56 protein-coding genes and 1 riboswitch (1 of these 57 cut by a window edge) are annotated in these 57,261 nt (G+C 32.5%); of the genes, 19 read left to right on the top strand and 37 right to left on the bottom strand.

Going from position 1 to position 57,261, the window contains the following annotated elements:
- A protein-coding gene (locus IKZ35_00665; GenBank protein MBR4892477.1) for an aminotransferase class V-fold PLP-dependent enzyme crosses the window boundary here: on the top strand, window positions 1-246 show its 3' portion. Its footprint begins 882 nt before the window's first position; 246 of the gene's 1,128 nt are visible here — the last part of the coding sequence; the start codon falls outside the window, past its left edge; its stop codon occupies window positions 244-246.
- Between the two features lie 25 nt (window positions 247-271).
- On the opposite strand, the gene IKZ35_00670 is transcribed toward IKZ35_00665, so the two are convergent.
- The gene (locus tag IKZ35_00670; protein ID MBR4892478.1) at window positions 272-787 is read right to left on the bottom strand and encodes a hypothetical protein; all 516 of its coding nucleotides are present in this window, start codon (window positions 785-787) and stop codon (window positions 272-274) included.
- Between the two features lie 13 nt (window positions 788-800).
- Window positions 801-1,745 (bottom strand): ROK family protein, encoded by a 945-nt coding sequence (locus IKZ35_00675; GenBank protein ID MBR4892479.1) that lies wholly within the window; start codon window positions 1,743-1,745, stop codon window positions 801-803.
- Between the two features lie 163 nt (window positions 1,746-1,908).
- On the opposite strand from IKZ35_00675, the gene IKZ35_00680 reads away from it, so the two are divergent.
- The 4 genes from IKZ35_00680 to IKZ35_00695 all read left to right on the top strand — a co-directional run bounded on the left by IKZ35_00680 (window position 1,909) and on the right by IKZ35_00695 (window position 4,873).
- Window positions 1,909-2,634 (top strand): hypothetical protein, encoded by a 726-nt coding sequence (locus tag IKZ35_00680; GenBank protein ID MBR4892480.1) that lies wholly within the window; start codon window positions 1,909-1,911, stop codon window positions 2,632-2,634.
- A 64-nt stretch (window positions 2,635-2,698) separates the two neighbouring features.
- Window positions 2,699-3,613: a TIGR01212 family radical SAM protein gene (locus tag IKZ35_00685; protein ID MBR4892481.1), complete on the top strand. Its 915-nt coding sequence runs from the start codon at window positions 2,699-2,701 to the stop codon at window positions 3,611-3,613.
- Window positions 3,614-3,664: 51 nt separating this feature from the next.
- Window positions 3,665-4,081 (top strand): TIGR04086 family membrane protein, encoded by a 417-nt coding sequence (locus tag IKZ35_00690; protein MBR4892482.1) that lies wholly within the window; start codon window positions 3,665-3,667, stop codon window positions 4,079-4,081.
- Between the two features lie 105 nt (window positions 4,082-4,186).
- Window positions 4,187-4,873: a phosphoribosylaminoimidazolesuccinocarboxamide synthase gene (locus tag IKZ35_00695; GenBank protein ID MBR4892483.1), complete on the top strand. Its 687-nt coding sequence runs from the start codon at window positions 4,187-4,189 to the stop codon at window positions 4,871-4,873.
- Between the two features lie 62 nt (window positions 4,874-4,935).
- Here the strand turns inward: IKZ35_00695 and IKZ35_00700 are convergent, their stop codons facing one another.
- The 3 genes from IKZ35_00700 to IKZ35_00710 all read right to left on the bottom strand — a co-directional run bounded on the left by IKZ35_00700 (window position 4,936) and on the right by IKZ35_00710 (window position 8,484).
- The gene (locus IKZ35_00700) at window positions 4,936-7,047 is read right to left on the bottom strand and encodes a polyribonucleotide nucleotidyltransferase (GenBank protein ID MBR4892484.1); all 2,112 of its coding nucleotides are present in this window, start codon (window positions 7,045-7,047) and stop codon (window positions 4,936-4,938) included.
- A 209-nt stretch (window positions 7,048-7,256) separates the two neighbouring features.
- The gene (gene rpsO, locus IKZ35_00705; protein ID MBR4892485.1) at window positions 7,257-7,520 is read right to left on the bottom strand and encodes a 30S ribosomal protein S15; all 264 of its coding nucleotides are present in this window, start codon (window positions 7,518-7,520) and stop codon (window positions 7,257-7,259) included.
- A 130-nt stretch (window positions 7,521-7,650) separates the two neighbouring features.
- Window positions 7,651-8,484 carry a pyridoxamine kinase gene (locus tag IKZ35_00710; protein ID MBR4892486.1) on the bottom strand — a complete coding sequence of 278 codons (834 nt, stop codon included), beginning with the start codon at window positions 8,482-8,484 and terminating at the stop codon, window positions 7,651-7,653.
- 88 nt (window positions 8,485-8,572) lie between these two features.
- On the opposite strand from IKZ35_00710, the gene cls reads away from it, so the two are divergent.
- The gene (gene cls / locus IKZ35_00715; GenBank protein MBR4892487.1) at window positions 8,573-9,979 is read left to right on the top strand and encodes a cardiolipin synthase; all 1,407 of its coding nucleotides are present in this window, start codon (window positions 8,573-8,575) and stop codon (window positions 9,977-9,979) included.
- Between the two features lie 215 nt (window positions 9,980-10,194).
- On the opposite strand, the gene IKZ35_00720 is transcribed toward cls, so the two are convergent.
- The 20 genes from IKZ35_00720 to IKZ35_00815 all read right to left on the bottom strand — a co-directional run bounded on the left by IKZ35_00720 (window position 10,195) and on the right by IKZ35_00815 (window position 30,194).
- Complete coding sequence (locus IKZ35_00720) at window positions 10,195-12,624, bottom strand: hypothetical protein (protein ID MBR4892488.1); 2,430 nt, start codon at window positions 12,622-12,624, stop codon at window positions 10,195-10,197.
- An 89-nt stretch (window positions 12,625-12,713) separates the two neighbouring features.
- On the bottom strand, window positions 12,714-13,391 hold the full coding sequence (locus IKZ35_00725) for a methyltransferase (protein MBR4892489.1): 678 nt from the start codon (window positions 13,389-13,391) through the stop codon (window positions 12,714-12,716).
- 82 nt (window positions 13,392-13,473) lie between these two features.
- Window positions 13,474-13,644: a 4Fe-4S binding protein gene (locus tag IKZ35_00730; GenBank protein MBR4892490.1), complete on the bottom strand. Its 171-nt coding sequence runs from the start codon at window positions 13,642-13,644 to the stop codon at window positions 13,474-13,476.
- A 71-nt stretch (window positions 13,645-13,715) separates the two neighbouring features.
- Window positions 13,716-14,576 carry a stage 0 sporulation family protein gene (locus IKZ35_00735; protein MBR4892491.1) on the bottom strand — a complete coding sequence of 287 codons (861 nt, stop codon included), beginning with the start codon at window positions 14,574-14,576 and terminating at the stop codon, window positions 13,716-13,718.
- The gene (locus tag IKZ35_00740) at window positions 14,569-15,576 is read right to left on the bottom strand and encodes a hypothetical protein (GenBank protein MBR4892492.1); all 1,008 of its coding nucleotides are present in this window, start codon (window positions 15,574-15,576) and stop codon (window positions 14,569-14,571) included. Before IKZ35_00740 ends, IKZ35_00735 begins: the two co-directional genes overlap by 8 nt.
- Complete coding sequence (locus IKZ35_00745) at window positions 15,573-16,853, bottom strand: aminotransferase class I/II-fold pyridoxal phosphate-dependent enzyme (protein ID MBR4892493.1); 1,281 nt, start codon at window positions 16,851-16,853, stop codon at window positions 15,573-15,575. Before IKZ35_00745 ends, IKZ35_00740 begins: the two co-directional genes overlap by 4 nt.
- 109 nt (window positions 16,854-16,962) lie before the next feature.
- Entirely contained in the window at window positions 16,963-17,682 is a 720-nt protein-coding gene (locus IKZ35_00750) for a glutamine amidotransferase (GenBank protein MBR4892494.1), read from the bottom strand.
- A complete protein-coding gene (locus IKZ35_00755; GenBank protein ID MBR4892495.1) occupies window positions 17,675-19,015 on the bottom strand; it encodes a DUF1727 domain-containing protein in 1,341 nt (446 codons plus the stop codon). The genes IKZ35_00750 and IKZ35_00755 overlap by 8 nt, the downstream gene beginning before the upstream one ends.
- 3 nt (window positions 19,016-19,018) lie before the next feature.
- A complete protein-coding gene (locus tag IKZ35_00760; protein MBR4892496.1) occupies window positions 19,019-20,008 on the bottom strand; it encodes an NAD(P)H-dependent glycerol-3-phosphate dehydrogenase in 990 nt (329 codons plus the stop codon).
- 325 nt (window positions 20,009-20,333) lie between these two features.
- Complete coding sequence (gene plsY, locus IKZ35_00765; GenBank protein ID MBR4892497.1) at window positions 20,334-20,948, bottom strand: glycerol-3-phosphate 1-O-acyltransferase PlsY; 615 nt, start codon at window positions 20,946-20,948, stop codon at window positions 20,334-20,336.
- An 18-nt stretch (window positions 20,949-20,966) separates the two neighbouring features.
- A complete protein-coding gene (gene der, locus IKZ35_00770) occupies window positions 20,967-22,301 on the bottom strand; it encodes a ribosome biogenesis GTPase Der (GenBank protein MBR4892498.1) in 1,335 nt (444 codons plus the stop codon).
- 229 nt (window positions 22,302-22,530) lie between these two features.
- Window positions 22,531-23,826 (bottom strand): DUF512 domain-containing protein, encoded by a 1,296-nt coding sequence (locus tag IKZ35_00775; GenBank protein MBR4892499.1) that lies wholly within the window; start codon window positions 23,824-23,826, stop codon window positions 22,531-22,533.
- 150 nt (window positions 23,827-23,976) lie between these two features.
- Window positions 23,977-24,159 (bottom strand): 50S ribosomal protein L32, encoded by a 183-nt coding sequence (gene rpmF / locus IKZ35_00780; protein ID MBR4892500.1) that lies wholly within the window; start codon window positions 24,157-24,159, stop codon window positions 23,977-23,979.
- 23 nt (window positions 24,160-24,182) lie between these two features.
- Window positions 24,183-24,641 carry a DUF177 domain-containing protein gene (locus IKZ35_00785; GenBank protein MBR4892501.1) on the bottom strand — a complete coding sequence of 153 codons (459 nt, stop codon included), beginning with the start codon at window positions 24,639-24,641 and terminating at the stop codon, window positions 24,183-24,185.
- Between the two features lie 79 nt (window positions 24,642-24,720).
- Complete coding sequence (locus IKZ35_00790) at window positions 24,721-25,917, bottom strand: acetate kinase (GenBank protein ID MBR4892502.1); 1,197 nt, start codon at window positions 25,915-25,917, stop codon at window positions 24,721-24,723.
- Between the two features lie 14 nt (window positions 25,918-25,931).
- Window positions 25,932-26,930: a phosphate acetyltransferase gene (pta, locus tag IKZ35_00795; protein MBR4892503.1), complete on the bottom strand. Its 999-nt coding sequence runs from the start codon at window positions 26,928-26,930 to the stop codon at window positions 25,932-25,934.
- Window positions 26,931-27,014: 84 nt separating this feature from the next.
- Window positions 27,015-28,157 (bottom strand): nucleotidyltransferase, encoded by a 1,143-nt coding sequence (locus IKZ35_00800; protein MBR4892504.1) that lies wholly within the window; start codon window positions 28,155-28,157, stop codon window positions 27,015-27,017.
- An 11-nt stretch (window positions 28,158-28,168) separates the two neighbouring features.
- On the bottom strand, window positions 28,169-29,239 hold the full coding sequence (locus IKZ35_00805; protein MBR4892505.1) for a Gfo/Idh/MocA family oxidoreductase: 1,071 nt from the start codon (window positions 29,237-29,239) through the stop codon (window positions 28,169-28,171).
- Window positions 29,240-29,646: 407 nt separating this feature from the next.
- Entirely contained in the window at window positions 29,647-29,919 is a 273-nt protein-coding gene (locus IKZ35_00810; GenBank protein ID MBR4892506.1) for a type II toxin-antitoxin system YafQ family toxin, read from the bottom strand.
- Window positions 29,919-30,194, bottom strand: coding sequence for a type II toxin-antitoxin system RelB/DinJ family antitoxin (locus tag IKZ35_00815; protein MBR4892507.1), 276 nt, complete (start codon window positions 30,192-30,194; stop codon window positions 29,919-29,921). The genes IKZ35_00810 and IKZ35_00815 overlap by 1 nt, the downstream gene beginning before the upstream one ends.
- 612 nt (window positions 30,195-30,806) lie before the next feature.
- On the opposite strand from IKZ35_00815, the gene gltX reads away from it, so the two are divergent.
- From gltX to IKZ35_00830, 3 genes are all read left to right on the top strand, one after another.
- Window positions 30,807-32,456 (top strand): glutamate--tRNA ligase, encoded by a 1,650-nt coding sequence (gene gltX / locus IKZ35_00820; GenBank protein MBR4892508.1) that lies wholly within the window; start codon window positions 30,807-30,809, stop codon window positions 32,454-32,456.
- Window positions 32,457-34,112, top strand: a complete 1,656-nt coding sequence (locus tag IKZ35_00825) for a glutamine--tRNA ligase/YqeY domain fusion protein (GenBank protein ID MBR4892509.1) — start codon at window positions 32,457-32,459, stop codon at window positions 34,110-34,112.
- A 70-nt stretch (window positions 34,113-34,182) separates the two neighbouring features.
- Entirely contained in the window at window positions 34,183-35,034 is an 852-nt protein-coding gene (locus IKZ35_00830; GenBank protein ID MBR4892510.1) for an SDR family oxidoreductase, read from the top strand.
- A 59-nt stretch (window positions 35,035-35,093) separates the two neighbouring features.
- Here IKZ35_00830 and IKZ35_00835 read toward each other — a convergent pair whose 3' ends face one another.
- The 8 genes from IKZ35_00835 to IKZ35_00870 form a co-directional block, all read right to left on the bottom strand.
- Window positions 35,094-36,428, bottom strand: a complete 1,335-nt coding sequence (locus IKZ35_00835; GenBank protein ID MBR4892511.1) for an AAA family ATPase — start codon at window positions 36,426-36,428, stop codon at window positions 35,094-35,096.
- 10 nt (window positions 36,429-36,438) lie between these two features.
- Window positions 36,439-37,551 (bottom strand): chorismate mutase, encoded by a 1,113-nt coding sequence (locus tag IKZ35_00840; GenBank protein MBR4892512.1) that lies wholly within the window; start codon window positions 37,549-37,551, stop codon window positions 36,439-36,441.
- 8 nt (window positions 37,552-37,559) lie between these two features.
- Window positions 37,560-38,621, bottom strand: coding sequence for a chorismate synthase (gene aroC / locus IKZ35_00845; protein MBR4892513.1), 1,062 nt, complete (start codon window positions 38,619-38,621; stop codon window positions 37,560-37,562).
- Window positions 38,614-39,879, bottom strand: a complete 1,266-nt coding sequence (gene aroA / locus IKZ35_00850; GenBank protein ID MBR4892514.1) for a 3-phosphoshikimate 1-carboxyvinyltransferase — start codon at window positions 39,877-39,879, stop codon at window positions 38,614-38,616. Before aroA ends, aroC begins: the two co-directional genes overlap by 8 nt.
- Window positions 39,866-40,900, bottom strand: coding sequence for a 3-dehydroquinate synthase (aroB, locus tag IKZ35_00855; protein ID MBR4892515.1), 1,035 nt, complete (start codon window positions 40,898-40,900; stop codon window positions 39,866-39,868). Before aroB ends, aroA begins: the two co-directional genes overlap by 14 nt.
- Window positions 40,881-41,723, bottom strand: coding sequence for a prephenate dehydrogenase (locus IKZ35_00860; GenBank protein ID MBR4892516.1), 843 nt, complete (start codon window positions 41,721-41,723; stop codon window positions 40,881-40,883). The genes aroB and IKZ35_00860 overlap by 20 nt, the downstream gene beginning before the upstream one ends.
- Window positions 41,720-42,739, bottom strand: coding sequence for a 3-deoxy-7-phosphoheptulonate synthase (aroF, locus tag IKZ35_00865; GenBank protein MBR4892517.1), 1,020 nt, complete (start codon window positions 42,737-42,739; stop codon window positions 41,720-41,722). The genes IKZ35_00860 and aroF overlap by 4 nt, the downstream gene beginning before the upstream one ends.
- A 288-nt stretch (window positions 42,740-43,027) precedes the next feature.
- Entirely contained in the window at window positions 43,028-43,573 is a 546-nt protein-coding gene (locus tag IKZ35_00870) for an ECF transporter S component (protein ID MBR4892518.1), read from the bottom strand.
- 56 nt (window positions 43,574-43,629) lie between these two features.
- A riboswitch (FMN riboswitch) is annotated at window positions 43,630-43,748 on the bottom strand.
- Between the two features lie 91 nt (window positions 43,749-43,839).
- Here IKZ35_00870 and sigK point away from each other — a divergent pair.
- Together sigK and IKZ35_00880 are read left to right on the top strand one after the other, a co-directional pair.
- Window positions 43,840-44,523, top strand: a complete 684-nt coding sequence (gene sigK / locus IKZ35_00875) for an RNA polymerase sporulation sigma factor SigK (protein ID MBR4892519.1) — start codon at window positions 43,840-43,842, stop codon at window positions 44,521-44,523.
- 30 nt (window positions 44,524-44,553) lie between these two features.
- On the top strand, window positions 44,554-45,288 hold the full coding sequence (locus IKZ35_00880; GenBank protein MBR4892520.1) for a GNAT family N-acetyltransferase: 735 nt from the start codon (window positions 44,554-44,556) through the stop codon (window positions 45,286-45,288).
- Window positions 45,289-45,319: 31 nt separating this feature from the next.
- Here IKZ35_00880 and IKZ35_00885 read toward each other — a convergent pair whose 3' ends face one another.
- From IKZ35_00885 to IKZ35_00900, 4 genes are all read right to left on the bottom strand, one after another.
- Window positions 45,320-45,856 (bottom strand): hypothetical protein, encoded by a 537-nt coding sequence (locus IKZ35_00885; GenBank protein ID MBR4892521.1) that lies wholly within the window; start codon window positions 45,854-45,856, stop codon window positions 45,320-45,322.
- Entirely contained in the window at window positions 45,856-46,632 is a 777-nt protein-coding gene (locus IKZ35_00890; protein MBR4892522.1) for an ECF transporter S component, read from the bottom strand. Before IKZ35_00890 ends, IKZ35_00885 begins: the two co-directional genes overlap by 1 nt.
- A gap of 202 nt (window positions 46,633-46,834) precedes the next feature.
- A complete protein-coding gene (locus IKZ35_00895; protein MBR4892523.1) occupies window positions 46,835-48,460 on the bottom strand; it encodes a DEAD/DEAH box helicase in 1,626 nt (541 codons plus the stop codon).
- An 8-nt stretch (window positions 48,461-48,468) separates the two neighbouring features.
- A complete protein-coding gene (locus IKZ35_00900; GenBank protein ID MBR4892524.1) occupies window positions 48,469-48,762 on the bottom strand; it encodes a YhbY family RNA-binding protein in 294 nt (97 codons plus the stop codon).
- Window positions 48,763-48,888: 126 nt separating this feature from the next.
- On the opposite strand from IKZ35_00900, the gene IKZ35_00905 reads away from it, so the two are divergent.
- From IKZ35_00905 to IKZ35_00940, 8 genes are all read left to right on the top strand, one after another.
- On the top strand, window positions 48,889-50,166 hold the full coding sequence (locus IKZ35_00905) for a peptidoglycan-binding protein (GenBank protein ID MBR4892525.1): 1,278 nt from the start codon (window positions 48,889-48,891) through the stop codon (window positions 50,164-50,166).
- A 347-nt stretch (window positions 50,167-50,513) separates the two neighbouring features.
- Entirely contained in the window at window positions 50,514-51,599 is a 1,086-nt protein-coding gene (locus IKZ35_00910) for a helix-turn-helix domain-containing protein (protein ID MBR4892526.1), read from the top strand.
- Between the two features lie 17 nt (window positions 51,600-51,616).
- On the top strand, window positions 51,617-52,321 hold the full coding sequence (ftsE, locus tag IKZ35_00915; protein MBR4892527.1) for a cell division ATP-binding protein FtsE: 705 nt from the start codon (window positions 51,617-51,619) through the stop codon (window positions 52,319-52,321).
- On the top strand, window positions 52,302-53,186 hold the full coding sequence (locus tag IKZ35_00920; GenBank protein MBR4892528.1) for an ABC transporter permease: 885 nt from the start codon (window positions 52,302-52,304) through the stop codon (window positions 53,184-53,186). The genes ftsE and IKZ35_00920 overlap by 20 nt, the downstream gene beginning before the upstream one ends.
- A gap of 12 nt (window positions 53,187-53,198) precedes the next feature.
- On the top strand, window positions 53,199-54,347 hold the full coding sequence (locus IKZ35_00925; GenBank protein MBR4892529.1) for a peptidoglycan DD-metalloendopeptidase family protein: 1,149 nt from the start codon (window positions 53,199-53,201) through the stop codon (window positions 54,345-54,347).
- A gap of 10 nt (window positions 54,348-54,357) precedes the next feature.
- The gene (locus IKZ35_00930; GenBank protein MBR4892530.1) at window positions 54,358-55,611 is read left to right on the top strand and encodes a S41 family peptidase; all 1,254 of its coding nucleotides are present in this window, start codon (window positions 54,358-54,360) and stop codon (window positions 55,609-55,611) included.
- 30 nt (window positions 55,612-55,641) lie between these two features.
- Entirely contained in the window at window positions 55,642-56,493 is an 852-nt protein-coding gene (locus IKZ35_00935) for a 4-(cytidine 5'-diphospho)-2-C-methyl-D-erythritol kinase (protein ID MBR4892531.1), read from the top strand.
- 58 nt (window positions 56,494-56,551) lie between these two features.
- A complete protein-coding gene (locus IKZ35_00940; GenBank protein MBR4892532.1) occupies window positions 56,552-57,091 on the top strand; it encodes a stage II sporulation protein R in 540 nt (179 codons plus the stop codon).
- Window positions 57,092-57,261: the final 170 nt, after the last annotated feature.

Genomic DNA, 57,261 nt, shown 5'->3' on the forward strand with positions numbered 1-57,261 from the left:
ATAAATAAAATCAATAATACTATATGTTTTAATATAAATGGTAAAGACAGTTCAACGGTGGCTGAAATTTTAAACAGTAAATTTAACATTGCAACACGCCCTGGATTTCACTGTGCTTATCCTGCTCATGAAACACTGGGCACTAAAAATCAGGGCTCTGTCAGGGTAAGTGTTTCCTATTTTAATACTATATCTGAAATAAACTACTTTGTAGACTCTATATATAAAATAAGAACCTCTGTGTAATTTCTTACCCAGGGGTTCTTTAATTTTAATTTTTTATTTCTTTAATATATGTTTGTCCCTTATATTTAAATGTTACTTTTAAAGGTTTTAGGTCTAAGTTAACATCGCATACAAAAGTAACTTCTTCTGTTTGGCCTGTTTTTATATTGACATTTTCGTCTCCAGTTTTAGTTTTATAATATTCTCCAAAATATGTTTTATTATCATCACAAAGAATTTCAATCTCTACCGAATGGTCTATATCAATATCATATTCTTCATTATTTTTTACTAAGTAGTTTAATACAAAATATTTACCGTCATTATTATTAAGTTTTATTTTGGTATCCCCACCGTCAAACTCAATATTTTTCATTTCCTTTATTTCGTTAAAAGTTATTTGCGCATTACCTAAACTAAAATTATCGGGAAATTCATTAGTTACTGTTTCCACTTTGTTTTCATTAGGCTCAAGGTTATTTTTCGTAACTTCATTTTTATCGCCACAGCCTGAAATAAAAATCACGCCAAGGCATAATATTAAAACTAATATTTTTTTCATATTTATCTCCCCTTTAATTCATTGCAAGAAATGCTGCACCAATAATTCCTGCATCATTATATAATTTAGCAATTTCTATTTTGGTCTTTTCTACATAATTATTATATTTGCAAAAATAAACAATTTCTTTTAAAGGCTTTAGAAGATAATCTCCCTCTTTGGATATTCCTCCGCCTATAACAATTTTTTGAGGCTGTAATACATTTATAATAGATGTAACACCGCATCCTATATATCCTATATATTTATCCACTACTTCCTGTGCAGCCTTGTCCCCTTTTTTCGCACAGTCAAATGATGTTCTTCCGCTTACTTTAAAGTTATTATCCTTAACCCATTTATGCATTAAAGAATCAGGGTTTTTATCCATAGCCTCTTTTGTAAAGCGTATAAGCGCACTTACAGATGCATACTGCTCCCAGCAACCTGAACATCCGCAAGTACAAGGTGCACCGTCAACTTCAATTTTCATATGCCCGAGTTCTGCTCCTGCTCCGTTAAAGCCACTGTAAATCTTGGAGTTTATTATTATACCTCCTCCGACGCCTGTCCCCAATGTTACGAAAACAAAACTGTCGCACCCTTCACCATATAAAATATACTCGCCTAATGCTGCTGCGTTGGCATCGTTTCCTATACTTACCTTTTTGTTAAGTTTTTTTCCTAACATTTCTGATATAGGCACATTGGTCATCCCTATATTGCTTAAATGCTTTATTATCCCCTCTTTATTATCAACTATCCCAGGGCATCCCACTCCCACACCGTATATATCATCCATACTAAGAGATGCTTCTTTTACGATTTTTTGTGATAGTGTTGCCATATCATCAATTATCTTTGATGGCTCTCTTTCTTTCAAAGTAGGAGTTGACCCTTTATTTATAATGTTGCCCTTTTCATCTACTATTCCTGCGGCAATATTTGTTCCCCCAAAATCTATTCCTAAGTAATACATAAATGCCTCCATTAGTTAAAAATATCTATATAGTTATTATATATATTTTTTTAAATAAAATCAATTAAATATTTAAACTTTTAAATTAGCGAAAAAAAATATTGCAAAGGATAAGAAAAAATGATAAAATAATAACATATAAATTTAAAAGGATGGTACATATATGAACGAATTTAACGGTATCGAAACAAACGAAGTTTTACAGCAACCAAACGAAAATAGTCTAAAGGCTAAAAAGAGTTTTTTTAATTTCTCTTTATCTAAACTTTTTGTTATTTTATTAGGCTTTACAGCAGCACTTTGTACTTTATATTTTTCTATTGACACTATTTATAAACCTCTTATAGAAAACATAAAGTTATTTACCGAGCAGCAACAGGCAGGTGCCGAAATTTCAGCTCTTAGCATGATTCCTATATACATATATCTTGCTATTGTTTCACTTTTTATAATCTGCCCTGTAATAGCAAGTCTTCTTCCTAAAAAGTTTAAAAATATGGCAATAATTCTTATGATGGTTCCTTTTTCTTGGAAAATTCTTGAATTTTTACCTTCACTTGTTGATATTATTTTATACAGCATTGAATACAAAGAAGAATACAGTCAACTTATTGCAATGGATGAATTTAAAACTCAGTTAAGAGATTTATACTTAATGTTAGTTGCAACTTTATCTGTACTTGCGGCTTCTATTATAATCGCTCTAAGAGGTAAAGAAAAGAAAGTAAAAAATACACCTGAAATTTCAGATGAAAACGATGTTGTATTCTACGAAATTTCTGATGAAACTAAAGAAGTTGTTACAGAAGATAACGAAGAAGAAGTTACAGAAGAAGCTACAGAAGATAACGAAGAAGTTATCGACGAATCAGACGAAGAAAATCTTTAATATATAAAAAGGCGATGTGAAGATTACATCGCCTTTTTAAAGTCAGTATTTTAAGGTTAATTTTATGTATTATAAATATTCAGAGTATCTTAAAGAAAAATACAAAGAAAAAGTATATAAACTTCCTGTTAATCTTCCCCTTACCTGCCCTAACAGAGACGGTACAAAGGGGTTTGGCGGGTGCATTTTCTGCTCCGAAATAGGTGCAGGGTTTGAAACTAAAAAAGCAAGTGTGCCTATAAAGACACAACTTAAAGAGAATATGGCATATATCGGGAAAAAATACAATGCAAAAAAGTTTATTGCTTATTTTCAAAATTTTTCAAACACTTATCTTCCGCCTGATGAGTTTTATAGAAACTTAAAAGAGGCATCCCAGTTTGAAAACATTGTAGAAATTGCAGTTTCTACCCGTCCTGACTGTATTACAAAGGCTCATCTTGAGAGTGCAAAAAAGATAAAGGACGAATACGGTGTTGAAATAATGTTTGAAATGGGGCTTCAGACTGCAAATGACAATTCTCTTAAAATTCTTAACCGTGGGCATACAGTATATGATTTTGAAAATTCGGCAGGTCTTATTCATGAATATGGCTTTTTAGTTGGTGCGCATGTAATTTTAGGGTTATTTACCGATACGATAGAAGACGTTAAAAACACTGCCCTGTTTTTAAATAAATGTAAAGTAGACAATATAAAATGCCATTCTTTATACATACTTAAAAACACACGACTTTTTGGAATGTATGAAAAAGGCGAAATAAAACTTAAAACCAAAGAGGAATTTATAGATGAAGTGTTTGTTTTTCTTGCTTACCTAAACCCTCAATGTGCTGTTCAAAGGTTACTTGGAAGAGCGCCAAAGGAAGACACTGTTTTTGAAAACTGGGGGCATAGTTGGAGAAAGATACATAACGAAATTGAAGAAAGAATGAGAAAGACAAACTTTTGTCAAGGTCAAAGTTTAAAATTAAAATAATCATAAAGGCAACTTTTTTTAAATATATTTATACCGAAAGGAGTTTTTTCCATGAATATTATTGATTTAAGAAGGTCAGTTATAAGTGCTTTGGTAGGCATTATATTAACCGTAATTTTATTTTTACTTTTTACTTTACTTACTGCTATGTCTGTAATTCCTGACGGAGCGATAAAAACAATTTCTATAATCATTACTGTTTTTTCTGCTTTTGCATCAGGCTTTTTAACATCTAAAAATGTATATGAATACGGTCTTTTAAACGGACTTGCTACCGGTCTTATATATTTTCTTATGCTTTTTGTTTTAAGCATTATAGTTACTCTTAGTTTCTCTTTTACATCTTCTTTATTCATCCGTTTTCTGCTTATTATAATTGCATCAGGCTTTGGCGGAATTTTAGGAATAAATGTAAGAGCAAACAGACAAAGACAAAGACGAAGAAGAAGTGCATACAGAAGAGTATAAAATATTTAATTTTTTTTAAAAAAGTATATGCAAATTAAAAAAAGTGTGATAAAATAATTTTTGTTATTTAAGATAATTTTATTTTTTATAGAAGGAGCGCTACTTATGAAAAAGATTTACACAGGTAAAACAAAAGATGTTTACAGTTTAGATAACGGAAACGTTATGTTAAAATTCAAAGACGACTGTACAGGCAAAGACGGAGTTTTTGACCCAGGTGAAAACTCAGTTGGTCTTACAATAGACGGTATCGGTAAAGCTAATCTTGAAACATCTATTCACTATTTTGAACTTCTTAAAGAAGCAGGTATAAAAACTCACTATGTTGGTGCAAATATAGAAGATGCTACAATGGAAGTTCTTCCTGCTACTGTTTTCGGACACGGTTTGGAAGTTATCTGCAGATTGGTTGCAACAGGAAGTTTTATAAGAAGATACGGTGAATACATTGAAGACGGAACAGTTTTAGACGGCGGATATGTTGAATGTACATTTAAAAATGACGAAAAAGGCGACCCGTTAGTTACAAAAGAAGGTCTTGTTGCTCTTAAGGTTATGAGTGATGAAATGTTTGAAAGCATGAAAGAACAGACTTTAAAAATCACAAAAATTGTTGCTGACGATTTAAAAACTATCGGTCTTGACCTTTGGGATATTAAATTTGAATTTGGCTTTAATAAAGATGAAGTTATCTTAATTGATGAAATTGCTTCAGGTAATATGAGAGTTTATAAAGACGGTAAAATCGTTGACCCTGTTGAACTTACAAAACTTATATTAAACAGAAACTAATAATTAAATAACTAAAAAAAATAAATGGTTGTACAATTTACAACCATTTATTTTTTATATAATTATTCGCTGACTGTTTCTTCTTTTTCTGGGCGAGGAAGTGCATCTTTTCTTGAAAGATTTATTCTTCCCATTTTGTCAATCTCAACAACCTTAACAACTATTTCATCGCCAACATTAACAACATCTGTTACTTTATTAACGCGTTTAAAGTCAAGTTTTGAAATATGGCAAAGACCTTCTTTATTAGGAAGAACTTCTACAAATGCACCGAAGTCCATAATTCTTGTAACTTTACCTGTATAAACTTCGCCAACTTCTATTTCTTTAACAATACCTTCAATTATTTTAACAGCCTTGTTACCTGCTTCTGCATCATTTGCTGCAATAAATACTCTTCCGTCATCTTCAATATCGATTTTAACGCCTGTATCAGCGATAATCTTCTGAATAACTTTACCGCCTGAACCGATAACATCACGGATTTTATCAACATCAATCTGCATTGTCATAATTTTAGGAGCGTATTTTGAAAGTTCAGGTCTAACTTCAGGAATTGCTTTTAGCATTACTTCGTCTAAGATATAATATCTTGCATTCTTGGTTTTTTCAAGCGCTTCTTTGATGATTTCCATAGTTAAACCGTCAACCTTGATATCAACCTGAATTGCTGTGATACCTTTCTTTGTACCACCAACTTTAAAGTCCATATCTCCGTAGAAATCTTCCAAGCCCTGAATGTCAACCATTGTTGCAAAACCATTGTCATCAGTAATAAGACCACATGAAATACCTGCAACAGGAGCAGTGATAGGAACACCTGCAGCCATAAGTGCAAGGGTACTTCCGCAGATACTTCCCTGAGATGTAGAACCGTTAGAACTTAAAACTTCGGATACAACTCTTATTGAATAAGGGAATACATCTTCTGACGGAATAACTGGCTCTAATGCTCTTTCTGCTAAAGCACCATGACCAACTTCACGTCTGCCTGGGCCTCTTGAAGGCTTTGTTTCACCAACTGAATAACTTGGGAAGTTATAGTGGTGGATATATCTTTTTGATTCTTCTTCGTCAATACCGTCTAACTTCTGAACATCAGAAAGAAGACCTAATGTAACGATAGATAAAACCTGAGTCTGACCACGGGTAAACATACCTGAACCGTGTGGTCTTGGAAGAAGGTCAACTTCTGCAGATAATGGTCTTATTTCGTCCATTCCTCTTCCGTCAACTCTTTTTCTTTCGTCTTTAAGCCATGCTCTTACAATCTTCTTCTGAAGTTTGTACATAACTTCGCCGATTTCTGCATCTATTATTTCTTCATATTTTTCTTTGAACTCTTCAACTGCTGCATCAGTTATAGCCTGAATTGCTTTATCTCTTTCAGATTTTTCTATAATAACCAATGCTTTTTTAACATCTTCGCTAAACTTAAGTTCAACATCATCGAATAAATCGTGGTTTACATCGATAGATTCATAACTGAATTTTTCTTTACCGATTTCTTTTGCTATCATATCGATAAAATCGCACATTTTTTTGATTTCTTCATGAGCAATTTCGATAGCCTTTAACATATCTTCTTCAGATACTTCTTTAGCACCTGCTTCAATCATAACGATTTTTTCTCTTGAAGCAGCAACTGTTAAATTAAGAGTAGAGATTTCTCTCTGTGCGCTTGTAGGGTTTATAACAAATTCCCCGTCGCAAATACCCATATTAACAGCACCGATAGGTCCGTTAAACGGAATATCAGAAATGGCAACAGCAAGTGCTGCACCGTTCATTGCTGCTATTTCAGGTGAGTTATCCTGCTCAACTGACATAACAGTTGCAACGATAGAAACATCGTTTCTTAAATCTTTAGGGAATAAAGGTCTCATCGGTCTGTCGATAAGTCTTGATGTTAAAATCGCTTTATCGGTAGGCTTTCCTTCTCTTTTCATAAATGAGCCTGGAATTTTACCAACTGAGTAAAGTCTTTCTTCAAAGTCAACATTAAGAGGGAAAAAGTCTATTCCTTCTCTTGGCTTTGCAGATGCTGTTACGTTAACTAATACTGCAGTTTCTCCATATCTTACAAGGCAAGACCCGTTTGATAAACCAGCCATTTTACCTGTTTCTACGATAAACGGACGGCCTGCAAGTGTTGTTTCAAATACCTTAAACATAATTTTCTCTCCTTTGTATTAAATATTTATCGGAGGTTAGTGCAGTATGAAGCACAATTTATAATTTAAAACCATATAGTGTTCGAGTACTACTGCACGAAGGTTTTAGCAGTTAGATATATATTCCCTTTTAAAACACATATCTAATTGCTATAACCTCTTTTTCTCCGAATGATTATAATTAAAGGGGCATATTTGCCCCTTTAAAATTACTTTCTGATGTTTAACTTTTCAATAATTGCTCTGTATCTTTCGATATCTTTCTTCATAAGATATGCTAAAAGATTTTTTCTTTTACCAACCATCATTAAAAGACCTCTTCTTGAGTGGTGGTCTTTCTTGTGAGTTTTAAGATGCTCTGTAAGATGATTGATTCTTTCAGTTAAAATAGCAACCTGAACTTCTGGAGAACCTGTATCACCGTCTTTTAACTGATAAGTTGTGATTAATTCCTGTTTTCTTTCTTTAAGCATTGTTTTTTACCTCCTTTTATTATTTATCACATACCTTAGTAAAGGGTCAAAGGTGTGCGAAATTTATTCGCTTTATCCCTAAACCAAGAATATTGACCATAGAACATTCTAACATATGAGTAAAGTTTTGTCAATTTATTTTTTTATTAAATTGAAAGAATTTTTCATAAACAAGACCTTGCTCCCAACTTCCTCCCAAATTATAAGTTTCCTTTATAATTTCGGTAAGAACATTATGGGCATTTACTGCTGCTTCTTTAACATTTTTACCGTTAAGCATTTCGCCTAACACAACAGATGAAAAAACATCCCCTGCGCCGCAATAGTCCCCTTTTATGTATTCACATTCTATTATTTCTACCTCTCCGTATTCGGATACTACCATACACATTTTATCTTCTAATGGAACGGATGTTATTATAATTTTATTTGCCATACCGTGGCTGTTAAGCCTGTCTACCAACCCTCTTATATTTTCTCTTGTAACCGTTTCTTTATATGGAAGTTTTGCAAGAAAACACGCTTCGGTAAAATTAGGGGTTACTAAATCTGCATAAAGGCAAAGTTCTCTCATTTTTTTAACAGATGAATCGTCAAAAAAAGTATAAAGTTTACCGTCATCCCCAAGAACAGGGTCAACCAAGACAAACTTTTCCTTTATTTTATTTTTAATCATAAACTGCTTAACTGTTTCCATCTGCGAAACTGTCGGAATATAGCCTGTAAACACTGCATCAAACTCAACGCCTAAATCATCAAGACGCGAGAGTATATCCTTTGTAGTAAATTCTAAATTAAAATTTGCAGGGTTTTCAAAACCTGTATGATATGATAAATATGATGTAACAATCGGGCAAACTTCATACCCCATTGCCGAAAGTGTTGGAATTACAACCGTAAGCGAACATTTGCCGAATGTTGACAAATCGTTTATTGCTGCAACTCTTTTTAATAATTTTTTCATAACTTTATTCCTTTTTTTTAATTCTCTATTTATTGTAATATAAATCTTAAATAATTACAATAATAAATTTAAAAAAGGGTGTGAAAAAATGCTGCTTATCTTATTTTTAATAAACTTTTTATGTATTATAACCGTTATTTTTTCTGACAACAAAAAGCCACAGGAAACTGTTGCCTGGATACTGCTTTTATATATATTTCCTATTGGCGGAGTTTTAGTTTATATACTTTTTGGAAACCCTTTTCCTGCTTATAAAAAAAAGAAGTTATCATTAAGAGAATATTGCCATTTTAAAGATTATATAGAACTTAATAAAAAAGATATTTTAAAGGATAAAAAAAATATTTCTAAAAATTCCAAAGATTTAATTTTATTTAACTTTAAAAATAACTTAAGCATCTTTTCAAAGGATAACACTCTTACCCTTTTTACTGACGGATATGATAAATACAAGAGCCTTTTTAATGATATATTAAATGCAAAATACTCAATAAATATTGAATATTACATTATAAGAAACGATAAGGTAGGCAACGACTTTGTCAGTCTTCTTACAAAAAAGGCAAAAGAAGGGGTTAAGGTTAATTTGCTTTATGATGAATTTGCAAGTGCAAAAACATCTCTTAAGATGTTTAAGCCTCTTATTGATGCAGGGGGAAATGTTCACCGTTTTTTTAATTCTATGGGTATAAATCTTATCAAGGTAAATAACCGCAACCACAGAAAAATTGCAGTTATAGACGGAAAAACAGGTTATATAGGTGGAATGAATATAGGGCTTGAATATATGGGCTTAAAAAGGCTTACGCCTTGGAGGGATACACATCTTAAAATAGAGGGGTCTGCTGTATATTCTCTTCAGGCAAGGTTTTTAAATGATTTGGTTTTATGCACAAAAAACTTTAAGATAGATTATAAATTTTATTTTCCCAAAGTAGACTTTTTGGGGGATAAGAGTGTACAGATTATTACATCCGACCCTGAATGCAGGAAAGAGGAGATAAAATACTCGTTTATTAAAATGATAAATATGGCAAAAAAAAGCATATATATTCAGACGCCATATTTTGTGCCTGACTCTGCATTTTTGGAGGCTTTAAAAATTGCGGCACTGTCAGGGGTGGATATACGCATTATGATTCCAGGAAAGCCTGACAAGAAATATATTTATTATATCAATATGTCTTATATTGATGAACTTATAAAATACGGAGTTAAGTTTTATATACTTGATGCCTTCCTGCATTCTAAAACTATTGTAACCGATTGCGAGATAACCTCGATAGGTACAAGCAACTTTGATATAAGAAGTTTTACGCTTAATTATGAAATAAATGCTTTTATATATGACAAGGAATTTGCTATAAAAAATGTTGATGCTTTTTTACAGGATATTAAAAACTCAAAACTTTTAACCTATGAAGAATTTAAAAAAAGAAGCACATTTAAAAAGTTATGCGAAAAAACGCTAAAACTTTTTTCGCCTTTAGCATAAAAAAACTGCACTTAAAACCAATCTATATTCCTAAGGACAATAATAAATAGTGATATTCTATTCTCCGTTAAAACTCGCTGAGCGAATACCACTTGGACAAAGTCCAAATATAACTGCGTAGCAATAACACTTGCCGAAAGGTGAATAAAACTAGCCAAGTGTCTTTAAGAACACTTGGCTATAAAGGTGCAGTTTTTAAATGCCTGTAAAAAAACTTAAGTATAAATTCTGTCATTCTCAATATAAATATTTTTTGAATTAAAGAGTTCTTTTGGAAGATATCTTCCAATTAAGCCCAAAGATGATAAAACTGACTCTAAGTGATACAATGTAGAACCACTTAAATTATTTTTTAATATTACATCAATAATGAGTTCTTCATATGAGTTAATATTCTTATCTTTTTTGATAATAATTTCTTTAACATACCTTCTGTCTTCCACCATCGGTGCAACAAGTTTTAAATCAGGCGGAAGATATTTTTCCATTACGGAAGATAAAACAAACGGATTCCACGAAAAATCTATCTTTGGAAGTAAATCATACAAATCAAACTTAACTAAAGATATAAAATCTCTTTTTTTAAGTTCTTCTCTTATAATATTAAATATAAGGTCTGTATTTTTCTTATCTATATTAAATCTGTCTTTTTCTATGTACTCATCTTCAGAAATTCTTACAATTTCTCTTTCTATATCCTTAAACACAGAATATGCAGTACCGATTGACCATTTAACCATAGTTACAAAATTCTGATAATCGGTATATTTTAAAATACCGTTATTAAATAAGAATTTTTCTACAATTACTCTGCTGCTGAGTTCTCTCTTTTTCGTATTGTCTTTTAGTATATGAGGTCTTCTGAAAAGATACATATCGCCAAAAAGATACGAGGTAAGATAGAAAAGATTCGAAGCATTTTTTATATGGTTCATATAAAGAAATTCCCTGTTATTTTTAAGAAGCATATCGTATAATAGTTGCTCACTTATATATCCTTTATATTCGTTAAAAAGCAATGTAAGAGTTTTTAATATTGCCTTTTTGTCGTCATTTCTTATATTAAGGCTGTCTGTATGGATAAAGTAGTTATACTCCCATTGGAGAATATCTCTGTTTGCTATCTGGCAGTTTGTAATAACCACTTCGGTAGCACCAGGGAATTTTTCCTTGATTTCTCTTTTATGAACAGGTCTTTTCTTTTCTTTTACAAACTCTGAAATAAGTTCTCTCATATTTTTTCTTTCTTTGCCGAGTTTTGTTATAGAGTCCCTTTCAAAAATAAATTCATCTTCATAAAAATATTTTAAAACGCCCTGAAGAAAATATCTGTTTTTAATGCTTGATTTTTTTACAAGTTCGTCCTTAAACTGAGCAAATAAATCTGCAAAAAATATGGTGGTTTCATCTGATTTATCAATATAATCTCTTATTTTAAAAAGCAGTGAGTCAGGAATTTTTATATTGGATGTAACAGTGTAGCATCCCCTGTCCCAAAGAACAAGATATGCACATATCCTTGCGCCTAACGCTCTGTTATTATCAGGCAAAGAAACATCTCCGAATTCTTCTTTTACAAGAGCTCTTAACCTATCAATGTCTTCATCAAGATGTATTCTTATCCCCTCTTTAAAATTATTGCGGATAACAAGGGCGCACAACTGCCCGTAAGAAATTCCTGATTTATAAATATAGTTACCCTTTTTTATATATCCATTTAAAAGAAGATAGTTGGTTAAGTCTTCTATATCTATATACGGAATATGATTTTTATTAAGGCTTTCGGTTATAACCACCATTTTCTTATTAAAGTTAACTATATCTTTAATATAGTAATCGGTTATACCTAAGAGTCTGTCCAGCACTTTTTCTTTTGTGTCATTATTTATTATTAGTTTATTGCAAAAGTCAAGATACTTATCTTTATATACAACAGAAAGTGTATATTTCATAAGATTAAGGTCTTCATAATCTTTAAAGTAAAAGTCTAATTTATTAAGATTTATACATGACTTATAATTATAATTTTTTATAATATCTATAAGCGCAATATCAAGTATGCTCTTTATTCTCTTTAAAAAGCCACTCTCTATCTGTCTTACTCTTTCTCTTGTAACATTAAATGATTCGCCTATTTTATTAAGTGTTATCCCTTTTGACCTTTGAAGAACCACATCAAAATGCTCTTCTTTTTTTAAAGCGCCCAAAAACTCATTAAGCCTTTTTACAAGAGGCTCTTTATAGTTTATAACAGCCTTGCATACTTTAAGATAAAGATTTACATTGATACTGTATAATTTATAGTTTCCAGAATCTTTAAGTTGCTCAATAGTTGATATATTGTTTAATAAAAGTTGGTTTATTGCATTTTTACTGATATTAAAAAAAGACAGTGTTTCAACTGATAATAAATAGTTATCCTTATGAATAACCGAGAAAATATCAATACCGTCTAAACTGCCTTTAAATTCTTTATATTTATTTTTTATACTTTCTATTTTTGACACGCCAATACCCTTGACATCTTTTAGGGCATCAAAATCAAAATTGTCAAGTTCGGACATATACTGCATATTGTTCTTATCACAATATTCTAAAAAAATATGATAAATATTTTCGTAAAAAATATCACTGATTTTATGCATGGTATTACTACCTCCAATAATTTATTATTGGGAATATGCCTTATTATAGTTATATTATAACATTATATTTTAAAATTGTATATACTTTTTTATAAATTTTTATAAACCTCCATGGTCATTCCGCTTTTTCCGCCTTTTATGCCCTCTATTACAAATATTTTTGCAGGTTTATCCATATCGGTTACAAACATTATTCTTTTTGGCTCAATTTTATTTTTCTTAAATTCGTATATAACATCACTAAGCCTGTCAATTCTGTTAACCATAGTAAGTTTCCCGCCGAATTTAAGGGCATATTCTGCCGCCTTAACACAGTCTTCTAAAGTAAGGAGTATTTCATGCCTTGCACAAGTTTTATAACTGTTATCATTTAAAAAACCTGTGTCAACTATTTTATAGGGGGGATTAACCGTAACATTATCAAAAAAATGGCAGGGTAAATAATCTTTATAGTCTTTAACATCCCGATTTAAAATCTCAATTTTTTCATTAAGCAGGTTAAGTTCTACCGACCTTTTAGCCATATCACTCACATCTTTAAAATATTCCACACCCAAAATATGCTTACCCTTTTTTAAGCCGCAAAGAAGAATAGGCACAATGCCGCTTCCAGTGCATAAATCAAGAACTTTCGCATCCTTTCTTATACTTGCAAATTTAGAAAGGACTACTGCATCTGTGCCATATTTAAACCCGTCATTATTCTGAATTATTTTAAGGTTATCTATATTAAGTTCGTCAATTACTTCGTTATCTTTTAAGTTCATTGTATTCTCCCTGTATTAAAAGGGCGTTCACACAAGGAATCATTAATTCCTTATGTGAACGCCCTTTAAGGTCTTTAACTGATTATTCCTGAACAGGCGCTCCAACAGGACAAACTCCTGCACATGCTCCACATTCGATACATTCATCAGCGCTGATAACGTATTTATCATCACCGGCTGAAATTGCATTTACAGGGCATTCACCTTCACAAGCTCCGCACATGATACATTCATCTGTAATAATATATGCCATAATTCGCACCTCCTTAAACTATTTATCTATGGGTATTATAACATACATAATTTATAATATCAACTGTTTTTTTAATCTTCAAGTTTTTTAAGTTCCTTATATGTTTCTTCGTCTAATGATGCTTCTGCATTTTTAAGAATTTTTATCTCGTCTACCGAAAATTGCTGAACAGCATTGGTTGCTGACATCACTGCTCTTAATGTTCCTTTAAGCACATTGACATCCAAAACTGTGGCTTCCCCCTGAGGAGTTTTTATAATTGATTTTGGCCTTGGTGTAACCTTCCACATTTCTTCATAAGTTTCCTGCTCAAAGTTTAAACAACACATAAGCCTTCCGCAACCGCCTGAATTTTTTGTGGAATTTAAACTTAAATTCTGGTCCTTTGCCATTTTAATAGATACGGGCTGAAAGTCGCCTAAGAAACTTGAACAGCAAAACGGTCTTCCGCATACGCCGATGCCTTTTATAATCTTGGCTTCATCCCTTACGCCGATTTGTCTTAATTCAATTCTTGTTTTGAAAACTGCCGCAAGGTCTTTAACAAGTTCTCTGAAATCTATTCTTCCTTCTGCAGTAAAGTAAAATAAGATTTTACCCCTGTCAAAAGTGTATTCAGCGTCAAGAAGTGTCATATTAAGTTTATGCTTTTCCACTTTCTGTTTGCATATTCCTATTGCTTCTTTCGCTTTTAACTGATTTTCTTCTAAAATTTTTAAATCTTCGTCATTTGCAATTCTTACAACCGGCTTTAACGGGTGCAATACCTGTTCTTCGGGTACTTGTCTGTTACCTATTACAACCTCGCCCAGTTCAACTCCTCTTGAAGTTTCAACTACTGCATACTGACCTTTTTCAATTTTCAGATTTTCAGGTGCAAAAAAATATGTTTTGCAATTCTTTTTAAATCTGATTCCTACTATTTCAACCATGTATTTCCTCCCTGATACTCAAAAGAGTATTTAATATTGCCAACTTATAATTGGCATTTTTAGATAGTTTGTAAGACAACTCTCCCAACAGATTTTCTATATTAAAAATATTATTTATTGACAGGATATTTATAAGAGCATTTAATTCGTCTTTTTTATCAATATTTACAACTAAACCCTCTTTTGATGCTTTGATATACCCTGCATCCATGGTAAATATGCTTACAACTTTTATAATATCTTCCTTTTTTTCTTTATTTTTCATAAAGATATCAAAAAGGTCGTTATAAGAAGAACTGTCATTGCTTCTTATAATTTTTATAAAGGCAGATAACACACTTTCTCTGAATAATAAACTGTCTTCATCTGATATAAGTTGTATCATTTTAGAGATGCTTCCGTCAGAAATATGTGCGTAAATCTCTTTATCCTCTATGTCATTATAATAAATATTTAAATATTTTTCAAGTTCTTTTGCCCCTAAAGTCGGAAAGTTAAATATTACCGCTCTTGATTTAATGGTGGAAAGAATTTTTGAAAGACCGTTGGTTATAAGTATTATAGTTATATACTCAGGCGGCTCTTCAAAAATTTTAAGCATTGCATTCTGGGCTTCAACAGTCATCTTTTCTGCGTTTTTTAAAATATATATTTTTCTTTCTCCATAAAAAGGTCTAAGATAAACTTCTTTTTTAAACTGACGGATGGCTTCAACTGAAATTGATGCTCTTTGCTTTCCGTCTTCCCCTATTGTAAAGTCAATTACCTTAAGGTCAGGGTGAACATCATTTATTGTAAGACGGCAATTATTACATTCTTCGCATAAGTCTATATTAAAATTATCGCAAAGAATACCTCGCGCAAATATTTTTGCACACCTTTCTTTGCCTATTCCTTCTGCTCCGTCAAAAATATATGCGTGGCTTATTTTTTTAGTATTCAATGTGTCTTTTAAACTTGATTTAATAAAATCATGGCCTATTATACTGCTAAAATTCATTCTATCACACACTTTATAGTTTTTTTGTTTATATATTTTAATACATCATCATTTATAATCTCGCCCTCAACTATTACAGGTACAGAGGGTGGAAAATTTATAACAGTCTCTGCGCTTACTCTTCCTGATGCATCTTTAATTAAAACTTCTTCTTTATCCATTTTAATAACTTCGTATGGCAAATACTTACCTTTTGGAAGTTTAAAATTATATTCCTTACAGTCAAAGTCTTTGCAAAATTTGATAATTCCCTTTTTTAATAGTTCAATTTCCTTTTTATAGTTATGAATACTTACTATAAAAGTAATATTTTCATCATCACACATTTCGCACACTATTTTATATTTATCTTTTATAAGTTGTGCTTTACATTTAGCATCCTTGCAATTTACAACAAATTTAAAAGGGTCATTATCCGATAAAATTCTTATGTTTTTTCTCTTTATAGATTTTTTTACTAAGTCAAGATATAAAATATACTCTCTTAATTTTTTTGCCCCCTTTAATTTCATATACTCATCCATACAGTCAATGGAGAGCATAAAAAGATAAGACGGGCTTGTAGAAGTAAAATTTCTTAAATTTTCCTTTACTTTATCTTTTAAGTTTTTATTATTGATAAGTATGCCTCCCGTTTGAGTAAGAGACGGAAGATTTTTATGAAAACTAAGTATTGATATATCAGGCTTAAAATTTTTATTATGAAGATATCTAAAATGAGTACCGTGGGCTTCGTCGCATATAAGAATAAGATTATTACTCTTTAAAAAGGCTGATATTTCATCCATTTTTGCCCACATTCCGTAATAATTAGGGTTAGTTATAAATAAACCTTTTGCATCAGGGTTGTTATTAAAAGCATTTTTAATATCTTCTGTATCAGGAGGGTTAGGAATACCAAAATCATTAAAGGAAGTTTCTATAAATACGGGGTTTAATTTATAAAGTTTAACAGCATTTATAACGGATATATGGCAGTTTCTGTCAATAATTATTTTATCATTTTCATTAAATATGCCCAAAGATGCCATAACACCTGATGTTGCACCGTTAACCAATGGATAAAAATAATCTCCCCCCAGTGATTTTGCCATCTTTTCTTCAAAGTCTTTTATAATTGATACTTCATAAAAAAGATTATCGGTTTCTTCAAGTTCGGTTAAATCAAATGAACTTTTAAGAAGTTTATTTATTTTATTATTTCTTCCCATATGGCACGGAGTGTGAAAACTTATATAACCTTTATCTACATAGTCTGAAATCTTATATATCATCATAACTCCCCATAATACATTATTTAATTTATTTTAGCATATTTTAAAATAAAAGTAAATAATTTGACAGCCTTTTATTTTTAAAAACAAAAAAACTGCTATAAGCAGTTTTTTAGTTTTCCTTATATTTATCTATAATAAAATTTTGAGCCTTTTCTTCCACACTATCATCAAGTGGCTTTAGATAAAAATTATCATCATACTTTTTAATCGCTCTTTTTAATATTTCATCACAAAGTGCAGGGTTTTTAGGAAGAAGAGGACCATCAAGATAAGTGCAGAAAGTGTTTTTATAAATTACTCCCTCTCTTTTATCTTCTCCGTTATTTCCGTTTCCAAAAATTACTTCTCCAAGAGGCTCTAAAATTCCTGTATTCATTCTCCCATTATGGTTTTCAAAGCCTACCACTTTTCCGAATTTTGTATCCAATATAACATCTGATACAAATCTTTTTTCTCCCCATTCTGATTTTACAGGGATGATATTTAAGCCCTCATATTTTTCGCCTTTTAGGTGAAAATACTCGCCTATAATATCAAAGCCGGAACAGACACATAATAAAACTCCACCGTTTTCCACATAATTTTTAAGTCTTTCTTTATAAGGTAAGAGTTTTTCTTTTGCAAGGAGAATTTCTTTTTCTCCGCCTCCGCCTAAATACAGGATATCAATATTTTCAAAGTCTATTTCGTCGTCCATTTTATACTTTATAACCTGACTTTGTATATCTCTCCATTCAAGCCTTTTTGAAAGTGATAAAATGTTACCAAAGTCGCCATACATATTAAGAAGTTCAGGGTAAATATAGCCTATTTTAACTATGCTATCCATTATTTTTACCCTCCAGTTCCTTTAATATTTTCTGACTTTCAAAAATAACAGTATAGTTCACAAGAACATATAAAACATCACTGTCAGTTTCAAGTTTATCTAAAATGGCTTCTTTAATATTATCATAAGTGTTATATAAAGCATTAACTTCTGAATATTTAAGCCTTACATTAAGTTCGTCTTTTCTCATTCCACAAAGGCCGATAGAGCCCACATTTTGATTCTTCAAAGAGTCAAAATCAACATCCCATATCCACGAGATATCTCTTCCGTCTGACTCACAGTCGTTAACTGCAAGTATAATATCTTTTTTTGCTTTATCGCTCATCACAGTCTGTAATGCCTGATTAAACCCTGCAGGGTTTTTTGCAAGATTTAGGATAACTTTCTTTTTAAGGTTAAAGGCTTCCATTCTTGCTACCTGAGGCTTATAATCGGATAAAACTTCATTTATATTTTCAAAATCTATCCCAAGTGTCTTAATAACAGACAATGCTGCGAGTACATTATACACATTATAAAAACCTTTATAATTAAGTGCAATTTTAGTATCGTCATTTACTGTAAATGAAATGCCATCTGATAAATCAATATCCTTGGCATAAAAATCTAAATCAGGATGATTAAAGCCACAATTATCGCAACTAAAATTCCCAAGATGGGAGTAGTGATAATACTCATAGGAAAGTTTTTTACTGCACTTAGGGCAAAGTTTCATTTCCCCGTCTTTATATGAAGAAACACTCTTTTGCCCAACACCGAATGTTAAATAATTTCCATGCTCTTTTGCTATATTAAAAAGCACAGGGTCATCACCGTTAACAATAAGTTTTACTTCTTTTTTTAAATTAAGAGCACCTTTAAGATAATTTGCAGTAAGTTCAACCTCTCCGTATCTGTCAAGCTGGTCTCTGAAAAGATTTGTAATAACCATAACTGTCGGCGTTAAATGTTCAAAAATCTTAACTGCAAATGCTTCGTCCATTTCCAAAGTTGCATAGTCATAGTTTATATTGCCTTTTAGGTCGCATTTTTCTATAAAGGCAGTTATAACGCCTGAGAGCATATTTGCTCCGATATTATTGCATACAACCTTAAAGCCTTTATCGGTAAGTATTTTATCAATTATATTATTAGTAGTTGTTTTACCATTTGTACCGCATACTGCAATTATGCCCTTAGAAATTTTAACTGATAATATTCTAAGAACATCAGGGCATATTTTATATGCTATTGCCCCCGGAGTTGCAGAACCTTTTTTGCCCATAAGTTTTCCTAAGTATATAAGAATTTTACATACCCAGACTGATAAAACAAATCTTATTTTCTTCATTTATTATTCTTCCCTTTTTTCTCTTAACATAAGGTTTTCCATAGAGGAATTTACATCGTAATTTTCGTATAAAACACCGTATGCTTCTCTTACAATCGGCATTTCAACCTGATATTTTTTTGAAAGTTCGTATGCACTCTTACAAGCAAGCATACCCTCTACTACCATGCCCACTTCTTTTTTTGCTTCTTCAGGAGTTTTACCCTGACCTATTAAAATACCTGCACGACGGTTTCTTGAATGCATACTTGTACAGGTAACTATTAAATCGCCTACGCCTGTAAGACCGCTGAAGGTTTCGATTTTTCCGCCCATTTTAGTTCCAAGACGGATAATCTCTGCCATACCTCGTGTCATAATTGCTGCTTTGATATTATCTCCGTTGCCTAATCCGTCAGATATACCAACACAAAGAGATATAACATTTTTAAGTGCTCCGCCTAACTGAACTCCGATTATATCAGTAGATGTATAAACTCTTAAATAGTCGCACATAAAAATATCCTGAACTTCTTTTGCAACTTCTAAATCAAGTGATGCTGCAACCAAAGTTGTTGCCATTTTTTTACCCACTTCTTCAGCATGGGAAGGCCCACTAAGTACACAAACTTTTTTCTCAGGGTTTAAAACTTCTTCTATAACTTCGGATAAGCACTTAAGAGTTTCTTCTTCAAGACCTTTTGCAATAGAAACTATCAACTGGTTTTTATAAAAAAGCTTGATATTTTCAACAGTTGATCTTATAGCAAAAGACGGACATGCAATAACAATCAATTCTTTATTAAGCAGTGCTTCTTCTATACTGTTTGTATAGTTAACATTATCATTTAGTATTACTCCAGGCAAAAACTTCAAATGTTGTTTATGAGTTTTAAACATTTCACATTCTTCTTCTAAATATGACCATAGTGTAACACTGTGTCCGTTATTAGCAAGTACGCTTGTGATTGCTGTTCCCCAACTGCCTGAACCTATTACTGCTATATTTTTCATTTTACCACTCCTTTTAAAAACAGATGTGTAGTAATATAGTGCTGTAGTACTTGAACACAATATGCCTTAAACTTGTTAAATTCTAATCTTTTTAATTTGTCGTCCTCGTAAGGCGTCAGCCTGACTTCGTCCTTCGCATTAAAAATTTTGAAAATTTTTCTGCGTTTAAGGTCGAAGAGTTTTAAAACGAGAAATTTTGTTTCAGATAAAGAAATATCAAAGATAATACTTTCGTATATCTGAAGAGATTTCTGCAATATGAAACATAATTTATATTTTAAAACCATATGGTGTTCGAGTACTACTGCACTAACCTGATTAAATTTTAAGACTTCTCGCCAAGTTTTCTTTCTTCGCCTTTTACAAGTCTTTTTATATTTTCTTTGTGTTTGATTATAACAACTAAAGTAAGGAAAATTACTGTTATAATTTTTAAGTAGTCATAAGGTGCAAAAAAACATATAATTATTGAATTGAATACGCACCCTAACATTGAGCCTAACGAAACATATTTTGTAAGAGCCATTATAAGTATTGCCACTGCCAAAGTAATGAGTGCGGCACGCCAGTCTATCATAAAAGACAGGGCAAGTGAAGATAAAACTCCTTTGCCGCCCTTAAAGTTAAAGAACAAAGGAAATATATGCCCGAACACTGCAGATGCACCTGCTAGTGTTGCAGCAAGTTCCCCTACTGAATATATATTCCCCAAAGGATATATAATCACATACGCTAAGATACCTTTTAACATATCTCCCACAGTAACCATTGCTGCTGCTTTTTTGCCTAAAGTTCTTAACACATTTGTTGCCCCTGCACTTTTAGAGCCTACTTCTCTTACATCTTTTTTATAAAACAGTTTACCGATTATAACTGCAAAACTTAAACTTCCAAATAAATAGCCGATTATAACTGCTAATATCAAAACTAAATATTCCATACTAAATTCCTTTCAGAGTTACTTGTTTGGATTATCCGAATTTCTCTCTCTTATAATAAATCTTAAAGGAGTGCCTTCAAAACCGAATATGGCACGAATCTGATTTTCTATATATCTTTCATATGAGAAATGCATCAGTCTTATGTCATTGACAAAAATAACAAATGTAGGAGGCTTAATACTTGCCTGTGTTCCGTAGTATATTTTAAGCCTTCTTCCTTTATCACTTGGTGGCTGAACTTTCGCAGTTGCTTCTGCCAAGATATCATTAAGCATTCCTGTTTTAACCCTTAAGCACTGTTGCTCGTTAACATAGTTTATAAGTTCAAAAAGGTTTGAAACTCTAAGCCCTGTTTTTGCAGATATAAATAATGAAGGTGCATAAGTCATAAAAATAAGGTCTTTTTGAAGACTCTTACGGTATTCCTGCATTGTTCTTCCGTCTTTTTCAACTATATCCCATTTATTAACAACAATTATCATTGCCTTGCCTTGTTCGTGGGCATAACCTGCAATTTTCGTATCCTGCTCTGTAACGCCCTCTGTACCGTCTATAACAAGAAGACATACATCTGCACGGTCAACTGCCTGATAAGAACGGATAACACTGTATTTTTCAATATTATCATTTATTTTGCTCTTCTTTCTTACACCCGCAGTATCAATAAATGTATATTCTTTTTCATCAACTGTGATTTTTGCATCAATGGCATCTCTTGTTGTACCTGCCATATCGCTTACAATAAGTCTTTCTTCCCCTAAAATTCTGTTTATCAAAGAAGATTTACCTGCATTAGGCTTTCCTATTACTGCAACTTTAATACTGTCATCCTCTTCTTCATTATTATAATTTTTTGGAAAATGAGAAACAACCTCGTCAAGCAAATCTCCAACACCTAAACCGTGGATAGAAGATACTGAAACAGGGTCTCCCAGACCTAAATTATAAAATTCATAGTGAAGATACTGATTTCTTGAAATTGTATCTGCCTTATTACACGCAAGAACAATAGGTTTGCCTGATTTCTGAAGCATTGCGGCTACATCGGCATCATTGGCAGTAAGACCGTCTCTTAAATCGGTAAGAAGAATTATTACATCTGCCATTTCAATAGCAATATCTGCCTGAATTTTCATTTTAAGAAGTATATCATCTTTTGTTTTAGGCTCTATACCACCTGTATCAATAAGTGTGAAATTATGACCGCACCATTCAGCGTCCTGATATATTCTGTCTCTTGTAACGCCGGGAGTGTCTTCAACTATTGAAATTCTTTTTCCTACTATTTTATTAAACAAAGTAGACTTCCCTACATTAGGTCTGCCTACTATGGCAACTATCGGCTTCATCATATTTCACTTCCCTTTTTATCGTATTTTTTTGGTTATTATATAAATTTGGATGTTAATTAATTCATTATCATTTTTCAAATATTTCGCCTTTGGCAAAATATTTGAAAAATATATCGCATCGAAGATATATCGCGTACAAAGTACATATCGCAAATCTCATAAGAGATTTATATCGCCAAGTTTAAGGCATATTGTGTTCAAGTACTACTGCACTAAACTCATTATATCATTAAAGGAAAATTTTATCAACAAAATCTTCGCCATTTATCTCATTAAATAAAATTTTTGTGTTAAGAATATTTTCCATCTTAGAAACAGTCATATCATCTAAAAACAAATCTTTCTCTGCTCTTAGAGTATCAATAGATAGAAGGAGATTATCCCCTATGTCCACGCCTTTTAGGGAATCTATAATATCTCTTCCGCATAAAAGCCCTGTTACTGTGATTTTTTTCCCGAATAATTTATTTTCCCCTTTTATTATATTTAATTTAACCGATGGAAACATACTCTCTATTTTTTCTTTTATTTTAAGAAAATACGGATATGCCAGTTTACCTGTAACAATAGTTTTTTTAGTTTTCTTATCCGTCTTTTTCTTAAGTGCATTATTAACCTCATCTAAAAACGAAGACATCATTCCGACACCGTTTTCAATCTGAGGAAAATCTTCATAAACTTCAGGAGATGGCAAATCATAGTCTGACATTATATAAAACTCGTCTGCAAGATACACTATTCTTGACCCGTATTTTTTCAAAAATTCATTTTGAAGACTCAGTACAAGTTCTATTACTGAATTTGCATCTTCCCTGTTAAATTCATCTACTTTAAATAAATTTTCTCTGTGGTCTGTTATGCCTATCGGCACTACTGATATACTGTGCATATAAGGAAAATATACGGATAAATCTCTTATTGTTTTTTCAAGATGTTCTTTATCATTTACCCCTTTAACAAGCACTATCTGGCAGTTAACTGTTATTTTGTTACTTGTAAGTTTTTCAATTTTTTCCTTTATTCCTCCTGCAAATTTATTGTTTAGCATAAATTTACGAAGTTCATCACAAGTTGTATGAACTGATATATTTATAGGAGAAAGCCTTATTTTTATTATTTTATCAATTTCGTCATCAGAAATATTTGTAAGTGTAACATAATTTCCGTTTAAGAAAGAAAGCCTTGTATCATCATCTTTAAAATAAAGAGACTCTCTTAACCCCTTTGGAAGTTGGTCTATAAAACAGAAGATACACTTATTTCTGCAAGAACGGGGTTTATCTATAAGAGGGTTTGTAAATTCTATGCCTAAATCTTCATATTCCTCTTTCTCTATTTCGCATATGACATTTTCTCCATCTTTTGTTTCGATTTCCAGTTCAATATATTCTTCTGAAATTAAAAAACGGTATTCTAAAGCATCGGTAAACTTTTCTTTGTTTATCGATATAATTTTATCCCCTTTTTCCAAACCGATTTCTTCGGCTATGCTTCCTTTTTCAACTTTATAAATTTCTGCAGACATAAATAAACCTCACGGTGTTAATAAAACTAATAAAATAATTTGTATTTTTATATTTATGGTGTTCATGTACTACTACACTAAATTAGGTAAATATGGAAAGAATTTTTGTGCTTATACAAAAATAGAGAAGGCAGAGTTGCCTTCTCTATATTATTGTGCGTCAACCTTGATAACTTCTTTACCATCGTAATTACCACAAGACATACATACTCTATGAGGTAATTTATATTCTTGACACTGAGGGCATTTAACCATACCCGGAATAGTAAGCTTCCAGTTAGCTCTTCTCTTATCTCTTCTTGCTTTTGACACTTTTCTCTTTGGAACTGCCATCAAAAACACCTCCTTAATCACATTTATTGTAACAATTTTTTTAATACATCAAATCGAGGGTCTGTAACCTCTTTATCGCATTTACACTCTTTCTCATTAAGATTTGTTCCACACACAAAGCACAGACCTTTACAATCTTCTTTGCACAAAAACTTCTGGGAAAGACTGAACAAAACACTTGTGTAAACTGCTTCGTCAATATCAATAGTATTCTGCACGATTTTTAAACTTTCAGGACAGTCTTCGCTGCCAATCATTTCTTCAAAAGAAGTTTCCACCTCTTTTTTGATTTCTTCAAGGCAACGGGCACACTGCGCTATACAAGTTGTTTTAATATTACAGGATATAACATACTGGTTACTGTAATTCTTAACAGTGCCTGATACATATACGGGAAAATCAAAATCATCATATTTAATTTCGCCGCTGTATGAAAGGGTTGCGCCCTCATCTCCTGCAATTTTTGAAATATCTACAACCATACAGACTCCTTTAATATTCTATTATTTACACAATAATACCAAATAGCATTATAACAAAGGGTATTCACTTTGTCAAGCATTATTTGCTTTCAACTATTTTCTTTGTATCAAGTGCAATCATAAGTTCTTCATTAGTTGGAATAATTAATGTTTTAACTGTTGCATCAGAAGATGATATGTCAAGTTCATATCCTCTTTCCTTATTAAGTTCAGGGTCAATCTTAACACCCATAAATTCTAAACCTGAAACTGCGTTTCTTCTTACATATTCAGTATTTTCTCCAACACCTGCAGTGAATACGATAGCGTCAACGCCACCCATAACTGCAGCACAGATACCGATCTGCTTTTTAACGTGGTATATGAACACATCAACTGCAAGTCTTGATTTTTCTTTATTATCTGTTTCATCGCCAAGTAAGTCTCTAAAGTCAGAACTTAAACCTGAAACACCTAAAACACCTGATTTTTTATTTAAAATATTTAAAACTTCAGATACAGACATATTTTCTTTAGTTGCAATAAATTCAACAATAGCAGGGTCAATATCACCGCTTCTTGTTCCCATACATACACCTGCAAGTGGTGTAAAGCCCATTGAAGTTTCAATAGATTTTCCGCCTTTTACTGCAGAAATTGAAGAACCGTTACCTAAATGGCAGGTAATAATTTTTAATTCTTCTATCGGTTTACCAAGCATTGCTGCCGCTCTTTGTGCAACATATTTATGACTGGTACCGTGGAAACCATATTTTCTTACACCGTATGTTTCATAGTAGTTATATGGAACAGCATAAAGGTATGCTTCTTTAGGCATAGTCTGATGGAAAGCAGTATCAAAAACTGCAACCTGAGGAACGCCAGGCATCATTTCCTGACACGCTTTTATTCCTAATATATTAGGAGGGTTGTGAAGTGGAGCAAGATCAACACATGCTTCAATTTTTCTTAAAACTTCATCAGTTACTAAAACTGAATCGTTAAAATATTCTCCCGCGTGAACAACTCTGTGGCCAACTGCATCAATTTCACTCATTGATGAAACAACGCCGTGGTCTTTATCTAATATAGCATCCATTAAAACTTTTATAGCGTCTTGATGGTTATCCATTTTTGTTTCAAGAACAAAGTCTTCTTTACCGGAAGGTTTATGTGTAAGTTTACCGTCAATACCTATTCTTTCAATTAAACCTTTACAGATTACATCATTTGTTTCAGGGTTCATCAACTGATATTTAAGTGATGAACTACCTGCATTTATAACAAGAACTTTCATTTTTATATCTCCTTTTAATTCTGATTCTGAGCCTGAACACAAGTGATTGCAACAACGCCGACAATATCATCAGCACTGCATCCTCTTGATAGGTCGTTAATAGGTTTTGCTATACCCTGAGTAACAGGACCGTACGCTTCTGCTTTTGCAAGTCTTTGTACTAATTTATAACCTATATTACCTGCATCAAGGTCAGGGAATACTAAAACGTTTGCATGACCTGCAACAGGTGAGCCAGGGGCTTTTGATTCGCCAACGCTTGGAACTATTGCAGCGTCAAGCTGAAGTTCACCGTCAACTTTTAAATCAGGATTGTTTTCTTTACAAATTCTTGTTGCTTCCAATACTTTATCAACATCAGGGTGTTTCGCACTTCCTTTTGTTGAGTGAGAAAGCATTGCAACTATTGCTTCTTTCTGTGTTAAAAGTTCAAAAGATTCTGCAGAACATGCTGCGATGGCTGCAAGTTTTTCAGGGTCAGGATTCTGTTCTAAACCACTGTCTGCAAAAATAAATGTACCGTCTGCACCGTATTCACAATCAGGCACAACCATTACGAAGAACGCTGATACAAGTTTAACGCCTGGTTTTGTTTTAACAATCTGAAGACTTGGTCGTAAAGTGTTGGCAGTTGAATGACAAGCACCTGAAACTACTCCGTCTGCATCTCCTGCTTTAACCATAAGACAAGCGTAATACATATAATCAGAAAGAGCCTGTTTTTTAGCATCTTCATATGTAAGACCTTTTGATTTTCTTAATTCCACAAAAAGATTGATATATTCTTCTGTTTTTTCGTATGTATAAGGATTAATAATTGTAGCACCTGAAATATCAAGACCTTTGCTGTTTGTAGCAACTTCTTCAGGAGTACCGATAATGATTAAATTGGCAATTCCTTCTTTTAATATTGTTTCTGCCGCTTCAAAAGTTCTTCTGTCCATAGATTCTGGAAGAACGATAGTTTTTTTGTCGGCTTTTGCACGGTTTTTAACACTTTCTAAAAAAGTCATTTGACATACATCTCCTTTAAAAATATTTAAACATTGTTATTATACAGTAAAATCAGATTTTTTTCAAGGTTTTTTTATATAAATTTACAACAAAATTCTTTTGTTTTCTCCGCCTTTATTACCACAAATTATACTATAAATGTCATGAACCTTTAAATCAAGTAACAAGTCAGGATATTTCTCATAATGTTCTTTAGTCGGGTTTGTTATAACAGGAATAAGGCTCTTTTTATTAAGTTCGCCTATAAGTTTTTTACCATTTTCATTAAATGCAAGAACTCTTGCATACTGAGGGTCTTTTTCTCTTTCTTCTTTCTTTATATCGCATAATATATTAAAGAGTATTCTCTTAATTCTTGTGTAGGTATATCTTTTAGACTTTATATATTCTGCCACTTCTTTAACACCAAATGCGTTTCTTGATGCTTCGGCTATTAAATTTTCAAGCCCCTCTGACACATCAGGATATTTTAAAAGTTCTTCACTTTCTTTTACTCTTAAAATGTATGTTATAACTTTATCAAACTCTTCTTCAAAAACAGGTAAAACATTGTCTGATAACTTAAATGCTTTTTTTGGCATAAAAGGAGATATATCCTCATTATTTCTAAGGCGTTCCCTTATACCTGTTGCAGATGCAAAACCGTCTTTTGTTTCTAAGTCGTTATACCCTGTTTTAATTCGCTCCAAAGTATATGGAGTTATTTTTGACTTTGTTTTTAAAAGGGCTTTTATATAGTTTATTGCAAGAATATTATTTGGAGTTTTTAAAATCTCTTTGTCTGAATCTGAAAATTCTTCCGATATAGCCTCGTAAACAGGTATTCCCTTTTTCTGATTTTTTATGATTTTTGATTTTATTTTTTCGCTGTTTAACTTTTCGGCAATAGACTTTAATTTTTCTATATTACCTGATTCGCTACCAAATGAAAGATAGTCTACTATATTAAGGCTATTTAACAGTTTAACTGAGCCTTCAGCAAAAAATTCTGCAGATGACAATGCATAAGGAGCAGGAAGTTCTATAACTAAATCAACACCGTTTTCGGCTGCCATTTTTGCTCTTAAGAATTTATTATAAAGCGCAGGTTCTCCACGCATAACAAAATCTCCGCTCATAACAGCAACGATAAAATCTATGCCTAATTCTTTTTTTGTTTTTTCTATCTGGTATAAATGCCCGTTATGAAACGGGTTATACTCAGCAATAATACCTGCAATTTTCATTAAAATTCCCTCTATATATCAAAATGCGGAACTTCTTTCCACTCGTTTGTTTTTGCCGATTCATAAATGGTTAAAATAAGGTCTATTCCTCTTCGTGCGTCAGAAGCCGGAGCAATTAACTCTTTACCATATAAAACACCGTCAATAAAGTTTGACACCACTTCAAAGTGAGCATTCATATCCATATCTTCAGGGCTTTCTCCAAAACTTTCAACCTTATCGGAAAGTTGAATTTCCTCTACATTAAATTCATCATCAGATAAACTTTTATAAAGCATTGTTTTACCGTCTGCAAAGACTATTGTTCCTCTTTCGCACTCTATTCTTATTCTGTCGCACTCGGAGTTCTTTTCTGGAAAATATGAAAGGACTGTTCCCATCAACATTCCGTGAGCACCGTTATCAAATTCCATAAGCGCATTTGCAGTATCTTCGCCTGTCATTTTTCTTCCCATTATATCGGTTACAGCACACACTTTTTTAACATTACCGCAAAGATAGATAAGTGCATCAATTCCGTGGCTTCCCTGATTTATAAGGCATCCTCCCCCATTGATTTCCTTATCCCCTCTCCAGTAAGAGTTTGCATAATAAGAATGGCTTCTGTAACCTCTGTACTGAAATTCCACAATTCTCATTTTCCCAAGTTCGCCTGAGTCTAATACTTTTTTCGCATTAACTATTCCTGACTGAGTTCTGTTCGGGAATACACAGCCTAATAATACATTATTTTTATTAGCAGCATCAATCATGGCAGTCATTGTGTCTATTTTTACATCTAAAGGTTTTTCGCAAAGAACAGGAATTTGTTTATTTAAAAATGCAATGGTAACCTCCCCGTGATATGAACTTGGGTTACAAACAATAGCCATATCTACACTGCATTTTTCAAGCACTTCGTTATATTCATTGGTTAAAAAAGGAATATTATACTTTTCTTTAAACTTTTTCCCTTTTTCATAATCTCTTCCGCATACAAGCGCAACAACCTCTGCCCTTTTATCGTTAATTATCGCGTCCATATGAGAGGCCGCTATCATTCCGCAACCAATAAGTGCAACCTTTAATTTTTTATTTTCCATATTTTCATCTCCTGTTTAAAAAAATGTATTTTTTTCTCTCGTTGTCCTATCACATCCGTCAGGATATATCGCATCGAAGATATATCGCGTACAAAGTACATATCGCAAATTCCGTCAGGAATTTATATCGCTGATGAATTCACACAGTGAATTCATCATATAAAGATTGTATAATTTAGATGCCAATGTTTTTAGTCGATATGCAATCTTCGATTGCTCGATATTTTTACTGTCGTAAAATCGATATGATATAAATCTCGTCGCGTCAGCGACATATCGAGTCTTTTAAGACATATCGAAAATCTCGCAAGAGATTTATATCGATGCATTACTTTGCAATGCAATAGTTGCATAAAGTTAGAACAAAAAACAACCGATGCAGTCAAAAAATTCTGCATCGGTTTTGATTAAAACAAATCGCTGTGTGTTCCTGTTCGAGTAAGATATAATATCAATTCATCATCTGCGATCTCATAAATCAATAACCAATCAGGTGTAATATGACATTCTCTGCAGCCTGAGTATTCCCCCAACAAATTATGATCCTTATTCTTTTCGGGAAGTTGCTCTCCATTTGCTAACTTTTTAATTACTTCTGTCAGCAATAAAATATTATATCCTCGTTTTTCAATTCGCTTTAAGTCCTTCTGAAATTTTGTAGTCGGTCTTATTGAGTACATCAAACGAGCAACTCCTTCATCATATCATCAACATTTGTATATGTCTTTCCAAGAGAAGGATTTTTCTTCATTGCTTTCACTTCTTCTATTGCCTCAATAGTTTCGCTGTTTGGAACTCTTAAAGATATATCAAAGGGTATTCTCTGTTCTCTGACAGCCTGCTTCGCAGATAAAGTAAAAAATGTTGTCATATCCATCCCAAGATTAGATACTAATTCCTGAAGTTGTGCTTTTAGTTCCTCGTCCATACGCATTGTCACATTTGTAGCAGCCATAATATCAACCTCCTTTAAGATTATACTAACACAACATAATAACATTGTCAATACATTATATGTAATTTGCAATGATTTTATACAACCATTTCAAGCTCAAATCTTTTTCAATGGTTTTTTGCCAAAATTCGACACTCTTTATATAAAGACTGTATAATTTAGATACCAAGGTTCTTAGTCGATATGCAATCTTAGATTGCTCAATATTTTACTCCGTAAATCGATATGTTTTTGCTATGCTCAAACTCGATATGATATAAATTCCTTCATCTCGTCCCAAAGAGACATATCACATCGAAGATATATCGCGTACAAAATACATATTGCAAATTCCGTCAGGAATTTATATCGCTGATGAATTCACACAGTGAATTCATCATAAAACAAAAATTGCGATATACTAAAAATCTCTTATAAGATTTTTAGCGATAAATTTAATCGCTCTGCAATTAAATTTATTATATCACAAGAAATTTCCCAAATCAACAAGGATGGAATAAAATTCTATTTATATATAAAGTATATACTAAGCATACAATAGAGAGGTTTTTCATTGACAATTTTTATAAAATATATTATACTTAAAAGAAATTTTTAACTGGGAGTGGACTTATGGATTACAAAGATTTAGCTCAAATTTTATTTCCTGATATAAATCTGACAATGGAAGATTATGAAAAAAAATATCCTGAAAGAAATTTAAAAGAGGGAGCAAAGGTTACAAGAATTGCACCAAGCCCTACCGGTTTTATGCATCTTGGTAATTTATTCGGTGCGATTACCGATGAAAGACTTGCTCATCTTTCAGACGGGGTGTTTTTCTTAAGAATAGAAGATACTGACTTAAAAAGACAGGTTGAGGGCGGAGTTGAAACCATTATAAAAGTGTTTGAACAGTTCGGCCTTAATTTTGATGAAGGGGTTACATTAGACGGAGAAAAGGGCGATTACGGGCCATACCGTCAAAGACAAAGAGAAAAGATTTACAAAACATATGCAAAGCATCTTGTATCACAGGGCCTTGCATACCCTTGTTTTTGCACTGAAGAAGAACTTGAAGAAATGAGAAAAACTCAGGAAGCAAACAAGGAAAACTTCGGATATTACGGAAAATATGCAAAATACAGAAACTTTCCGTTAGAAGAAGCAGCAAAAAAAGTTCAAAACGGTGAACCTTATGTTTTAAGATTCAAATCTTTCGGGAACCCTGAAAACAAGGTAAAACACACTGACCTTATAAAAGGGCTTATAGAAATGCCTGAGAATGACCAGGATATAGTTTTACTTAAATCAGACGGTATTCCTACCTATCATTTTGCACATGTAATTGACGATCACCTTATGAGAACAACAATAGTTGTAAGGGGCGAAGAATGGCTTGCAACACTTCCTATCCACCTTCAGTTATTTGATACATTAGGGTTTAAAAAGCCTAAGTTTGCACACACTGCACAACTTATGAAGATGGACGGAGAAAGCAAGAGAAAACTTTCAAAAAGAAAAGACCCTGAACTTGCGCTTTCATATTACAGCGAAGTTGGCTATCCTGTTCCGTCAGTTATTGAATATCTGCTTACTCTTCTTAACTCAAACTTTGAAGAGTGGAGAATTGCAAACCCTAACGAGCCATACACCAAATTTAATTTTACAACCAAAAAGATGAGTGTATCAGGCTCACTGTTTGACATAAACAAATTAAGAGATGTAAGTAAAAACGTAGTTGCAACTATGGATGCAAAAGAAGTTTATGATTATGTTACAGGCTGGGCAAAAGAATATGACAAAGACTTTTACGAACTTCTTACAAGAGACGAAAAATACACAACTGACATTTTAAATATAGGCAGAGGCGGAAAAAAACCTCGTAAAGACATTGCAGTATGGAGTGAAGTTAAAGACTATATGGGCTTCTTCTTTGACGAACTGTTTGACGAAGAGTATGATTTCCCACAGAATATATCAAAAGAAGATATAGCCTTAGTTCTTTCAGAGTACAAAAATTCATATAAAGAACGAGAAGATATGAACGACTGGTTTAATGACATATGCGAAGTAGGAAGCAAATTAGGTTTTGCACCTACCACTAAAGATTACAAGGAAAACCCTGAAAAATACAAGGGAAACCCTGGGGATGTAAGCCAGATTATAAGGGTTGCCATGACAGGCAGACAAAATTCTCCAGACTTATATTCAGTTATGAATATTTTAGGGTATGATAAAGTTATAAATCGTCTTGAAAAAGCAGTTAAGGGGGTTAAATAAATGGAAGAAATGAGTTCAAACTTTATACACGAAATAATTGACGAAGATTTAAGTAAAAATCCTGAACTTAAAATTCACACCCGTTTTCCGCCTGAGCCTAATGGTTATCTTCATATAGGAAGTGCGAAAGCAATTTATATAAATTATATGACTGCGAAAAAATATAACGGGCTTTTCAACTTAAGATATGACGACACCAACCCTGCAAAAGAGGATGACGAATATGTTAATTCCATCCGTGAAGATCTTGAATGGTTAGGTGCAACACCCGAAGGTGGAATATTCTACGGAAGCGATTATTTTGATAAATGCTATGAATATGCCATAAAACTTATAAAAGACAAAAAAGCATATGTTTGCAACTTATCGGCTGACGAAATGAGAGAATACAGAGGAACTCTTACAGAGCCAGGTAAAAACAGTCCGTACAGAGAAAGAAGCGTTGAAGAAAACCTTAAACTGTTTGAAGAAATGAAAGAGGGTAAATTCAAAGAGGGCGAATGTACACTAAGAGCAAAAATTGATATGGCATCCCCTAATATGAATTTAAGAGACCCTGCGATATACAGAATAACATATAAAAACCATCACAGACAGGGCGATAAATGGTGCATTTATCCTTTATACGACTTTGCTCATCCTATTCAGGACGCATTAGAGGGGATAACCCATTCTCTATGCTCTTTGGAATTTGAAAATCACAGACCGTTATACGACTGGGTTATTGATAATATCGGTTTTACCAAAAAACCTCATCAATACGAATTTGCAAGACTTAATGTGTCAAATACTGTTATGAGTAAAAGATATTTAAGAGAACTTGTGTTTGACAATTATGTTGACGGATGGGACGACCCTCGTATGCCTACCCTTTGCGGTTTAAGAAGAAGAGGTTACACTCCGTCTTCCATTTTTGAATTTGTTAAAAGAGCAGGGATATCAAAGGCATACAGTTTAGTTGATATAAGACTTTTAGAGCATTGTATAAGAGAAGAATTAAATTTAACTGCTCCAAGAAAAATAGCAGTTTTAGAGCCTCTAAAGGTTACTATAACAAACTATGACGAAGACAAGGTTGAATACTTTGAAGTGTCAAACAACCCTAACGATGAAAGCGCAGGGACAAGAAAAGTTCCTTTTACAAACACTATTTATGTTGAAAAAAGCGACTTTATGGAAGAACCTGTTGCAAAATTCCACAGATTAAAGCCTGACGGTGAAGTTCGTCTTATGGGTGCATATATTATAAAACTTAATGAGATTATAAAAGACGAAAACGGAGAAGTTATCGAACTTAAATGCACAGCAGACTTAGAAACAGGCGGAAAAAACCCTGCAGACGGAAGAAAGATAAAGGGTACAATTCATTGGGTAAGCAGTAAATTTGCCATTGATTCTGAAATAAGAATTTATGATAATCTGTTTACTAAAGAAAATTTAATTGAACTTGATGATGATGACAGTTATCTTAACTATCTTAACCCTGAATCACTTAAAGTGTTAAAAGGCTGTAAATTAGAACCGTCCTTAAATGATGTCAATAAAGGCGAAAGATTCCAGTTTGTAAGAAACGGATATTTTACCAAGGATACAAAAAATGATAATGTATTTATAAGAATTACAAATCTTAAAGACAGTTTTAAGCCTCAGCAATAATATAACTTGACTTTAAAAAATAAATAATATAAAATAAGAATATAACAAAATATTAAGGAGGAATTTAAAAATGAACGTTCCATTAAAAGTTGACTTAAAAGATAAAGTTGCTGTTGTTACAGGTGGCGGCGGAATTCTATGTGCTGTTATGGCAAAGGCTATTGCGGCATGTGGTGCAAAAGTTGCTATCTTAGACTTAAGAGAAGAAGCAGCACAGAAAGTTGCTGATGAAATTACTGCTGAAGGCGGCGTTGCTATCGGCGTTGCATGTAACGTATTATCTACTGAAGCATGTGAAGCTGCAAAAGCTATTGTTAACGAAAAACTTGGCAGTGTTGATATCTTAATAAACGGTGCAGGCGGTAACCACCCAAGAGGTAACACTACTAACGAATATTATTCAAAAGCAGATGTTATGAACCCTGATGTTATTTCTTTCTATGATTTAAGCCCTGAAAACATTCAGTTTGTTTTCAACTTAAATTTTGTTGGTACATTGATTCCTACACAGGTATTCTCTAAAGATATGGTTGATAAAGATGATGCTTCTATCATCAACATTTCTTCAATGAGTGCTTACTCTCCACTTACAAAAGTTTCTGCATACAGTGCTGCAAAGGCTGCTATCTCTAACTTTACTCAGTGGTTAGCAACTCACTTCTCAACAACTAATATCAGAGTTAATGCTATTGCTCCTGGTTTCTTTGTTACAGCACAGAACAGAGATTTACTTAAAAACCCTGACGGTAGCTGGACTGCAAGAAGTGAAAAAATCTTAGCAGGAACACCTATGAAGAGAATGGGTGAAGCTGAAGAATTACTTGGCGGATTATTATTCTTACTTTGCAAAGAAGCTTCAGGATTTATTAACGGTATTATCCTTCCTATCGACGGTGGATTTAACGCATACTGTGGAGTATAATTTGTAAATTTTTTAAACTACATATTAAAAGCCGAAAACGAATTTTCGTTTTCGGCTTTTTAAATCTTTGATATAATCTTATCTATAATTTTAACTGTTGTATCTTTTATATTTTCCTCTTTTTCGACTTTTTGCGACAAAGAGCAACATTCTTTATAGACAGGATGCCTTCTTTCTATAATTTCAAACAGTTTGTTTTTGTCATCCTTTAAAAGTGGGCGTGTAGTATCCCCTTTTATTCGGTTAAACAAAATATCTTTATTAACATCAATATAAACTATTATATTTTCTTCTTTATTTATACTGTTTAAATTAAAATACTCAGCAAGTCCTCCACCTGTTGAAATTACTCTCCCCTTATTTTTAATTGATTCTAAAAATACTTCCCTTTCTTTTTCTCTGAAATATTTTTCTCCCTTTTTCTCAAAGATTTCATTTATTGTCATTCCCTCTTTTTCGGCTATTAACTGGTCTATGTCAATAAACTGCATATTAAATATTTTTGCTATTTCCCGGGAAATTGATGTTTTGCCCGAGGCTGGAGCGCCTATTAAAATAATGTTTTTATCAACTTTAAAAGGCGGGATATTTTCTTTTGCCTTATTTAAAACTTTTAAAAATTCATCTTCGCTTAAGGTTATGTCATTAAAAATTTCCTGTGCTTTTACTGCCTGTGCAACAAGCATATTAAGACCGCTTATCCCTTTATTTCCATAATACTCGGCTACTCTTAACATAAGAGTTTTATAAGGGTTATATATAACATCAAAAACGACGGATATGTTTTTTAATTTTTCCAAAGGAATAAAACTGTCAAAAACATTTGGATACATCCCAAGAGAAGTTCCGTTTATCATTACATCAAAATAATCTATATCTTCTTTTTTTATATATTTAGGTTTAACACCTGTTTTTAAAAAAACAAAGTTTATAAGTTCATAAATTTTATCCTTATTTCTTCCTGATATATATACATCGGCATCTTTTAATACTGCTTCAAGAACTATAAGGGTTGATACCCCTCCGTTTCCCAAAACTAAAACTTTCTTCCCTTTTAAGTTAACCGAATTTTTTAAAAGCGTATCATTAAAACCGTACACATCGGTATTATACCCTGCTTTAACATTATCTAAGATTTTTACAGTATTGCAGACATTATATAATTTCACTTCATCTGAACAAACATCAAGATATTTTATTATATCCTTTTTATAGGGAATGGTAACATTAAAACCGTCAAGATTAGTTAAAACTTCCTTAAAACTTTTATCAAGGTTATCGTTTTCAAGTAAAGAATACTTACCGTCTATATTTTTAATTTTTAATATTTCTTCATGAATTATCTTAGACATACTATGGCCAAGAGGCATACCTGTCAAACCGTATTTATACATTTTTTCACCTTTAATAATTACCTGTAATTTTTATTTCTTCAAAAAGATAACTTATTTTTTCAAGATGCGCCAAAGTGTTTTCGTTAAGCAAAGACCCCTCTATATCGACATAAAATCTGTATTCCCAGTTATGTGATTTTACAGGTCTTGATTCAATATTTGTTAAATTAAAAGAATTGTTGGAAAAATCGCCAAGCACTCTTGCAAGGCTTCCCACTTTATGAGGTAAAGTAAAGACAAGGCTTATTTTCTGAGGGTTCCCCACAATTATTTTTTTCTTTGTTACTACAATAAAGCGTGTTTTGTTATCCTTAATATCAGATATATTTTCCTTTAAAACATTAAGATTATATAATTTTGCGTTAACTTTATTACAAATTGCACCTATTGAAGAATCTTTTAAATTTGAAACCTCAAAAGCTGAGAGCGCTGTATTTATCCCCTCTTCTTTAATATAACCGTTATCAGTTATAAACTTAGAGCATTGACAAAGTGCCTGAGGATGAGATTTAACCTTTTTTATATCCTCTAATTTCCCTATTCCAAGAAGACTGTGATCAATCTTAAGTTCACTGCTTTTTACTATTGTAAGGTCATTTTCATATATTAAATCATAGACCTCGCTAACGCTTCCTGCTGATAAATTTTCAAGAGGAAGAATTCCACAGTCTGCTTCTTTATCTATAATGCTTTTACACACATCATAAAAAGTGGTTTTATTTATATAACTTTTATCAGGAAACAATATTTTTGCCATTTCACTACCGTAAGACCCGTTTATTCCCTGATAGGCAACTTTGGTTATACCTTTTAAAAACTCGTCTTCGCCAATATGTAAAAAAGATGAATCAACCTTGTTTGCAGGGTTTAATTTCTGTTCCTGATATTTACAACTTATATCTATTAAATATTTAAAGAACTCTTTTGTTTCATCCTTAAACCAAACTTGGTCTTTAGTTCTTTCTTCTAAAATCAAGTTCTCTCTTTCCTCATTTTTTACAGGAAGATTATTTTCTTTTTTATATAGATAAACTTCGTGAACAAGTTCCATTCTTTTTAAAAAGAGATTCTTAAGTTCGCTGTCAACCTTATCTATTTCTTTTCTTAAATTATCAAGATTCATAATATCACCTATAATATACTGTCTAAAATTCCAAAGGCTGTAATCGCCTCTAATACCGGCATTGCCCTTAATGCTATAACAGGGTCATGACGCCCTTTTAATATAAGACTTTCTTTTTCTAAAGTTTCAAGGTTAACTGTTTGCTGCTCTTTAAATATAGACGGAGTTGGTTTAAAGGTTATTTTCATAACTATATTTTCCCCGTTGGTTATTCCACCGACTATTCCTCCGTTATTATTGGAAACTGTGCGAACTTCATTATCACATATTGTATACCCGTCATTAACCTTACTTCCGAAACTTTGTGAAAACTCTTCTCCTAAGCCAAACTCAACACTTTTTACTCCCGGGATGGCATATAAAAGGTTTGCAAGTTTACCCTCCATTCCTTCAAATAAAGGTCCGCCTACTCCCTTTTTCATATTGGTAACCATACATTCTATTTTAGCGCCCAGAGAATCTTTATTTTCCTTTGCTTCTTCTATTCTTTTTATAATTTTATCTTCTAAATTTAAAATAGTCATTTTCCCTGATTTAATTTTTATGATTTCATCATCGGTTGAAGATAAAAAACTTTTATCTTCTATATCCATAACCTTTAAAACATGAGAGAGAACATCTATCCCCTCTTTTTCTAAAATCTGCTTACATATACTGCCAAGAACGACTATTGGAGCAGTAAGTCTGCCTGAAAAATGGCCTCCACCCCTTATATCGTTAAACCCATTATACTTTATATATGCACTATAATCACTGTGGGACGGACGGGGTGTGTTTTTTAAATTTAAATAATCAGATGAATGAAAATCGCAGTTTCTTATAAGAACGCATAAAGGCGCACCTGTTGTATATCCGTTATATACTCCTGATATAATCTCAAAATTATCTGATTCATTACGAGAAGTTGATAAAGAATCATTCCCCGGCTTTCTTCTTAACACATCTTTATATATTTTTTCTTCATCTATTTTATGACCTGCAGGAAGATTAGTAATAACTCCCCCTATCATACTGCCATGAGATTCGCCAAATATTGTCATAGAAAGATTTTTAAGTGTTATACTACTCATTTATAAATTCTCCCTTTCCCCCAACTTTAAAGTAATCATTAAAAAATTCAGGATAAGATTTTTTAACCGCATCACAGCCTTTTATAACAGTTTCATCACACATAGTTGCCATAACTGATGCCGCCATAACAATTCTATGGTCATTAAAAGAGTTAACTGTTCCCCCTTTTAAATTATCACAATAATAAATCTTTAAAAAGTCTTCTCCCATATCAACCTTTACATTAAAAGATTCAAGCATTTTTACTGTTGATAAAATACGGTCAGATTCTTTTAATCTTAACCTACCTGCATTATATAGATTTGTTTCCCCTTTTGCAACTGCACCAAGCACTGAGAGGGCTGGCACAAGGTCAGGAATATCGGACACATCTATATTAATACCTTTAAGTGATGATTTTTTTACCCTTATAACATCGTTAGAAACACTAATATCTGCGCCCATTTTTTGTAAAATATCAACTATCTTAATATCTCCCTGACTGGAATTTAAGTTCATATCTTTTATTGTAATATCCCCAAAAATCGCACCTGCCGCAAGAAAAAACGCAGCCTGAGACCAGTCTTTTTCAACATTATAAGAAGATATTTTAGTTTTTCCTTTTTTAACTTTTATTATATTATCTTTAAAATACACTCTATGCCCGAAATCTTCAAGCACTTTTTTTGTTATATCAATATACGGTTTTGATTCTAACGGGGTGGTTATGTTTATTATTGTTTCTTCATTACATACAATGGAAGAAAGCATAAGCCCTGTTATAAATTGAGAACTTACATTGCCCTTCACATTAAATTCACGGCTTTTAAAAGTTCCTTTTGTTTTTAAGGGGAGATAGTCTTTACCCCTTTCATATTCTATACCGTTATTATCAAATATGCTAAAATAGTCATCCAAAGGGCGTTTTGGAAGTCTTCCCTCTCCTGTAAATTCACATTCTCTGTTAAGAGAAATGCATACAGGGATAAGAAATCTTAAGGTTGAGCCACTCTCTAATGCATTTATTAAAACGAAATTATTTAATTTAATATTTCCCTTTTTTATCTCTACTCTTTTATCACAATATTCTATATTTACCCCCAGTGCTTTTAAGGCGTTTATTGTTGCACAAATATCATCAGACATCTCAACATTGTTTATCACAATATCCCTGCCTGAGAGGGCAGAGCAAATAAGAGCACGGTGGGCAATGCTTTTTGAAGTGCAAAGGGGCACTTCGCCAAAAAGTTGTGATTTATACAGTTTAATTTGAGCCATATATTTCTCCAAATTCTTTGAATGTTTTTTTCTCTATTTTGCCATATCCTGTTTTTTCTACTGTTATTATATTTATAGAGTCTTTCAAGGCTTTTTTATCTTTCTTTACAGATTCTAGCAATACATTACAAGGTATATCCGTTTCATATGGCAGATTATATTTTGAAAGAAGATTTATAAGTTGGTTTTTTATATCATAATTTTTAGTTATAAGGCACATCCCTATTGCTACTGCTTCTCCGTGAGTTATACCCTTATAATTATAATATTTTTCTATTGCGTGGCCGAAAGTGTGGCCGAAGTTTAAAATCATTCTTTCATATTCTTCAAATTCGTCCGCTTCTACCACTTCTTTTTTTACATTTATTGCTCTTATAATAAATTCTTCTATATCTTCTTTAAAGTTTTGTGAGATACTTAGTTTTTCTATAAGAGTTTCATCTTTTATAAAACCTGCTTTAATAATTTCTGCCATACCACTTGAAATCTGCTTGTCATCAAGAGTGTCTAACAAAGAGATATCTGCAACTACAAGTTTTGGCTGTTTAAACGCTCCTACAAGGTTTTTGCCCTCTTTTAAATCTACCCCTGTCTTTCCGCCTATTGACGAATCAACTATTGAAAGAAGTGTTGTAGGAATCTGAACATAGTTTATTCCCCTTAAATATGTTGCGGCAACAAAACCTGATATATCCCCTGTAACCCCTCCGCCAAAGGCTAAGATAGTATCATCTCTTGTAATATTATTTTTTAAAAGTTCACTGTATATAAAGGATACAGTATCTAAAGTTTTATTTTCTTCCCCTGCAGGAATTGTTATGGTAGCATATTCTATATCAGAGTTATCAAGAATATTTAAAAGTGTATTAAGATGATATTTTTCAACATTCGTATCAGTTATAACAACTAATTTTTTTACTACCCCTGCCTCTTTTAAATATAAAGGCAGATTTTTTAATATATCCTTTCCTAACTTTATCTGATAAGAAGATGAAGAAAGGTTAATTTGTATAGTTTTCATCCTGCCACTCCTTTAATTTTCTTGCATTTTCAAGCAGTTTATATAAACTCTTGTCATCCTTTATAACAGCATTTTTTATCATACTTAATGTGTTTGTATATTCGTCTATCTGCTCTATCAATACATCCTTGTTAATTTTAAAAAGTTCTTCCCAGAGATCGGGATTAATTTTTGCAACCCTTGCCATATCCTTAAAACTTCCTGCATAAAAACCGTCGCACTCCTTAAATGCTTTTTGCATTACATATGCAACCGAAAGAATATGAGGAAGTTGGGAAGTAAAAGTTATCATTCTATCGTGATTTATATCGCTTGTTTTAACAATATTTGAAAATCCTGTCTTCTTAGCAAGATTTTCTATTTCTTTTAAGGCTTCCTTATCGGTATTTAAATTTTGGGCAATTAAAAATGATGCATTCTGAAAAAGAGTTTCTGATGCATTCAAAACTCCTCCTACCTCTTTACCTGCCATAGGATGCGCTGCTATAAAGCGAACGGTTTTATCCACATTATCTACTATATACTTTTTAACACCGCATAAATCGCATACTATTGCATTTTCCTTAAACTTATCCTTATTTTCGTTTATAAACTTAACCGTGTCATAAGGATAAAGCCCGATAAATATTATATCACATTCGCATAGTTTATGGCAAAAAGATTCATACACTCCGTCGCAAATATTGTTTTTTAAGATATATTCTCTTGTTTTTTCGCTTTTATCAAAGGCATAAACTGTATGGCTTGTATATTTTTTCAAAGCCATTCCCATTGAGCCACCTATAAGACCGAAGCCGACAATACCTATTGTTTTTAATGTCATATGGTTTTACCTTCTATTTGTGCAATTTTTGTTACTTTTGACATAAGTGTTCCGAATTCGTCAATGGTTAAAGACTGTGGCCCGTCGCAAAGTGCTTTTTTAGGGTCGTTATGAACTTCTATTATAAGCCCGTTTGCACCTGCTGCAACTGCTGCTTTTGCCATTGGCTCAACCATCCATGACATACCTGTTGCGTGAGACGGGTCAATAATAACAGGAAGATGAGTTAATCTTTTAAGAGCAGGAATTGCACTTAAATCAAGAGTATTTCTTGTGAATGTTTCAAAGGTTCTTATTCCTCTTTCGCAAAGGATGACATTACCGTTTCCCTCGCTCATAACATATTCTGCTGCCATCAGCAGTTCTTCTATTGTGTTGGAAAGACCTCTTTTTATTAAAATAGGTTTATTGAGTTTTCCCAACTGTTTTAAAAGTTCAAAGTTCTGCATATTTCTTGCGCCTACCTGAAGAATATCAACGAACTCAACAAACTCGTCAAGATGACTTGCAGACATAATTTCAGAAACGATCGGAAGCCCTGTTTCATCCTTTGCCTGTTTTAAAAGTTTAAGTCCGTCAAGCCCCATTCCCTGAAAGGCGTAAGGAGAGGTTCTTGGTTTATACGCTCCACCTCTTAAAAATTTTGCGCCCAATGATTTAACACCTTTTGCAATCTCGATAACCTGTTCCCTGCTCTCTACCGAACATGGCCCTGCAATAACCGTAAGTTTATCGTCTCCACCAATATATTCGTTTGCCACTTTTATAACAGTATCGTCAGGTTTAAATCTTCTGTTTGCCTTTTTATAAGGTTCGGATATTTTTATAATCTGCTCAACAAACGGATATTTTGCTATTATCTGCTCTGTATCAATTAAAGAAACATCGCCTAAAAGCGCAATAACATTTTTATGCGCTCCATAGTTTATCTGAATTTCAAGGCCCTTTGACTCAAGGTCGCTTTTAATTTTTAAAATATCAGATGTTTTTATATCTGACTTTGTTGTTAGTACCATAACTTTATCCTCCTTAAAACATTTTTTGAAAAACAAAAAAGCAACTCAGGTATTTATGAGTTGCTTAAAAATTTTATAATCTTCCTTTTTAGAAATTACACAAACTCACAAATACATTTTTTAAAACAACCAAAGAAAGCCGCAAAACAAAAAAGATATGCAGCAAAAAAGTTATAATAAAAGTTGTTTACAAAAATGTCAGCCATACTATGTGTCCTTTCATAAAAATTTACTTAATTATATTCCCATTATTTTTATATGTCAATAGAAAATTTACTTTTTTATAATTTATACTATCCTTAATTTCCTAAGCAACATATATAAGACAAATACTATCACACCGTTAGCCATTGTTTTAATTAAATTAAACGGAAGCATAACAGGGACAAGCATATTTACAACTGCTTTAGCAGGAACTCCCATAAAAATCGGAGTAAACCACACATTCCATAAAAGCATTATAAGCGTAGAAACCATAGCACCGAATATAAGGGCAACTGCCAAGCCTCTTATATTCCTTACTCTTCTATAAATGAAGCCTGAAATCAAAACATAAAAACCTGTTGCAAGAATATGCATAATAATACCGATTATCCCACTTGAAGCACTTACTGTTATCCCCTGTATAACCGATACAACAAGGGTTACTAAAACCCCTGCACAAGGTCCGTAAATCAAAGTGGCAATAAGAATGGGAACATCTGCAAAATCATATTCTAAAAAAACTGCTCCAGGCCATGGAAGACGAATAAGCATTACAAGAATAACAGATATTGCTGATAACATAGAAAGGGTTACCATTTTTTTTGTATTTAATTGTCTGGCATTTAGCATTATAACTCCTCCAATAAAAAAACTCTGCAAAAATATGCAGAGAGTAAAAACAAATTTATGGTTTTATTTATCCGGACTTTACCGTCGGTTTCGGAATTTCACCGAATCAACCTTTAAAAAAAGGCTCATGGACTATACCACCGGTGAGGAATTGCACCTCGCCTCTAAAACATATTTTTAATTATTATATTACCAAAATAATAATATGTCAATATGGACTTGCAAAAATAGAAATATCTTACATAAACTTATACAGGGTGAATTTTATGTTTAATTTTTTACTTAATTTTTTATCAGATTTTTTTGTTTTAATAGGCTATCTGACAAATTTAAATTCCTTTCCAAAACCACTTTCAAAAAAAGAAGAAGAAGACCTTATTTTAAAGTTTAAATCTGGTGATGAATCTGCAAGGGATATTCTTATTGAAAGAAACTTAAGACTTGTAGCATATGTTGCAAAAAAATACTATCAATGCCCGAAAGATTATGAAGACTTAATATCAATAGGAACAATAGGGCTTATAAAGGCAATAAACAACTTTGATAACGATAAGGGCATCCGTCTTGCTACATATGCTGTAAGATGCATTCAGAACGAAATTTTAATGTGTTTAAGGAGCGAGAAAAAATTAGTTAACGAGGTATCTATAAACGAGCCTATCGGTTTTGACTATGAGGGGAACGAAATAAATCTTATGGATATTTTAACCGATGAGGAAGAGGCAGTTTTTAACGAGGTAAACCTTAATATAAACATTAAAAAACTCTACGAGGGGGTAGAAAGCGTTTTAGATGAAAGAGAAAAGAAAATTATCTCTTTAAGGTACGGTTTATACAATAAAAAACCACTTACTCAAAAGCAGGTTGCAAAAAAACTTGATATTTCGCGTTCCTATGTTTCAAGGATAGAAAAAAAGGCTATTGAAAAGTTGGAGTTGTTTTTTAAGTAAGATTACTGTATAATATACCAAGGTGATAAAATGAATTTTAAAGATATATTAAATGAGCAGATTGCTCTTGATTTTAGTTTAGATTTATGTGATGTTAAATCTTATAAAAACATCTTTGCAAAAGATTTAAAAAAAGACGGAAGACGAATTTATGAATGGGATAACGCACTACTTAAAAGTTGCGCTATCAATAATAAGTTTATCTTTGCATCCGAAAATGAAGAACTTTTAAAGATATTAAAAGAAGAGTTTGAATATATAAACGCAGGGTTTATTTCAAGTTTTTCTAACCTTAAAAAAATAAACAATATATTATATAACTTCGGTCATACAATCTACGATTGCCATCATTATTACATACCGTCAAAAACAGTTGAATTTAATAATGACTTCCCTGTTAAATGGTTTGAAAAAGATGAACTTTATATTTTTAAAGGAAATGAAGATTTTAAAAATGCTCTGGAATTTTCAAGTTTAAGACCTGATATGCTTTCAGTATGTGCATACTGCGGGGATGAAATTATGGGTATGGCTGCTGCAAGTTATGACAGTAAATATATGTGGCAGATAGGCATAAATGTAAAAGATAAATTTAAGGGTATGGGAATTGGAGCATATCTTGTTAACCTTCTAAAAGAAGAGATTATAAAAAGAGGGGTTATGCCTTTTTACGGAACGGTTGAATCGCATATTTATTCTCAGAAAATCGCTTTAAAATGCGGGTTTACACCTGCGTTCTGGCAAATGTATTCTACTAAAATATAAAAAAAAGAGCAGTTATGCTCTTTTTTTTGCTTTATAATTTATTATATTGAAAACGGATAATGGCAGTGTCTTTTTTTATCTTAACACTAAGTTCAACAGGGTATCCGTTATAGTTCCATTTTTCTAAAAATTCTTCATTATCTTTACACATGGAAATATCATTAAGTTTTATAACTCTTTTTGTTATATCAGGGTCAATAGCAACGCTTCCGTAATAGGAAAACATAAGGTTAACTATCCCTGATACATATGGGATAAGTTCATCATCTACATTTTTTTTAGTTTCAAACCCTGACACTTTTATAACATTATTTTTATCTAAAATAAAATACGGAGTAAATTCCATAAGTTGTTTATCCATATAATAAATGTTTTCTTCTTCGTTATAGATAAGTTTGCCTGTTATATCAGTTACTTCATCTGTATTTTTACCGATAAGCTGAGAATATGGCAAACGAACTAATGAAGAATAAGACTCTTCTATATTATTAAGGTCCTGCTCGGGTAAAGCGCAACCTGAAAGAATAAATATAACAATAAGTAAAGATACCAATAATCTTTTTTTCATTAACCATTCTCCTTTGAAATTTTATAGTAAAGTCTTATTACATAACTTATTACAATACTTTGCACCACTATTGCAACCACTTCTTCAATAAGACGGGGCGCATATAATGTCCAGAAGCCTACTTTTGAAAGACCTGGTATAAAGATTTTTAAAATAAAAGTATTAAGAGTGGTAACCAGAATATTTGGAAACATAAAGGTTACAAGAAGTTTTATAAAATTTTCGTCATATAATTTTTTTAAAAGTCTGCCCAAAACAAAATCTATAAAAAGAATAAACGCTAATCCTATGCCTATAAGTTCAAACCAGATTATAAAAAGAAGTTTTATTTTTTCTGATGATAAAATAAACCCTGCATAGTTACTTTCGCTAAAAAAGGTAACCGATATATTATTTATAAAACTAAAACCTATAAAAAACGCCGATAAAGATATAAGAATTTTTTTAATAACAGTTGAATTTAATTTCTTTGTATACTTAAAGATAAAGCCTGTAAGCACACAGCCTAATGCTGCAGTCAGTGTCATAGGGAAAATATACCCACCGTTAGGCTTTATAAGATAGCCTAATATATCTGCCAAAGCACCTGTAATTCCACCGTATAAAGGGCCAAACAAAACTGCAGGTATCTTTATAAATATTGCCGAAACGGATATTTTAAGCGCTGCCGCTCCGCCTAATGCCAGATAAGATGTAAGAACATTTAAAACGGTGGCAATAGCAATAATTATTGAAGTGTACACTAACTTTCTTAAATCTTTACCTTTTCTTTCCATAAAAATTCCCCTTTCTTTCTGCAGGGGCTGAAAATACAAATAAATTATATTAACAGCGGATGAAACATTACATCGCGAGGTCTTTCCCCTTCGTTCAGAAACTCTACTCCCATTTCCTGACACTTAACGCGCAACGTCTGCTCTGCATTTTATAAAAAACCTTTTAAATAATTTTAACACTTAAAATTTTTAGTGTCAATAATTACCTTTTTCTTTTTTGTGATGGTTTTTTATCTTTTGTTTCTTCTCTTTTTTTGTTTGATATTTCAAAAGTTATTTTTCTTTTTTTATAATAAGTACCGTTTAAGGTTTCAATTATTATATCAGCAACTTCCCTTTCCACATCGACAAAGGAAAATTTCTGCATAATATCAATTTTTCCGATTTTTTCAAAGTCAACTCCGCTTGTTTTAAGTAAATCTATCATATTGTTTGTTCCCATTTTATCCATCTTGCCAAGATTTACAAAAAGCCTTACTTTGTTTTTATCGTCATGCTTCTTTTTTATTAAATCGTCTTTTTTGTTATAATCTTTTCCCTCGTTTAACATTTTTAAAAGGGATGCAGAAAGGTCAAAGATATCTACTCCGTTTGAGAATGTATATGTTTCAAGATAATCTCTGTACGAAGAGTAATCACTATCCTTTAATATGCACAAAACATCTTCCATAACAGTTTCAAGATTAACTGCCTTTTCTTCCTTTAAAGACGGAGGAGTGATAAGGGTTATTTCCCCTTTTGTAAATTTCTTTAACTCTTTTATTTTTTTAACTTCTCTGCCTGATACAAAAGTATAGGATACACCCTGCCTTTTTGCTCTGCCTGTTCTTCCTATTCTGTGAACATAATATTCAAAGTCTTCAGGAATTTCATAGTTAAACACTGCATCTACATTGTCAACATCTATTCCCCTTGCGGCAACATCTGTTGCAACTAAAATACCTGTTAACCCTTTTTTAAACCTGTCCATTACCCTGTCTCTTTGCATTTGCTTCATATCTCCGTGAAGCGCATCGGCAGGAAGTTTTAAATGGCGAAGTTCGGCGCATATTTCGTCAACCTTTTTCTTGGTATTGCAAAACACCATACAAAGTCTGTATCTGTTTGCATTAAAAAGCCTTTTTATCGCTTCAACCCTGTTTGCAGGTTTAACTTCAAGATAATACTGCATAACAGTATCAACTGTAAGTTCGTCCTTTGTTACCTTTATATGCATAGGGTTTTGTTTCTGGTATTTATCTGCAATATCTATTATTTCCTGTGGCATTGTAGCAGAGAATAAAACTGTTTGTCTATCAATTGGTGCAGTTTCTAAAATAATATCTAAATCTTCTCTAAAACCCATATTAAGCATTTCGTCCGCTTCGTCTAAAACAAGCATTTTTAAGTTCTTTACTTTTACTGTTTTTCTTTTTAGATGGTCAATAAGCCTTCCAGGTGTGGCAACTACTATCTGCGGTTTTTTTCTTAATGCTAAAATCTGGACATCTATCTGCTGTCCTCCGTAAACTGAAACAATATTTACTCCCTTTTTATAACGCGCGATATTTGCAAGTTCCCCTGCTGTTTGTATAACAAGTTCTCTTGTGGGACATAAAACTATTCCCGCAAGTGTTTTATCTTCTTCATCTATTGATTCAATCAAAGGGATACCGAATGCACAGGTTTTGCCTGTTCCTGTAGGTGCCTGAACTATAACATCATTACCCTCTAAAATAGGGTTTATTGCTTCTTCCTGCACCTTTGTAAGTTCGGTAAAACCCATTTTTTCAACACCTTGTAAAATCAGGGGCGATACATTTAAATCTTTAAATTCTTTTATTTCCATAACTATCCTTATTTCGGTAATTTTATTGTTTTATTCTTTTTAGATTCTTTATATAGAACTATCTTTCTTCCTATAACCTGAACAGGCTCTGCACCTGTTAATTCAACAAGTTCATCACATACATCTCTTGCGGTTCTAAGACTGTTTTCAAGAACTGTTATTTTTATTATTTCATTAGCCTCCATCGCCTCTAAAAACATATTAACCTGATTTTCGGTTATTTCCCCTTTACCCACCTGATAACGGGCAGGAACAGAATTTGCAAGGCTTCTTAAATAGGCTCTTTGTCTGCTGTTTATCATTTTTTTACCCTCTTTTTAATTTTTTTCGTATCAGTATAACATATTTTATCAATTTGAGTCAACATAAATGTTGCTTTTTATAAATATAGATATATATATAACTAAAAATTTACAAGGAGTGATTATATGAGAACTCTTACTTTAAACGATAAAAACTATGATGTGTACTTAGCAAAACTTGCACTTTTTCGTGCTATTGGCTATGACGCAGATTTTTCAGACACATATAATGAAGAATTTGAAGAAACGGTAAGAGAATTTCAAAGGGCAAAAGATTTAAGAGTTGACGGAATTTTCGGCCCTGATACATGGCAGACTGCCTTACCCTTTTTATACGGTTTTACACTTCACACAGTAGAACAGGACGACACAGTATTTAACCTCTCGGAGTATTATTCAACCAGTGCCGATGCAATTATTAAGGCTAACCCTGACATAGATACAAAAAATCTTACAGTAGGAACACGCCTTGTTATTCCATACCTTTTTCCTCTTGTAACCGACAAAATTCCCTATTCTTCTGTTCTTACCCAATATATCCTTTACGGACTGGTTGCAAGGTATCCGTTTTTAGAACTTTCAAAAGCAGGAAATTCAGTTATGGGAAAGAGCATTTACACTGTTAAAATAGGCAGAGGGACAAACGAATATTTCTACAATGCATCCCACCATGCAAATGAATGGATAACTACCCCTCTTTTGCTTAAATTTATTGAAGAATATTCTAAAAGTTATTCGGAGAATACGACAATAGGAACGCTGGGTGCAACCTATCTATATAACATTTCTTCCCTTTATCTTATTCCGCTTGTAAACCCTGACGGAGTAGACCTTGTAAATTCAGCGATAGACACAGAAAATGAATATTACATAAGGGCAAAAGAAATAGCCGATAATTATCCGTCTATACCTTTCCCAAGCGGTTGGAAAGCAAATATTGTAGGAACTGACTTAAATCTTAATTACCCTGCTTTCTGGGAGGAGGCAAAAAGGGTCAAAGAGGCTCAGGGAATAACAGGCCCTGCACCGAGAGATTATGTTGGAGATAACCCCCTTTCTGCTGTTGAAAGCAAGGCTGTCTACGACTTTACTCTGTCAAGAAATTTCAGGCTTTCTATCTCTTATCACACTCAGGGGGAGGTTATTTACTGGAAGTTTCTTGATTACAACCCTGAGGGCTCTTATGAAATTGCCTTAAGGTTTGCAAGAAGCAGTGGCTATTTAGTTTCAGAAACCCCTCTTGAATCTGGATATGCAGGGTATAAAGACTGGTTTATCCTAAATTATAACCTGCCAGGTTATACAATAGAGGTTGGAAAAGGAGTTAACCCTCTTCCTATTTCAGAACTTAACAGTATTTATCAGAAAAATGTTGGAATACTTACTGACGCATTGACCTTATAAGAACCTCACGAAAATCTAAAAGCCAAAGGCTTAAGATTTTCGGAGAACCTTGTTGTGTTAATTCACAATAAGAACCTCACGAAAATCTAAAAGCCAAAGGCTTAAGATTTTCGGAGAACCTTGTTGTGTTAATTCACAATAAAAAAAGACAGTGTTTAAAAAAGTTTTTAAGCACTGTCTTTTTTAGCATCTCCTTTTTTGTCTTTGGTTATTTTTTTTGCATTTATACCAATAGTTTGACGACTTTTTGCCAAAAAAACTTGAAAATTGCACAAAGATAGTATATTATTATAATATATAATAATAAAATGTGAAATTTTGTGTTTTTTAAGAAAGGAATGTATAGAATGGCTCAGAATTTATTTAAGTCTGTTGTTTCGCAGTATAAGTCTATTATAGATTATCCGTTTGGCATTTTAGATGATGAGTTTTATGTTATAGCGTCTACTGATGAAAGCGCTGTCGGAAAATGTATGCCTGAACTTGAAGATTTTATTAAAAAAGACAGTCATATTATTTTAAACAGAAACACAGCATATCAGCCAATTTATGTTAAAGGTAAATTAGAATTTATCGTTTATTTGGAAAGCACAGATGCTTCTTCAATTAAACTTCTTAATATTTTAAGTATTGCTCTTTTAAATCTTAAACAGGTTCAGGATGAAAAACTTGACAAGTCTGTTTTTATTAAACATCTTCTTCAGGACAGTATTCTTCCGAGCGATATTTATGTTAAAGCAAAAGAACTTCGCATTTCTACTGATACAAAAAGAGTTGTTTATCTTATAAAGGTTGCCAGTGAACACGGAGAAACCGTGTATGACATTTTATACAGTATGTACCCTTCTAAAAATGTTGACTTTATAGTAAGCATTGATGAAGAAACCATCGTTTTAGTTAAAGAAATGGGCAACAATGTCAGCAGTAAGGATATTGACAAAGAGGCTATGATTATAAAAAACACAATAAATTCTGAAGCTCTTTGTACTGCTAAAATCGGTATCGGCTCTTATGTAGAAACAGTAAGAGAAATTGCTATGTCATATAAAGAAGCAAAGATTGCAATAGAAGTAAGCAAAGTTTTTGATACTGAAAAAGATGTTATAAACTATGAGCATTTAGGAATAGGAAGACTTATTTATCAGCTTCCTACCACTCTTTGCAAAAAGTTTCTTGACGAAGTGTTCAAAAAAGATTCGCTTGAAGAACTTGACGAAGATACAATAGCCACTATTCAGAAATTCTTTGAAAACAGCCTTAACATATCAGAAACAGCAAGAAAACTTTTTATACATAGAAATACTCTTGTATACCGTCTTGATAAAATACAGAAAAACACAGGCCTTGATTTAAGACAGTTTGACGATGCAATTATATTTAAAATTGCTATGATGGTTAAAAAATATCTGTCTGCAAATGTTGTAAAACTCTAATTTAAAGGAGAGACAGTATGATTAAATTCACCAACGTTACAAAGACCTATGAAAATAATAACAACAATGAAATTCACGCTTTAAACAATGTGTCTCTTGATATTAAAAAGGGCGAATTTGTATTTGTTGTAGGAAGTTCGGGTGCAGGTAAATCTACATTAACCAAACTTCTTATTGCAGAGTTTTTCCCTACTGAGGGGGAAATCATTGTTGGCGATACTAATTTAGGTAATCTTACAAGAAAAGAAATTCCGTATTACAGAAGAACTATCGGTATGGTTTTTCAGGACTTCAGATTACTTGAGAATAAAACAGTATATGAAAATGTTGCATTTGCGCTTGAGATAGTGGGGGCAACAAGAAGGCAGATAAGAAGAAGAGTTCCTGATGCTCTAAGCAGAGTAGGCCTTGCAACCAAGGCTTCAAGATACCCGCACGAACTTTCAGGGGGAGAACAGCAAAGAATTGCCATTGCAAGAGCCATTGTTAATAATCCTCAGATTATTATTGCGGACGAGCCTACAGGTAATCTTGACCCAAGAATTTCCAAAGAGATTATGGACATGCTTCTTGAAATAAACAAGGGGGGCGCTACTGTTATAGTAGTTACTCATGATAAAACTCTTGTGGACTTAATGAAAAAAAGAGTTATTCTCCTTGACGGCGGAAAGATAGTTGCAGATGAAGAAAGGGGTGCTTATAATGAAGTTACACTCATTTAGTTTATTTATAAAAGAAGCATTCAACAATATATTTCTTAATCGTGCAATGTCATTTGCTACTTTGGTAGTTCTTGCATCGGGAATATTCCTTTTCGGTATTACATCGGCTATTACAGTAAATATTTTTTCAATAACAAATAAACTGGAACAAGATTTTCACTTAACTGCATTTATTGACGAAACATATGACAACGAAAAGATAAATGAAGTGATGCTAAGTGTCAACGAGCTTTCCTATATCGGCGAAGCACAACTTGTTACAAAAGACGAAGCATTTGAAAAGTTAAAAGCAATGTATGACGATGCAGAATTTTTAGAAAGTATTAACGACGGAACAATTTTGAGAGATTCCATTGAAATCACTCTTACAGATTTATCAAAAGCATCCGAAGTATCCAAAAATCTTTCAAAAATTTCAGGCGTTGCGAAAGTCAGCCAGTTTGAAGGCGAGATGGAAACCTTTTATAATCTGTCAAGAAAAATTCAGCTTGGAACATCTGTTATTACAGTTATCCTTGTTGTTCTTGCGCTTTTAATTATGGTAAATACAATCAATATGTCTATACTTGCAAGAAAAAGACAAATCGGCATTATGAAAATAGTTGGTGCTACCGACTGGTACATAAGATGGCCTTTTATTATCGAAGGGATGCTTATAGGTCTTATTTCTTCAGTTATTTCATGGGCAGGAGTTTACTGGGTATACAGTGCTGCTCTTAACGGTATAGGCAGTCAGCATAAACTTATCGGTATTCTTTCCACACATGAAGCAATGCCGCTTATAACATTTATTATAGTTGTTACAGGGCTTTTACTTGGAAGTACATCAAGTATGTTTTCAATAAAAAAACATTTGAAGGTATAGGGTGATACAATTATGAAGAAAATAAGTAGAACAAAAAAGTTTATTACCTTGCTTACTCTTTTTAGTATTATTTTAAATGGTTGTTTTATTGCATACGCTGCAACACAGAACGATTTAAACAAAAAAACCAATGAAAAGCAACAGGTTCAGAAAAAGATAGACGATAATAAAAAGAAACAGGACAGCGCAAAAAAGGAAGCAGATAAGTTAGAAAAAAACATTAAAAAAATTACTGCTGAACTTGATGCTATATCTGCTACTCTAAACGAACTTGGAGAAAAAAAGGCAACTTTACTTTTAGAACTTGCCAACGCTGAAACAAACGAGAAAGCACAGGAAGAAAAACTTAAAAAACGCCTTCGTTCAGTTTATGAAGACGGGGCTATTTCCTATTTTTCCATCCTTTCTTCAAGCGAATCGGTTTTTGATTTCTTTTATAATCTTGAAAATTTAAAACTTATATCCGAATATGATGATAAAATTCTTAACGAGTTAAAGGCTATAAAAAAAGAAATAGTTGAGAAAAAAGAAGATCTTGATAAAGTTATAAATAAGGAAAAAGAAAAAGAAAAAGAACTTGAAACTGCCAACAGCAACTTAAAATATCAGGCAGAGCAAAAGCAAAAATATGTTAAAGACCTTGATAAAGATATAGAAAAATTAAGAGAAGAATATAATAAAATAGAGCAGGAAGAAGCCGCACTAAGAGCAGAGATTGCAAGAAAAGCAAGTCAACAAAGCGGTTCAAATGTTCCTAAAACATATGTAGGCGGTCAGTTTATATGGCCTACCCCATCCTGCCATACAATTACATCGGCTTTCGGTTACAGAAATCATCCTACACTTAAACAGTATAAATTCCACTCAGGAATAGATATCGGCGTGTATGCGGGAAATGATGTATTAGCAGTTGCAGACGGTGTTGTTACTGTCAGCACTTATGAGAGTGGATACGGAAACTATGTTGCAATAAACCACGGCGGAGGAATTGTAAGCCTTTACGGACATAACAGCAAACTGCTCGTTAGGGCAGGTCAGTCTGTTAAACAGGGTCAGGTAATTGCAATATCAGGAAGCACAGGAAGGTCTACCGGTCCGCATCTTCATTTTGAAATATTAGTTAACGGCTCTGCTGTTAACCCTATGAACTATTTTAAATAAGGGAGTTATTATGGAAAATTTTGATAAACAAAATGAGGACTTAAATACCTCAGAAAATGAAAATGACGAAATAGAGGCGATAAAACCAAGCGTTAAAATATTTGGTAAGATTTTTACCATTATTGCCTATATTTTAGTTTTCGTTTTAGGTTATCAGGTTGCCACCGTTTCTTATACCGGTCAATTCGGCAATGTACCGGGAACAACTATATCACAGATGAACACCATAGAAGACTTAGTAAAGAAGTATTATTATAAAGATTATAACAAGAATAACCTTTATGATTATGCCACAAGTTTTATGGTGTACGGATTGGAAGACCCATATTCTTACCACCTTGACGAAACAGACCTTAAGGAATATGAAGAAACAATAGAGGGAGCATATGTGGGAGTCGGCCTTAGCCTTGCACCAAGTGAAGACGGGCAGATTATGGTAGTTTCCCCATTTGATTCTTCCCCTGCCCAGAAAGCAGGAATTTTAAAAAATGATATTATTGTAAAAGTAAACGGGAACGAATATTCGTACAAAGAGTCTGAAGAGGCTATAAGGCTTATGAAAGGCAAAAAAGGCGAAACTGTAGAACTTGAAATAAAGCGTGAAGGCGTTGAAAATTTCACAGTTACCCTTACAAAAGATGAAATTATATATACTTCCATATCATCTGAAAAAATTGAAGACGATACTGTATATGTAAGAATTTCAAGATTTGATATTAACACATACGAAGATTTTACAAAGGAACTTTCAAAATATAACATAGACGAAAATATTAATTTAATTTTGGATGTAAGAGATAACCCAGGTGGAACTGTAAACACTGCTGTTAGCATTGCAGACTTATTCTTAGACGAAGGTGTTATTATTACAGAAAAATATAAAAACCAAAAAGATGTTATTGAAAAGTCTGACGAGGCTTATATTAAAGTTAAGTACCCTATTATAATGCTTACCAACTCTTCTTCTGCATCTGCATCAGAAATTCTTGCAGGTTCCCTAAAAGACAGAGAAAAGGCAATTTTAATAGGCGAAAAAACTTATGGAAAAGGGCTTATTAACCAAAGATTTGAAATCGATTCTAAAAACAGCATAGTTCTTTCAGTTGCAGAATATTTAACCCCTAACGGCACTAAAATTCACGGAGTGGGAATTGAGCCTCACAAAGAGGTTATATCCGAACATACAGGAAGTATTCTGACTTTAGAAAAAGAAGACGATATACAACTAAACGCTGCTTTGGAATATATTAAGGAACACAATTAAAAAATTTATAATAACCTTTGGGAGTTATTTATGAGTGAATTTAATATTAAGGCAAAAGCCAAAATCAATTTATCGTTAGATATAATATCAAAAAGAGAAAACGGATACCATAATCTTAAAATGATTATGCATACTGTTAATTTATGCGATGATATTATAATAAATGAAACTAAGGATAATAAGTTTTTATTAAAAACCAATTTATCCTATCTTCCTAATGACAGCCGAAATATATTATATAAAACATATATCGATTTTTATAATTACACAGGCTTAAAGGCACAAGGTTTTAATATTTATCTTGATAAAAGGATTCCTGTTTGTGCAGGGCTTGGAGGAGGCAGTTCAGACGCTGCAGCATTCCTTAAATTCTTAAATGAATATTCAGGAAATATTTTAGAAGAAAAAGAACTTCTTGGGATTGGCGAAAAAATCGGTGCAGACGTTCCTTTTTGTATTATGGGAGGCACCTGCCTTGCAGAAGGTATAGGAGAGAAACTTACTAAACTTGATCCATTACCCGACTGCCATATAGTTATAGCAAAGCCACAGAATAAAGGGCTTTCTACAAAAGCCATATTTTCTATGGTAAATATTGATGAAATTAAATATCATCCTGATACTTCGGGTATTATAAAAGCATTAAAAGAAAAAGATTTATACAGCATCACAAAAAGAATGTATAATGTTTTAGAAGATTATTCAAAAAATGAGTCTTCCGATATAATATTATATAAAGAAAAGTTTATGGAGTTTGGTGCTTGTGGTTCACTTATGAGTGGCAGCGGAAACGCAGTTTTCGGTATATTTGATAACTATAAAAAAGCCGAACTTGCAAAAGAACAATTTAAAAAATACACAAATCTTGTATATTTGATGTAAAAAATGTTAACCATCTTAATATCAATTTTTTTCATTGATTGAAAGGTGGTTATTTTTTTTGAAGAAAATATTACTTATAATTTTGCTTTTTTCTTACATAGCATTAGGGGTAAACGCGTCTAAAAGCATAAACGAATGTGATAAGTATGTAAGACTTCATATACTTGCAAACAGTAATTCTTTCTATGACCAGAGTGTAAAAGAAAGGGTTAAAAACTTCTTTTTATCTTCATTTTATAATGATCTTAATAATTTAAAAAGTAAAGATGAAACACTAAATTTTATTATAAATAACAAACAGAGAGTAAAAGAAAAAATAGATGGATTTCTTTCTTATATCGGTACAGATTATACCTGTGAAATTAAAGTGGGAAAAGAAGTTTATAATAAAAATTCTTATAAAAGCGTTAATCTTCCCTACGGAACATATGACAGCGTTAAAATAATACTTGGAAAAGGCAAAGGAAAAAATCTTTTCTTTGTACTCTTCCCTGCCCTTTGTATAAAGGAAGATGTTACAATAAAGGATAACCAAAGTGATAAAATAATTTATAAATCAAAACTAATAGAAACTCTAAAAAATATTATTTATAAATAATCACTAAAAAAACTGCATTAGTGCAGTTTTTTAGTGCAGTAGTACTTGAACACAATATGCCTTAAACTTGTTAAATTCCAATCTTTTTAATTTGTCGTCCTCGTAAGGCGTCAGCCTGACTTCGTCCTTCGCATTAAAAATCTTGAAAATTTTCCTGCGTTTAAGGTCGA

The sequence above is a fragment of the Clostridia bacterium genome (assembly GCA_017554615.1).
Taxonomy (GTDB): Bacteria; Bacillota; Clostridia; order UMGS1840; family HGM11507; genus SIG450.

What these genes read in the sequence shown, in the direction of transcription:
- IKZ35_00670 (MBR4892478.1), bottom strand. Translation starts at nt 787, where the DNA reads ATGAAAAAAATATTAGTTTTAATATTATGCCTTGGCGTGATTTTTATT.
- IKZ35_00675 (MBR4892479.1), bottom strand. Translation starts at nt 1,745, where the DNA reads ATGTATTACTTAGGAATAGATTTTGGGGGAACAAATATTGCCGCAGGA.
- IKZ35_00680 (MBR4892480.1), top strand. Translation starts at nt 1,909, where the DNA reads ATGAACGAATTTAACGGTATCGAAACAAACGAAGTTTTACAGCAACCA.
- IKZ35_00685 (MBR4892481.1), top strand. Translation starts at nt 2,699, where the DNA reads ATGTATTATAAATATTCAGAGTATCTTAAAGAAAAATACAAAGAAAAA.
- IKZ35_00690 (MBR4892482.1), top strand. Translation starts at nt 3,665, where the DNA reads ATGAATATTATTGATTTAAGAAGGTCAGTTATAAGTGCTTTGGTAGGC.
- IKZ35_00695 (MBR4892483.1), top strand. Translation starts at nt 4,187, where the DNA reads ATGAAAAAGATTTACACAGGTAAAACAAAAGATGTTTACAGTTTAGAT.
- IKZ35_00700 (MBR4892484.1), bottom strand. Translation starts at nt 7,047, where the DNA reads ATGTTTAAGGTATTTGAAACAACACTTGCAGGCCGTCCGTTTATCGTA.
- rpsO (MBR4892485.1), bottom strand. Translation starts at nt 7,520, where the DNA reads ATGCTTAAAGAAAGAAAACAGGAATTAATCACAACTTATCAGTTAAAA.
- IKZ35_00710 (MBR4892486.1), bottom strand. Translation starts at nt 8,484, where the DNA reads ATGAAAAAATTATTAAAAAGAGTTGCAGCAATAAACGATTTGTCAACA.
- cls (MBR4892487.1), top strand. Translation starts at nt 8,573, where the DNA reads ATGCTGCTTATCTTATTTTTAATAAACTTTTTATGTATTATAACCGTT.
- IKZ35_00720 (MBR4892488.1), bottom strand. Translation starts at nt 12,624, where the DNA reads ATGCATAAAATCAGTGATATTTTTTACGAAAATATTTATCATATTTTT.
- IKZ35_00725 (MBR4892489.1), bottom strand. Translation starts at nt 13,391, where the DNA reads ATGAACTTAAAAGATAACGAAGTAATTGACGAACTTAATATAGATAAC.
- IKZ35_00730 (MBR4892490.1), bottom strand. Translation starts at nt 13,644, where the DNA reads ATGGCATATATTATTACAGATGAATGTATCATGTGCGGAGCTTGTGAA.
- IKZ35_00735 (MBR4892491.1), bottom strand. Translation starts at nt 14,576, where the DNA reads ATGGTTGAAATAGTAGGAATCAGATTTAAAAAGAATTGCAAAACATAT.
- IKZ35_00740 (MBR4892492.1), bottom strand. Translation starts at nt 15,576, where the DNA reads ATGAATTTTAGCAGTATAATAGGCCATGATTTTATTAAATCAAGTTTA.
- IKZ35_00745 (MBR4892493.1), bottom strand. Translation starts at nt 16,853, where the DNA reads ATGATGATATATAAGATTTCAGACTATGTAGATAAAGGTTATATAAGT.
- IKZ35_00750 (MBR4892494.1), bottom strand. Translation starts at nt 17,682, where the DNA reads ATGGATAGCATAGTTAAAATAGGCTATATTTACCCTGAACTTCTTAAT.
- IKZ35_00755 (MBR4892495.1), bottom strand. Translation starts at nt 19,015, where the DNA reads ATGAAGAAAATAAGATTTGTTTTATCAGTCTGGGTATGTAAAATTCTT.
- IKZ35_00760 (MBR4892496.1), bottom strand. Translation starts at nt 20,008, where the DNA reads ATGAAAAATATAGCAGTAATAGGTTCAGGCAGTTGGGGAACAGCAATC.
- plsY (MBR4892497.1), bottom strand. Translation starts at nt 20,948, where the DNA reads ATGGAATATTTAGTTTTGATATTAGCAGTTATAATCGGCTATTTATTT.
- der (MBR4892498.1), bottom strand. Translation starts at nt 22,301, where the DNA reads ATGATGAAGCCGATAGTTGCCATAGTAGGCAGACCTAATGTAGGGAAG.
- IKZ35_00775 (MBR4892499.1), bottom strand. Translation starts at nt 23,826, where the DNA reads ATGTCTGCAGAAATTTATAAAGTTGAAAAAGGAAGCATAGCCGAAGAA.
- rpmF (MBR4892500.1), bottom strand. Translation starts at nt 24,159, where the DNA reads ATGGCAGTTCCAAAGAGAAAAGTGTCAAAAGCAAGAAGAGATAAGAGA.
- IKZ35_00785 (MBR4892501.1), bottom strand. Translation starts at nt 24,641, where the DNA reads ATGGTTGTAGATATTTCAAAAATTGCAGGAGATGAGGGCGCAACCCTT.
- IKZ35_00790 (MBR4892502.1), bottom strand. Translation starts at nt 25,917, where the DNA reads ATGAAAGTTCTTGTTATAAATGCAGGTAGTTCATCACTTAAATATCAG.
- pta (MBR4892503.1), bottom strand. Translation starts at nt 26,930, where the DNA reads ATGACTTTTTTAGAAAGTGTTAAAAACCGTGCAAAAGCCGACAAAAAA.
- IKZ35_00800 (MBR4892504.1), bottom strand. Translation starts at nt 28,157, where the DNA reads ATGAAAATTGCAGGTATTATTGCTGAGTATAACCCGTTTCATAACGGG.
- IKZ35_00805 (MBR4892505.1), bottom strand. Translation starts at nt 29,239, where the DNA reads ATGGAAAATAAAAAATTAAAGGTTGCACTTATTGGTTGCGGAATGATA.
- IKZ35_00810 (MBR4892506.1), bottom strand. Translation starts at nt 29,919, where the DNA reads ATGTACTCAATAAGACCGACTACAAAATTTCAGAAGGACTTAAAGCGA.
- IKZ35_00815 (MBR4892507.1), bottom strand. Translation starts at nt 30,194, where the DNA reads ATGGCTGCTACAAATGTGACAATGCGTATGGACGAGGAACTAAAAGCA.
- gltX (MBR4892508.1), top strand. Translation starts at nt 30,807, where the DNA reads ATGGATTACAAAGATTTAGCTCAAATTTTATTTCCTGATATAAATCTG.
- IKZ35_00825 (MBR4892509.1), top strand. Translation starts at nt 32,457, where the DNA reads ATGGAAGAAATGAGTTCAAACTTTATACACGAAATAATTGACGAAGAT.
- IKZ35_00830 (MBR4892510.1), top strand. Translation starts at nt 34,183, where the DNA reads ATGAACGTTCCATTAAAAGTTGACTTAAAAGATAAAGTTGCTGTTGTT.
- IKZ35_00835 (MBR4892511.1), bottom strand. Translation starts at nt 36,428, where the DNA reads ATGTATAAATACGGTTTGACAGGTATGCCTCTTGGCCATAGTATGTCT.
- IKZ35_00840 (MBR4892512.1), bottom strand. Translation starts at nt 37,551, where the DNA reads ATGAATCTTGATAATTTAAGAAAAGAAATAGATAAGGTTGACAGCGAA.
- aroC (MBR4892513.1), bottom strand. Translation starts at nt 38,621, where the DNA reads ATGAGTAGTATAACACTTAAAAATCTTTCTATGACAATATTTGGCGAA.
- aroA (MBR4892514.1), bottom strand. Translation starts at nt 39,879, where the DNA reads ATGGCTCAAATTAAACTGTATAAATCACAACTTTTTGGCGAAGTGCCC.
- aroB (MBR4892515.1), bottom strand. Translation starts at nt 40,900, where the DNA reads ATGAAAACTATACAAATTAACCTTTCTTCATCTTCTTATCAGATAAAG.
- IKZ35_00860 (MBR4892516.1), bottom strand. Translation starts at nt 41,723, where the DNA reads ATGACATTAAAAACAATAGGTATTGTCGGCTTCGGTCTTATAGGTGGC.
- aroF (MBR4892517.1), bottom strand. Translation starts at nt 42,739, where the DNA reads ATGGTACTAACAACAAAGTCAGATATAAAAACATCTGATATTTTAAAA.
- IKZ35_00870 (MBR4892518.1), bottom strand. Translation starts at nt 43,573, where the DNA reads ATGCTAAATGCCAGACAATTAAATACAAAAAAAATGGTAACCCTTTCT.
- sigK (MBR4892519.1), top strand. Translation starts at nt 43,840, where the DNA reads ATGTTTAATTTTTTACTTAATTTTTTATCAGATTTTTTTGTTTTAATA.
- IKZ35_00880 (MBR4892520.1), top strand. Translation starts at nt 44,554, where the DNA reads ATGAATTTTAAAGATATATTAAATGAGCAGATTGCTCTTGATTTTAGT.
- IKZ35_00885 (MBR4892521.1), bottom strand. Translation starts at nt 45,856, where the DNA reads ATGAAAAAAAGATTATTGGTATCTTTACTTATTGTTATATTTATTCTT.
- IKZ35_00890 (MBR4892522.1), bottom strand. Translation starts at nt 46,632, where the DNA reads ATGGAAAGAAAAGGTAAAGATTTAAGAAAGTTAGTGTACACTTCAATA.
- IKZ35_00895 (MBR4892523.1), bottom strand. Translation starts at nt 48,460, where the DNA reads ATGGAAATAAAAGAATTTAAAGATTTAAATGTATCGCCCCTGATTTTA.
- IKZ35_00900 (MBR4892524.1), bottom strand. Translation starts at nt 48,762, where the DNA reads ATGATAAACAGCAGACAAAGAGCCTATTTAAGAAGCCTTGCAAATTCT.
- IKZ35_00905 (MBR4892525.1), top strand. Translation starts at nt 48,889, where the DNA reads ATGAGAACTCTTACTTTAAACGATAAAAACTATGATGTGTACTTAGCA.
- IKZ35_00910 (MBR4892526.1), top strand. Translation starts at nt 50,514, where the DNA reads ATGGCTCAGAATTTATTTAAGTCTGTTGTTTCGCAGTATAAGTCTATT.
- ftsE (MBR4892527.1), top strand. Translation starts at nt 51,617, where the DNA reads ATGATTAAATTCACCAACGTTACAAAGACCTATGAAAATAATAACAAC.
- IKZ35_00920 (MBR4892528.1), top strand. Translation starts at nt 52,302, where the DNA reads ATGAAGTTACACTCATTTAGTTTATTTATAAAAGAAGCATTCAACAAT.
- IKZ35_00925 (MBR4892529.1), top strand. Translation starts at nt 53,199, where the DNA reads ATGAAGAAAATAAGTAGAACAAAAAAGTTTATTACCTTGCTTACTCTT.
- IKZ35_00930 (MBR4892530.1), top strand. Translation starts at nt 54,358, where the DNA reads ATGGAAAATTTTGATAAACAAAATGAGGACTTAAATACCTCAGAAAAT.
- IKZ35_00935 (MBR4892531.1), top strand. Translation starts at nt 55,642, where the DNA reads ATGAGTGAATTTAATATTAAGGCAAAAGCCAAAATCAATTTATCGTTA.